Source organism: Bacillus sp. BK450, from assembly GCF_004364885.1.
Taxonomy (GTDB): Bacteria; Bacillota; Bacilli; order Bacillales; family Bacillaceae; genus Bacillus; species Bacillus safensis.
Genome location: NZ_SOBQ01000002.1, coordinates 1 through 57,671, shown reverse-complemented (window position 1 = coordinate 57,671; position 57,671 = coordinate 1). Strand labels below are relative to the sequence as shown.

Annotated in this window: 52 protein-coding genes (1 of these 52 running past the window's edge); 35 read left to right on the top strand and 17 right to left on the bottom strand. The window is 43.5% G+C overall.

Annotated features, from left to right (window positions below; genetic code table 11):
* The 8 genes from nasC to EV579_RS05320 form a co-directional block, all read left to right on the top strand.
* Positions 1-800 carry the final stretch of an assimilatory nitrate reductase catalytic subunit NasC gene (gene nasC / locus EV579_RS05355; protein ID WP_044332985.1) on the top strand. The gene continues 1,360 nt to the left of window position 1, outside the view, so the window shows 800 of its 2,160 coding nt (coding positions 1,361-2,160); its start codon lies off the left edge, out of view; it ends in the stop codon at positions 798-800.
* Between the two features lie 69 nt (positions 801-869).
* Positions 870-3,281: a nitrite reductase large subunit NirB gene (nirB, locus tag EV579_RS05350; RefSeq protein WP_133744095.1), complete on the top strand. Its 2,412-nt coding sequence runs from the start codon at positions 870-872 to the stop codon at positions 3,279-3,281.
* Positions 3,282-3,304: 23 nt separating this feature from the next.
* Positions 3,305-3,628 (top strand): nitrite reductase small subunit NirD, encoded by a 324-nt coding sequence (gene nirD, locus EV579_RS05345; RefSeq protein WP_044332990.1) that lies wholly within the window; start codon positions 3,305-3,307, stop codon positions 3,626-3,628.
* 60 nt (positions 3,629-3,688) lie between these two features.
* Complete coding sequence (locus EV579_RS05340) at positions 3,689-4,396, top strand: DUF421 domain-containing protein (RefSeq protein WP_208300730.1); 708 nt, start codon at positions 3,689-3,691, stop codon at positions 4,394-4,396.
* Between the two features lie 88 nt (positions 4,397-4,484).
* Complete coding sequence (locus EV579_RS05335) at positions 4,485-5,459, top strand: pectinesterase family protein (RefSeq protein WP_133744093.1); 975 nt, start codon at positions 4,485-4,487, stop codon at positions 5,457-5,459.
* 126 nt (positions 5,460-5,585) lie between these two features.
* Complete coding sequence (dacB, locus tag EV579_RS05330; protein WP_133744092.1) at positions 5,586-7,070, top strand: D-alanyl-D-alanine carboxypeptidase/D-alanyl-D-alanine endopeptidase; 1,485 nt, start codon at positions 5,586-5,588, stop codon at positions 7,068-7,070.
* Between the two features lie 25 nt (positions 7,071-7,095).
* Complete coding sequence (locus tag EV579_RS05325) at positions 7,096-8,463, top strand: MATE family efflux transporter (RefSeq protein ID WP_044333002.1); 1,368 nt, start codon at positions 7,096-7,098, stop codon at positions 8,461-8,463.
* Positions 8,464-8,527: 64 nt separating this feature from the next.
* Positions 8,528-9,088 carry a CatB-related O-acetyltransferase gene (locus EV579_RS05320; protein ID WP_044333005.1) on the top strand — a complete coding sequence of 187 codons (561 nt, stop codon included), beginning with the start codon at positions 8,528-8,530 and terminating at the stop codon, positions 9,086-9,088.
* A 20-nt stretch (positions 9,089-9,108) separates the two neighbouring features.
* On the opposite strand, the gene EV579_RS05315 is transcribed toward EV579_RS05320, so the two are convergent.
* The gene (locus EV579_RS05315) at positions 9,109-13,233 is read right to left on the bottom strand and encodes a beta strand repeat-containing protein (protein WP_133744091.1); all 4,125 of its coding nucleotides are present in this window, start codon (positions 13,231-13,233) and stop codon (positions 9,109-9,111) included.
* Positions 13,234-13,406: 173 nt separating this feature from the next.
* Here EV579_RS05315 and EV579_RS05310 point away from each other — a divergent pair, with 173 nt between their 5' ends.
* Positions 13,407-14,426 (top strand): LLM class flavin-dependent oxidoreductase, encoded by a 1,020-nt coding sequence (locus tag EV579_RS05310; RefSeq protein WP_024427753.1) that lies wholly within the window; start codon positions 13,407-13,409, stop codon positions 14,424-14,426.
* A gap of 39 nt (positions 14,427-14,465) precedes the next feature.
* Here the strand turns inward: EV579_RS05310 and EV579_RS05305 are convergent, their stop codons facing one another.
* Complete coding sequence (locus tag EV579_RS05305) at positions 14,466-15,086, bottom strand: acetate uptake transporter (protein WP_024425703.1); 621 nt, start codon at positions 15,084-15,086, stop codon at positions 14,466-14,468.
* Positions 15,087-15,228: 142 nt separating this feature from the next.
* On the opposite strand from EV579_RS05305, the gene EV579_RS05300 reads away from it, so the two are divergent.
* Positions 15,229-16,050, top strand: coding sequence for a uroporphyrinogen-III synthase (locus tag EV579_RS05300; RefSeq protein ID WP_133744090.1), 822 nt, complete (start codon positions 15,229-15,231; stop codon positions 16,048-16,050).
* A 38-nt stretch (positions 16,051-16,088) separates the two neighbouring features.
* On the opposite strand, the gene uptA is transcribed toward EV579_RS05300, so the two are convergent.
* The 3 genes from uptA to EV579_RS05285 are packed head-to-tail and all read right to left on the bottom strand — an operon-like array spanning position 16,089 to position 18,038.
* Complete coding sequence (uptA, locus tag EV579_RS05295) at positions 16,089-16,691, bottom strand: undecaprenyl phosphate transporter UptA (protein ID WP_133744089.1); 603 nt, start codon at positions 16,689-16,691, stop codon at positions 16,089-16,091.
* A 53-nt stretch (positions 16,692-16,744) separates the two neighbouring features.
* Positions 16,745-17,626: a UTP--glucose-1-phosphate uridylyltransferase GalU gene (galU, locus tag EV579_RS05290; RefSeq protein ID WP_133744088.1), complete on the bottom strand. Its 882-nt coding sequence runs from the start codon at positions 17,624-17,626 to the stop codon at positions 16,745-16,747.
* Positions 17,627-17,630: 4 nt separating this feature from the next.
* Positions 17,631-18,038, bottom strand: coding sequence for a GtrA family protein (locus EV579_RS05285; RefSeq protein ID WP_073205885.1), 408 nt, complete (start codon positions 18,036-18,038; stop codon positions 17,631-17,633).
* 168 nt (positions 18,039-18,206) lie between these two features.
* Between EV579_RS05285 and EV579_RS05280 the strand changes: the two genes are divergently transcribed.
* From EV579_RS05280 to EV579_RS19115, 3 genes are all read left to right on the top strand, one after another.
* Positions 18,207-18,437: an excisionase family DNA-binding protein gene (locus EV579_RS05280; protein ID WP_039179160.1), complete on the top strand. Its 231-nt coding sequence runs from the start codon at positions 18,207-18,209 to the stop codon at positions 18,435-18,437.
* A 119-nt stretch (positions 18,438-18,556) separates the two neighbouring features.
* Entirely contained in the window at positions 18,557-18,760 is a 204-nt protein-coding gene (locus EV579_RS19120) for a hypothetical protein (protein WP_240503384.1), read from the top strand.
* A 189-nt stretch (positions 18,761-18,949) separates the two neighbouring features.
* A complete protein-coding gene (locus tag EV579_RS19115) occupies positions 18,950-19,507 on the top strand; it encodes a hypothetical protein (protein ID WP_243837388.1) in 558 nt (185 codons plus the stop codon).
* A gap of 10 nt (positions 19,508-19,517) precedes the next feature.
* On the opposite strand, the gene EV579_RS05270 is transcribed toward EV579_RS19115, so the two are convergent.
* From EV579_RS05270 to EV579_RS05245, 6 genes are all read right to left on the bottom strand, one after another.
* Positions 19,518-20,618 (bottom strand): Ger(x)C family spore germination protein, encoded by a 1,101-nt coding sequence (locus tag EV579_RS05270; protein ID WP_133744087.1) that lies wholly within the window; start codon positions 20,616-20,618, stop codon positions 19,518-19,520.
* The gene (locus EV579_RS05265) at positions 20,615-21,715 is read right to left on the bottom strand and encodes a GerAB/ArcD/ProY family transporter (RefSeq protein ID WP_133744086.1); all 1,101 of its coding nucleotides are present in this window, start codon (positions 21,713-21,715) and stop codon (positions 20,615-20,617) included. The genes EV579_RS05270 and EV579_RS05265 overlap by 4 nt, the downstream gene beginning before the upstream one ends.
* A gap of 12 nt (positions 21,716-21,727) precedes the next feature.
* Positions 21,728-23,212: a spore germination protein gene (locus tag EV579_RS05260; RefSeq protein WP_029707952.1), complete on the bottom strand. Its 1,485-nt coding sequence runs from the start codon at positions 23,210-23,212 to the stop codon at positions 21,728-21,730.
* 72 nt (positions 23,213-23,284) lie between these two features.
* Positions 23,285-24,625 carry a (Fe-S)-binding protein gene (locus EV579_RS05255; protein WP_133744085.1) on the bottom strand — a complete coding sequence of 447 codons (1,341 nt, stop codon included), beginning with the start codon at positions 24,623-24,625 and terminating at the stop codon, positions 23,285-23,287.
* Positions 24,622-26,031, bottom strand: coding sequence for a glycolate oxidase subunit GlcD (gene glcD / locus EV579_RS05250; protein WP_133744084.1), 1,410 nt, complete (start codon positions 26,029-26,031; stop codon positions 24,622-24,624). The genes EV579_RS05255 and glcD overlap by 4 nt, the downstream gene beginning before the upstream one ends.
* A 79-nt stretch (positions 26,032-26,110) precedes the next feature.
* On the bottom strand, positions 26,111-27,244 hold the full coding sequence (locus tag EV579_RS05245) for a CdaR family transcriptional regulator (protein ID WP_133744083.1): 1,134 nt from the start codon (positions 27,242-27,244) through the stop codon (positions 26,111-26,113).
* 122 nt (positions 27,245-27,366) lie between these two features.
* Here EV579_RS05245 and EV579_RS05240 point away from each other — a divergent pair, with 122 nt between their 5' ends.
* Positions 27,367-27,945 carry a branched-chain amino acid aminotransferase gene (locus EV579_RS05240; protein ID WP_133744082.1) on the top strand — a complete coding sequence of 193 codons (579 nt, stop codon included), beginning with the start codon at positions 27,367-27,369 and terminating at the stop codon, positions 27,943-27,945.
* Positions 27,946-27,962: 17 nt separating this feature from the next.
* Here the strand turns inward: EV579_RS05240 and EV579_RS05235 are convergent, their stop codons facing one another.
* Positions 27,963-28,727 carry a DeoR/GlpR family DNA-binding transcription regulator gene (locus EV579_RS05235; RefSeq protein WP_133744081.1) on the bottom strand — a complete coding sequence of 255 codons (765 nt, stop codon included), beginning with the start codon at positions 28,725-28,727 and terminating at the stop codon, positions 27,963-27,965.
* Positions 28,728-28,877: 150 nt separating this feature from the next.
* Between EV579_RS05235 and EV579_RS05230 the strand changes: the two genes are divergently transcribed.
* The 10 genes from EV579_RS05230 (at position 28,878) to EV579_RS05185 (ending at position 40,990) form a co-directional block, all read left to right on the top strand.
* Positions 28,878-29,684, top strand: coding sequence for a tyrosine-protein phosphatase (locus EV579_RS05230; protein WP_133744080.1), 807 nt, complete (start codon positions 28,878-28,880; stop codon positions 29,682-29,684).
* A gap of 24 nt (positions 29,685-29,708) precedes the next feature.
* Positions 29,709-31,250 (top strand): glycoside hydrolase family 10-like protein, encoded by a 1,542-nt coding sequence (locus EV579_RS05225; protein ID WP_133744079.1) that lies wholly within the window; start codon positions 29,709-29,711, stop codon positions 31,248-31,250.
* 142 nt (positions 31,251-31,392) lie between these two features.
* On the top strand, positions 31,393-32,535 hold the full coding sequence (locus tag EV579_RS05220; protein ID WP_133744078.1) for an acyl-CoA dehydrogenase family protein: 1,143 nt from the start codon (positions 31,393-31,395) through the stop codon (positions 32,533-32,535).
* A 42-nt stretch (positions 32,536-32,577) separates the two neighbouring features.
* The gene (locus tag EV579_RS05215) at positions 32,578-34,215 is read left to right on the top strand and encodes an AMP-binding protein (RefSeq protein ID WP_133744077.1); all 1,638 of its coding nucleotides are present in this window, start codon (positions 32,578-32,580) and stop codon (positions 34,213-34,215) included.
* 8 nt (positions 34,216-34,223) lie between these two features.
* The gene (locus EV579_RS05210; protein ID WP_133744076.1) at positions 34,224-35,573 is read left to right on the top strand and encodes an acetyl-CoA carboxylase biotin carboxylase subunit; all 1,350 of its coding nucleotides are present in this window, start codon (positions 34,224-34,226) and stop codon (positions 35,571-35,573) included.
* On the top strand, positions 35,570-35,785 hold the full coding sequence (locus EV579_RS05205) for an acetyl-CoA carboxylase biotin carboxyl carrier protein subunit (protein ID WP_044335272.1): 216 nt from the start codon (positions 35,570-35,572) through the stop codon (positions 35,783-35,785). Before EV579_RS05210 ends, EV579_RS05205 begins: the two co-directional genes overlap by 4 nt.
* A gap of 11 nt (positions 35,786-35,796) precedes the next feature.
* Entirely contained in the window at positions 35,797-36,693 is an 897-nt protein-coding gene (locus EV579_RS05200) for a hydroxymethylglutaryl-CoA lyase (protein WP_044335270.1), read from the top strand.
* 24 nt (positions 36,694-36,717) lie between these two features.
* The gene (locus tag EV579_RS05195; protein WP_133744075.1) at positions 36,718-37,500 is read left to right on the top strand and encodes an enoyl-CoA hydratase; all 783 of its coding nucleotides are present in this window, start codon (positions 36,718-36,720) and stop codon (positions 37,498-37,500) included.
* An 18-nt stretch (positions 37,501-37,518) separates the two neighbouring features.
* Positions 37,519-39,042: an acyl-CoA carboxylase subunit beta gene (locus tag EV579_RS05190; protein ID WP_133744074.1), complete on the top strand. Its 1,524-nt coding sequence runs from the start codon at positions 37,519-37,521 to the stop codon at positions 39,040-39,042.
* A gap of 13 nt (positions 39,043-39,055) precedes the next feature.
* Positions 39,056-40,990 (top strand): AMP-binding protein, encoded by a 1,935-nt coding sequence (locus tag EV579_RS05185; RefSeq protein WP_133744073.1) that lies wholly within the window; start codon positions 39,056-39,058, stop codon positions 40,988-40,990.
* A gap of 29 nt (positions 40,991-41,019) precedes the next feature.
* Here EV579_RS05185 and cysI read toward each other — a convergent pair whose 3' ends face one another.
* Both cysI and EV579_RS05175 read right to left on the bottom strand, forming a co-directional pair.
* Complete coding sequence (gene cysI / locus EV579_RS05180) at positions 41,020-42,738, bottom strand: assimilatory sulfite reductase (NADPH) hemoprotein subunit (RefSeq protein WP_133744072.1); 1,719 nt, start codon at positions 42,736-42,738, stop codon at positions 41,020-41,022.
* Positions 42,739-42,771: 33 nt separating this feature from the next.
* The gene (locus EV579_RS05175) at positions 42,772-44,592 is read right to left on the bottom strand and encodes an assimilatory sulfite reductase (NADPH) flavoprotein subunit (protein WP_024427773.1); all 1,821 of its coding nucleotides are present in this window, start codon (positions 44,590-44,592) and stop codon (positions 42,772-42,774) included.
* A gap of 260 nt (positions 44,593-44,852) precedes the next feature.
* Between EV579_RS05175 and EV579_RS05170 the strand changes: the two genes are divergently transcribed.
* Entirely contained in the window at positions 44,853-45,251 is a 399-nt protein-coding gene (locus tag EV579_RS05170; RefSeq protein ID WP_133744071.1) for a DUF3221 domain-containing protein, read from the top strand.
* A gap of 71 nt (positions 45,252-45,322) precedes the next feature.
* Here EV579_RS05170 and EV579_RS05165 read toward each other — a convergent pair whose 3' ends face one another.
* Entirely contained in the window at positions 45,323-46,750 is a 1,428-nt protein-coding gene (locus tag EV579_RS05165) for an aldehyde dehydrogenase family protein (RefSeq protein WP_025093179.1), read from the bottom strand.
* A gap of 211 nt (positions 46,751-46,961) precedes the next feature.
* Between EV579_RS05165 and EV579_RS05160 the strand changes: the two genes are divergently transcribed.
* Genes EV579_RS05160 through EV579_RS05150 form a run of 3 tightly spaced genes read left to right on the top strand, consistent with a single transcriptional unit; the run spans position 46,962 to position 48,588 of the window.
* On the top strand, positions 46,962-47,387 hold the full coding sequence (locus tag EV579_RS05160) for a DMT family transporter (RefSeq protein ID WP_120206925.1): 426 nt from the start codon (positions 46,962-46,964) through the stop codon (positions 47,385-47,387).
* 13 nt (positions 47,388-47,400) lie between these two features.
* Positions 47,401-48,081 carry a Crp/Fnr family transcriptional regulator gene (locus EV579_RS05155; protein ID WP_098677256.1) on the top strand — a complete coding sequence of 227 codons (681 nt, stop codon included), beginning with the start codon at positions 47,401-47,403 and terminating at the stop codon, positions 48,079-48,081.
* Between the two features lie 21 nt (positions 48,082-48,102).
* On the top strand, positions 48,103-48,588 hold the full coding sequence (locus tag EV579_RS05150) for a DMT family transporter (protein WP_025093180.1): 486 nt from the start codon (positions 48,103-48,105) through the stop codon (positions 48,586-48,588).
* A gap of 8 nt (positions 48,589-48,596) precedes the next feature.
* On the opposite strand, the gene EV579_RS05145 is transcribed toward EV579_RS05150, so the two are convergent.
* On the bottom strand, positions 48,597-50,003 hold the full coding sequence (locus EV579_RS05145; RefSeq protein WP_133744070.1) for a phospholipase D-like domain-containing protein: 1,407 nt from the start codon (positions 50,001-50,003) through the stop codon (positions 48,597-48,599).
* A 159-nt stretch (positions 50,004-50,162) separates the two neighbouring features.
* Here EV579_RS05145 and EV579_RS05140 point away from each other — a divergent pair, with 159 nt between their 5' ends.
* From EV579_RS05140 to EV579_RS05120, 5 genes are all read left to right on the top strand, one after another.
* Positions 50,163-50,939 carry a MurR/RpiR family transcriptional regulator gene (locus tag EV579_RS05140; protein WP_024425669.1) on the top strand — a complete coding sequence of 259 codons (777 nt, stop codon included), beginning with the start codon at positions 50,163-50,165 and terminating at the stop codon, positions 50,937-50,939.
* A gap of 130 nt (positions 50,940-51,069) precedes the next feature.
* Positions 51,070-51,984, top strand: coding sequence for a 1-phosphofructokinase (gene pfkB / locus EV579_RS05135; RefSeq protein ID WP_133744069.1), 915 nt, complete (start codon positions 51,070-51,072; stop codon positions 51,982-51,984).
* 13 nt (positions 51,985-51,997) lie between these two features.
* Entirely contained in the window at positions 51,998-53,413 is a 1,416-nt protein-coding gene (locus EV579_RS05130; protein ID WP_133744068.1) for a PTS fructose transporter subunit IIC, read from the top strand.
* Positions 53,414-53,428: 15 nt separating this feature from the next.
* On the top strand, positions 53,429-53,887 hold the full coding sequence (locus EV579_RS05125) for a PTS sugar transporter subunit IIA (RefSeq protein ID WP_024427781.1): 459 nt from the start codon (positions 53,429-53,431) through the stop codon (positions 53,885-53,887).
* A 2-nt stretch (positions 53,888-53,889) separates the two neighbouring features.
* Positions 53,890-54,759, top strand: coding sequence for a class II fructose-bisphosphate aldolase (locus EV579_RS05120; protein ID WP_044335845.1), 870 nt, complete (start codon positions 53,890-53,892; stop codon positions 54,757-54,759).
* Between the two features lie 38 nt (positions 54,760-54,797).
* Here EV579_RS05120 and EV579_RS05115 read toward each other — a convergent pair whose 3' ends face one another.
* Complete coding sequence (locus tag EV579_RS05115) at positions 54,798-56,318, bottom strand: MDR family MFS transporter (RefSeq protein ID WP_133744067.1); 1,521 nt, start codon at positions 56,316-56,318, stop codon at positions 54,798-54,800.
* A 170-nt stretch (positions 56,319-56,488) separates the two neighbouring features.
* Here EV579_RS05115 and EV579_RS05110 point away from each other — a divergent pair, with 170 nt between their 5' ends.
* Together EV579_RS05110 and EV579_RS05105 are read left to right on the top strand one after the other, a co-directional pair.
* Complete coding sequence (locus tag EV579_RS05110; protein ID WP_243837401.1) at positions 56,489-56,908, top strand: MarR family winged helix-turn-helix transcriptional regulator; 420 nt, start codon at positions 56,489-56,491, stop codon at positions 56,906-56,908.
* A gap of 359 nt (positions 56,909-57,267) precedes the next feature.
* A partial coding sequence (locus EV579_RS05105) for a T7SS effector LXG polymorphic toxin (RefSeq protein WP_243837387.1) occupies positions 57,268-57,671 on the top strand: 404 nt, incomplete at its 3' end.

The window sequence follows — 57,671 nt, the reverse complement described above, 5'->3', positions numbered from 1 at the left end:
TGGCAGATGTAATTTTACCGACTTCGTCATATTTAGAGGATGAAGGTACCGTGACAAACGTAGAGGGCCGCGTTACGCTTAGAGAAGCAACATATCCACTTAAACACCAAAGAAAGCACGATTGGCAAATCATTTGTGAAATAGCAGCTGTATTAGGCAAAGGAAGCCATTTTTCCTTTTCATCCGCAGAAGAGATCTTTGAGGAATTAAGAGCCGTAACGAAAGGTGCAAAGGCTGATTATTCAGGCATAACCTATGAAAGGCTGAGGAAGGAACAAGGCATAAGGTGGCCTTGTACTCATTTAGAAGATTCGGGAACTGAAAGATTATTTGAACATGCATTCTCACATTCTGACAGTTTAGCGAAGTTTGCCGTCGTCACACACGAAAAAAAGGCTGCAAAGGAACCCGTCAGTCAAGAATACCCTCTTTATTTAACGACCGGCAGGGTGATGGCTCATTACCAAACAGGCGTTCAAACAAGAAGGAGCACCTCTCTTGTTGCCAGACAGTTTGAAGCATATGCAGAGCTTCATCCTGATACAGCGAAAACGTATGGACTTCAGCACGGGGAGCTCGTGACCATCAAGTCAAAAAGAGGAAGTGTCATCATCAGATGCCGCATCTCAGACACCATTCGAAAAGATACCGTGTTTGTCCCATTTCATTGGAGCAAACATCAATCAATTAATCTATTAATTGATGATCAACTAGATCCGCACAGTAAAATGCCAGGCTTTAAATATTGTCCTGTACAGCTGTCAGCCTATGTGAATGAAAAACTATGTGAGAAATTTTAACATGTATTTTCCATCTATGTTTAGATTATGGTATTTTCTAAAAAATGATCACATGAGGGGTGTTTATTCATGAAAGAAAAACTCGTATTAGTGGGGAATGGTATGGCGGGCATTCGAAGCCTTGAAAACATTTTAAAAACAGACGGCGAACGCTTCGACATGACGGTATTTGGGAGTGAACCGCATCCTAACTATAACCGAATTCTTTTATCGAAAGTTCTTCAAGGAGATACGAAGGTCGAGGATATTACGTTAAACGATTGGAACTGGTATCAAGAGCATAATATTCAGCTGTTTACAAACGAGACCATTGTGAAGATTGATACAGAGAACCAAACAGTCACCAGTGATCAAGGACGGACCGTGAATTATGACCGATTGATTTTAGCAACAGGGTCCCTTCCATTCATCCTGCCAATTCCAGGGAGTGATAAAAAAGGCGTAACGGCTTTTCGTACATTGCAAGACACTGAGGAAATGGTCAATGCCTCTACCATGTACAAAAAAGCAGCAGTCATCGGAGGCGGACTCCTTGGGCTTGAAGCAGCACGCGGCCTATTAAACTTAGGCATGGAAGTGAATGTCATTCATCTCAGCTCTCATTTAATGGAACGCCAGCTAGACCCTATTGCAGGCCAGCTTCTTCAAAAAGCATTAGAAGAACAGGGGATGAAATTCCTGCTTGGAAAACAGACAAATGAGATTTTAGGAGATACAAGAGTAGAAGGATTATCATTTTCAGACGGCACTACACTTGAGACAGACCTAGTCGTCATGGCTGCGGGAATTAAACCAAGTAAAATGCTTGCAGAAATAAGCGGGCTTGAAGTGAACCGAGGTATTATTGTCAATGATTTCATGGAAACAAGTGTACCGGGCATTTATGCCGTCGGCGAATGTGTGGAACACAGGGGACAAACGTACGGATTAGTTGCTCCTTTATACGATCAAGCGACTGTACTTGCCAAGCATGTATGCGGCTTGAACCCTGCTCCATATGAAGGCTCTGTTCTGTCAACACAGCTGAAAGTATCTGGAGTTGATGTATTTTCAGCTGGTGATTTTATTGAAAACGATGAGAAAAAGGCGATCAAAATTTTTGACGAACAAAAAGGCATCTATCAAAAACTCGTCTTCCAGCAAAACCGATTAGTAGGCGCCGTCATGTTTGGAGAAACAAGCGACGGACCTCGTTTATTCTCGTACATTAAAGAAGGAATAGATATGTCGGATATGGAGAAGGTATCTGTCTTAACCTCCAATGATTCGGCGCAAGAAAGCACGATTGACAGCATGGCAAACGACCATATCGTTTGCGGCTGTAATGGCGTGTCAAAAGGGCAAATTGTAGAAGCCATTCAGAAAGAAGGCTTAACAACGTTTCAGGAAGTCAAGCAATGTACAAGTGCCTCACGATCTTGCGGAGGCTGTCAGCCTGTTGTCGAAGAGATTCTTTGGCATACGCTAGGTGAGGATGCAAGCCGGACAGCCCAAAAAGAAACCATCTGCGCCTGCACCACTCTTTCACGAGATGAAGTCATTCATGAAATCAAAGAAAAAGGCTTGCAGCATGTCAAAGAAGTAATGAATGTACTTGACTGGAATACAGAAGAGGGCTGTTCAAAATGCCGACCTGCACTGAATTATTATTTAGGCATGCTTTATCCACTTGAATACAAAGATGAAAAGAGCTCACGCTTTGTAAATGAACGGATGCATGCCAATATTCAAAACGATGGTACCTATTCAGTTGTTCCGCGAATGTACGGCGGCGTCACCAATGCAAATGACTTGAGGAAAATAGCCGATGTCGTCGACAAATATGAAATACCGCTTGTGAAAATGACTGGCGGTCAGCGTATTGACCTTCTAGGTGTCAAAAAAGAAGATTTACCAAAAGTGTGGGCGGATCTAGATATGCCATCGGGTTATGCTTATGGGAAATCTTTAAGAACAGTTAAAACATGTGTTGGAGAACAATTTTGCAGGTTCGGCACGCAGGACTCCATGGCTCTTGGAATTGCACTTGAAAAGAAATTTGAAGGTCTTGCGACACCGCATAAAGTAAAAATGGCCGTCTCTGCTTGTCCGAGAAACTGTGCAGAGTCCGGAATTAAAGACCTCGGTATCGTGGGGATAGATGGAGGGTTTGAATTGTACGCCGGCGGAAATGGCGGCACGCACTTGCGGGCTGGAAATTTATTAATGAAGGTCAGTACAGCAGAAGAAGTAGAGCAAATGGCCGCAGCATACCTGCAATATTACAGAGAAACGGCAAATTATTTAGAAAGAACCTCTGCTTGGGTTGAGCGACTTGGGTTAGATCATATTCAATCAGTACTCCTGGATGATGAAAAACGAGCAGCCTTAATCGAAAGAATGGACATTGCGCTTTCAACATATGAAGAGCCTTGGCAGGAGCTTCGCGAGAGCCAAAAAGACACGAGACAATTATTTCAAAAAGCGACGGCTTCCGTATAAATCAATTGAAGGGATGAGATCATATGACAGTTTCAGTTGTTAAAGTTCACATTGGCACCCTATCAGATTTTCCGCTCCAGCTAGGGAAAACAGTTGAAGTCGGTACACTTGAATTAGCTGTTTTTCAAACTTCTAATAAGCAGTTCAAAGCCATTGAAAATCGCTGTCCTCATAAAGGCGGCGTTCTGGCTGAAGGCATGGTGAGCGGGAATCACGTTTTCTGTCCAATGCATGATTGGAAAATTGATCTTTCATCAGGAAACGTACAAGCACCAGATCACGGATGCGTTAAAACATATGAAACATTCGTTGAAGGGGACAATGTCTTTATTTTATTGCCTTCATAAATGGTTTAGATCCTTCCTTTCATGTATATGCTGTATATAAATGCAGCAAGAAAGGAAGGAATGTTTGTGCCGTTCGTTAATATTTTGATTGAACTCTTAATCGGATTTTTCGCTTTATTTTTTATTACAAAATTATTAGGGAAAACACAATTTGCACAAATCACACCGTTTGATTTCATTTCTGCACTAATTTTAGGCGAAATGGTCGGAAACGCTATTTTTGATCCGGAAGTCAGGATTCAGCACATTTTGTTTGCTGTTGCAGTATGGGGCGTTCTCATTTATACAGTTGAATGGCTTTCACAGCGCTTTAAATCCATTCGCGCTTTTTTAGAAGGAAGACCTACTCTTGTGATTGATAAGGGGAAGATTCGCTACAATCGGTTGAAGAAGAATATGCTTGATATCAATCAGCTGCAGACACTGGTGCGAGGAAAAGGCCATTTTGCCCTGAATGAAATTGAATATGCTATTTTGGAAACGGACGGCTCTGTCAGCGTTCTTCCGAAAATGAAATACGCCCCAGCCACAGCCGAAGATGTGAACGTGAAGGGAAAAGAAGTGAAATTGCCTAGAACGTTTATTATTGACGGCGAAATTTTAAAAAAAGATCTTCAAGAAGCCGGCTTTGATGAATCTTGGCTGAATGAGCAATTAAAAAAGCAGCATATTTCCTCTTATCGAGACGTTCTATTTTGTGAATGGATTGAAAATGAAGGGATTTATGCGATGCAATATGAAAAGTCTAAAAAAACATCCACAACATAAAAACGTGGGTGTTTTTTTGTGCGTGTACGGAATAGGATCAAAAAGAATGTTTGATGAAAACGTTCACAAAATGAGGGGGAGATATGTGATGAAATTTAGAAACATATGGATGGTCATGGTCTTGTCTTTCTTTCTTTTTGACCCAGCTTCACTTCAAGCAGCAGAAGCCGGGCATAACCGCGTCCTTGTCGTTGATCAAAAGGGAAGCGGGACATACCGCACCGTTCAGTCTGCCATTGATGCGATTCCAGCAAACAATCAACAACCGGCAACGATCTATATTAAAAATGGCGTATATAAAGAAAAAATATTGCTTCCGCAAAATAAACCACACGTATCCTTTATTGGCGAAAACCAGCACAAGACGATTCTTACGTATGATGATACAAATGCAAGCACTGGGAGTACAACAAACAGCTCAAGCACAATGATTCGTGCAAACGATTTTTATGCAGAAAATATCACCTTTCAAAATACAGCTGGCAGACATGCGGGTCAGGCAGTTGCACTGTATGTGTCTGGCGACCGGGCTGTGTTTAAACAAATACGTGTGTTAGGCTATCAAGATACACTTTATGCAACAGGCACTGGGCGGCAATATTACGAAAACTGCTATATTGAAGGCACGGTCGATTTTATTTTTGGATCAGCCACAGCTGTGTTTAAAAGAGCTGAAATAAAAAGTCTTGGAAATGGGTATATTACTGCAGCATCCACAACAGAAGCACAAAGGTACGGCTATGTATTCATAGATTCTACGTTGAAAAAGGGAACGGCAGCTGCGCAATCGGTTTATTTAGGACGTCCGTGGAGACCTTATTCGGCTGTGACATTCCTCCATACAAAAATGGATGACCATATAAAAGCCGAGGGATGGCATAACTGGGATAACCGTGACAACGAAAGAACAGCCAGGTACAAAGAATTTGGATCGACAGGAGCAGGAAGCAGTCCAGCAAACCGCGTAAAATGGTCAACCATTTTAACCCAAAATGAAGCAAGTCAAATCACAGTTCAGGCTGTTCTTGGCGGAGCCGATGGCTGGAATCCAGAAAAGAGGTAAAGGGCTTGTCAGTTTTCGTCAAAGAAAGCTGACTTTTCTGTTTAAAAAACCTTTGAGAACAAACGTTCTTTTGTGTATAATGAACATATTCTTCTAAAATTGGCTGCAACAAAAAGGAGGGATTGCGTGAAGCGTTTTTCACAGCTCATGTTTTTACAAATATGTATCCTGTCGATTTTATTTCTCCCTTTTTCAGCGAAAGATGAACAACTCAAAGCTCGTGACGATTCACTTCAATGGATGACAGCTTTAGACGAATTCATACGAACAGCACCTGATTTAGAGGGCGCGATCTCTGGCATCAGCGTCCGCGATACTTCTGACACCTCTCTTCTTTATGAACATCAAGCCGATATTCGTCTTACTCCTGCTTCTAATATGAAACTGCTCACATCAGCCATCGCACTTGATATACTTGGAGAAACACACACATTCCCTACAGACATCTGGATGGATGGTTCCATTCGAAAGAAAACGTTACATGGCAGCCTTTATCTTCGCGGCACCGGCGATCCGACTTTATTAGAGAAGGATTTTGCAGCACTTGCCAAACAAGTCAAAAAGGCCGGAATACATAGCATTCGCGGACAGCTTGCAGCAGATGACACTTGGTTTGATGACACGAGATACTCCATTGACCTGCCTTGGAGTGATGAGGATCAATATTACGGTGCACAAATTTCTGCTCTCACTGCTTCACCGAATCTAGATTATGATGCAGGGACCATGATTCTCGAAGTAAAACCAGGGAAAAAAGCAGGACAGAAAGCCGCCTATGATATGATTCCGCAAACGGATGTCGCTCAAGTCATCAATCAAGTGAAAACAGTTCCAGAAGGCGGAAAAAAGAAAATCTCTTTTAAGCGCTCTCATGGAACCAACAAGATAACGTTGACTGGAACCATTCCGGTTAAAGCAAGCTCATCTAAACAATGGGTAGCTTTATGGGATCCGGCTGCCTATGCTTTAGACTTAATGAAACGAGCGTTAAAGGCGGAAGGGATTCAAGTAAAGGGACCGCTGAAATCAAAACAAGTTCCTAAACAAGCCAAAAAAATTGCTTCCCATACATCGATGCCATTATCAGAGCTGCTTGTTCCTATGATGAAATTAAGCAACAATACCCATGCAGAAATTTTGCTAAAGGAACTAGGCAAAAAAGTGAAGAACAAAGGGAGCTTTGAAGCTGGGCTGGATGTCATGAATGAACGGCTTCCTGCGTTTGGCATCGATCCTTCGCTTGCAGTGCTGCGTGACGGATCGGGGATATCACCTATTAACCTTGTCTCCGCTAACCAGTTCACTTTATTTTTGACAAACATTCAAAAGGAAAAATGGTTTAAAACCTATGAACATGCGCTCCCTTTAGCAGGGGCAAGTGAACGAATGGTGGGGGGCACGTTAAGGAACAGATTGAAGGAACCAGCTACACTAGAAAAAGTACGTGCAAAAACAGGGTCGTTAACAACGGTCAGCACACTTTCTGGATATATTGACACGCAGGGCGGAAAAACGCTCGCTTTTTCCATCTTATTAAATCACCTTGTTGATGACGAAAAAGGGAAAGAGATAGAAGACCGTATTGTCAGCATACTTGCTGAGAATCTTTAGATTTAGAGAGAGAAGGAGAACCATCATGACGTTAGATAATAATCAATCTTTAGTAAAAACCATGTCCATTTTTCTCATCCCGCTTTTGCTAAGTAATATTTTGCAATCGATCGGACAATTAGTGTCTATTGTTCTTGTCGGAAGATGGATTGGAGAGGATGCAGTAGCTGCCATTTCTGCATTCTTTCCGCTTTTCTTTTTACTCGTTTCTTTTTCCATTGGCATTGGATCGGGGAGCTCGATCCTTATTGGACAAGCGTATGGAGCAAAAAATGAACAGAAATTAAAAGAAATTATTGGCACAACGCTTTCATTCACTTTTTTAATCGGAGTATCTTTAGCGATCATTGGAGGTTTTTTCGCAACTGATATCTTAAACCTCATGGGAACACCCGCTAATATCGTGGAGGAAAGTGCGGCATATGCCAGAATTCTATTCATCTCAATGCCGATCTTATTTCTTTATTTTGTTTATACGACCTTCTTGAGGGGAACAGGGGATTCGAAAACACCTTTTTATTTCTTAATGATTAGTACGGCAACGAATATTTTGATGCTGCCCATTTTATTATTTGGCTGGCTGGGACTGCCGGCGTTCGGCTTATATGGCGCTGCGTATGCTTCTGTGATTTCAACAATTGTGACGTTTATCATTCTACATATCTACTTATATAAGACAAAGCACCCGCTTCGCATTGATGCATCGGTGAGAAAGCATTTATTGATGAAAGGGGATCTATTAAAAACGTTATTAAAGCTTAGTATCCCATCAAGCATTAATATGATCCTTATTTCTTTATCAGAAATTGCCGTTATTTCTTTCGTCAACGATTATGGATCACAGGCGACAGCTGCCTATGGTGTTGTCAATCAAGTCGTGAGTTATGTGCAGATGCCGGCAGTGAGTCTTGGCATTGCGGTCTCGATCTTTGCAGCACAATTCATTGGTGCAGGGAATATGAATCGACTGAAAGATGTCATTAAAATTGGGTTAGGACTTAACTTTGCCATAGGCGGATGTATCATTATTTTCGTTTATATTTTTGCACCGCAGATTTTATCTATCTTTTTAACAGATCCTAAGACGATAGACATTGCCTATAGTTTGGTCGTCATTACACTATGGAGCTATCTCATTTTTGGAACGGCCCAAATTGTTGCAGCCACAATGAGAGCAAGCGGGACAGTTCTTTGGCCAACGATCTTTAGTATTTGTTCCATTTGGCTTGTAGAAGTACCAGTCGCTTATGTGCTATCACACTATACATCCCTTGGCATTAAGGGAATATGGATTGGCTACCCTGCTGCGTTCTTTGTGAACTTACTCCTCCAATACAGCTACTATCAGCTCGTATGGAAGAAAAAACAAATTGTAGCGCTTGTTCAATCATAATGTGAAAGCGTAAAGCAGCATATACATACGAAGATCTCTCACTTTTAAGGAGGCCGGATCTTTTATGTTTTTGAATCAAAGAAGTGAACTAAGCTCGTACAATATCGGTGACTTTTCTTATGCCGGACCAGATTTCCAAGTGTTGACGTGGGGGGAAGGAACGACATTACATATTGGGAAGTTTTGTTCTATCGCAAACGAGGTGAAAATTTTTCTAGGCGGGGAACACCGTACTGATTGGGTCACAACGTACCCGTTTAATCAAATTTTTAAAGAAGCTGCCCATATTAAAGGACATCCCAAATCGAAGGGGGATGTTCATATTGGACATGACGTATGGATTGGATATGGTGCAACGATTATGTCAGGAGTATGTATAGGAAACGGGGCCGTGATCGGAGCAAATAGTGTAATCACAAAAGATGTGCCGCCATATGCAATTGCCGCAGGAAATCCCCAGCAGCTCATGAAATATCGATTTTCATCCGAAATAATCGAAAAACTGCAGTTATTAGAATGGTGGAATTTAGAGCTTTCAATCATCCAATCTATTTTTCACCTTTTACAATCTCATGATATTGAACGTTGTATAACTGTAATAGAAGATATAAAAAAGAAAGGCTGAGAAAGCCTTTCTTTTTTAGTTTAGCTGAGCCGTATGATGGTCAAGGTAGCACCTGCAGCACCGCCCCCGCCAACTAAAATAGCTGTGACAACTGCCCCAAAAAACTGCAGTGAAATGGTGCTTCCAGCTGTTATATTGACGATTAAAGTATTATTGAGAAACGAAGTAGAGATAACCGGTGATTGAACAGAACCAGGCACAGTATCTCCATTTAAAAGCAAACGTGTATTAATTAAAAGAGCTGTTGTGGTGTTGACTTGATACGTAATATAATATTTACCAGTTTGCAAAACGGTAAAAACAGTGCTCGTTCCGTTTGCGGTAAAGTTAGTAATGTTTTGTAAATTCGGCAGAGGAATATTCGTTCCACTAGCTACAGTGATAATGGTAGATCCAGAACTATTAGCAGCATAAAGTGCTGTATCCGTAAAACCACCTGTTCCAGTAGCCCCAGTAGCCCCAGTGACACCAGTAACACCGGTAGCGCCAGTAGGTCCGGTTGGTCCGGTGATACCTGTAGCGCCGGTAGCTCCAGTAATCCCCGTGGCACCAGTAGGTCCGGTAGCTCCAGTGATCCCCGTTGCGCCAGTAGGTCCAGTTGATCCGGTAATCCCCGTTGCGCCGGTAGGCCCGGTAGCTCCAGTAATCCCCGTGGCACCAGTAGATCCGGTTGATCCGGTAATCCCCGTTGCGCCGGTAGGCCCGGTAGCTCCAGTAATCCCCGTGGCACCAGTAGATCCGGTTGATCCGGTAATCCCCGTGGCACCAGTAGGACCAGTTAATCCAGTAGGTCCAGTAATCCCCGTGGCACCAGTAGGCCCAGTTGATCCAGTGATCCCCGTGGCACCAGTAGGTCCGGTAGCTCCAGTGATCCCTGTTGCGCCAGTAGGCCCTGTTGATCCGGTGATACCTGTCACCCCAGTAGGACCAGTTGGTCCGGTAATCCCAGTAGCGCCGGTAGGTCCAGTTGCTCCGGTAATCCCAGTGGCACCAGTAGGCCCGGTAGCTCCAGTAATCCCCGTGGCACCAGTAGGTCCGGTAGCTCCAGTGATCCCCGTTGCGCCAGTAGGTCCAGTTGATCCGGTAATCCCAGTGGCGCCGGTAGGACCAGTAGGTCCAGTAATCCCAGTGGCACCAGTAGGCCCAGTTGATCCAGTGATCCCCGTGGCGCCGGTAGGACCAGTAGGTCCAGTAATCCCAGTGGCACCAGTAGGTCCGGTAGCTCCAGTGATCCCTGTTGCGCCAGTAGGCCCTGTTGATCCGGTGATACCTGTCACCCCAGTAGGACCAGTTGGTCCGGTAATCCCAGTAGCGCCGGTAGGTCCAGTTGCTCCGGTAATCCCCGTGGCACCAGTAGGCCCGGTAGCTCCAGTAATCCCAGTGGCACCAGTAGGACCAGTAGGTCCAGTGATCCCAGTGGCACCAGTAGGCCCTGTTGCTCCAGTGATACCTGTAGCCCCAGTAGCCCCAGTAGGACCAGTAGGTCCAGTGCTGCCTGTAGTACCCGTATCTCCAGTTGATCCGGTAATCCCCGTTGCGCCGGTAGGCCCGGTAGCTCCAGTAATCCCAGTGGCACCGGTAGGTCCGGTAGCCCCAGTGATACCTGTAGCGCCGGTAGGTCCAGTTGCTCCGGTAATCCCAGTGGCACCGGTAGGTCCAGTTGCCCCAGTGCTACCCGTGGCACCAGTAGACCCGGTAGCTCCAGTAATCCCAGTGGCACCAGTAGATCCGGTTGATCCGGTAATCCCTGTGGCGCCGGTAGGCCCGGTAGATCCGGTGATCCCCGTGGCACCAGTAGGTCCTGTTGGTCCAGTGCTACCCGTGGCACCCGTATCTCCAGTAGATCCGGTAATCCCAGTGGTGCCGGTAGGCCCAGTTGATCCAGTGCTACCCGTGGCACCAGTAGGCCCGGTAGCTCCAGTAATCCCAGTAGCACCAGTAGCACCAGTAGGACCAGTAGGTCCAGTGCTGCCTGTAGTACCCGTATCTCCAGTTGATCCGGTAATCCCCGTGGCACCGGTAGAACCAGTTGATCCGGTAATCCCCGTGGCACCAGTAGGACCAGTTGATCCAGTACTACCTGTGGCACCAGTAGGCCCAGTAGCTCCCGTAATCCCTGTTGCGCCAGTAGGTCCAGTTGATCCAGTACTACCTGTGGCACCGGTAGAACCAGTTGATCCAGTGATCCCCGTTGCGCCAGTAGGCCCTGTTGACCCAGTGATCCCAGTGGCACCGGTATCTCCAGTTGCCCCAGTAATCCCTGTAGCCCCGGTAGGACCTGTTGAACCAGTGATACCTGTAGCACCCGTATCTCCAGTTGACCCAGTAATACCAGTTGCACCAGTAGGTCCGGTTGATCCGGTGATTCCCGTTGCACCAGTAGGTCCTGTTGGTCCAGTGCTACCCGTGGCACCCGTATCTCCAGTTGATCCGGTGATACCTGTCACCCCAGTAGGACCAGTAGGTCCAGTGCTGCCTGTAGTACCCGTATCTCCAGTAGATCCGGTAATCCCAGTGGTGCCGGTAGGCCCAGTTGATCCAGTGCTACCCGTGGCACCAGTAGGCCCGGTAGCTCCAGTAATCCCCGTGGCACCAGTAGGACCAGTAGGTCCAGTGCTGCCTGTAGTACCCGTATCTCCAGTAGATCCGGTAATCCCCGTTGCGCCGGTAGGCCCGGTAGCTCCAGTAATCCCAGTGGCACCGGTAGGTCCGGTAGCCCCAGTGATACCTGTAGCCCCGGTAGGTCCAGTTGATCCGGTAATCCCAGTGGCGCCGGTAGGCCCGGTAGATCCGGTGATCCCCGTGGCACCCGTATCTCCAGTTGATCCGGTGATACCTGTCACCCCAGTAGGACCAGTAGGTCCAGTGCTGCCTGTAGTACCCGTATCTCCAGTAGATCCGGTAATCCCCGTTGCGCCGGTAGGCCCAGTTGATCCAGTGCTACCCGTGGCACCAGTAGGACCGGTAGAACCAGTAGATCCGGTAATCCCCGTGGCACCCGTATCACCAGTTACTCCAGTGATACCTGTAGCACCAGTAGGTCCGGTTAATCCGGTGATCCCCGTGGCGCCGGTAGGACCAGTTGATCCAGTACTACCCGTGGCACCAGTAGGACCGGTAGCTCCAGTAATCCCCGTGGCACCAGTAGGTCCGGTAGCTCCAGTGATCCCCGTTGCGCCAGTAGGTCCAGTTGCTCCAGTAATCCCCGTGGCACCGGTAGGTCCGGTAGCCCCAGTAATCCCAGTAGCCCCGGTAGGTCCAGTTGATCCGGTAATCCCCGTGGCACCAGTAGGCCCAGTTGATCCAGTAATCCCCGTGGCACCGGTAGGTCCAGTTGACCCAGTAATCCCCGTGGCACCAGTAGGTCCAGTTGACCCAGTAATCCCCGTGGCACCCGTATCACCAGTTGCTCCAGTGATACCTGTAGCACCAGTAGGTCCGGTTAATCCAGTGATCCCTGTGGCGCCGGTAGGGCCAGTTGTTCCAGTGATCCCTGTAGCCCCGGTAGGTCCAGTTTCACCTGGTGCTGCTAAAAGTGTGTAATCTGGCGACGTATCTGGCGTACCTGAAGGTGGTGCAGAATCCACAATATACGTACCACCACCATAAGTGACCACTTGACCGACTGAATATGTTGGTGCCATAACAGGATCATAGGCTTCAATACCACTTAATCCGATCCCAGTAGGACCCGTAGGACCGGTTTCTCCAGAAGCAGCTAAAAGGGTATAGTCGGGGGAGAGTCCAGGTATTCCTGATGGAGCGTCAACATTGGCAATGTAAGTACTGCCATCAAACGTGACCACTTGCCCTGCATCGTAATCTTGTGATTGTGAGGGATTAAAAGGAAGGGCGCCGGTTAACCCGCCAGCAGGTCCAGTAGGTCCGGTTGGTCCAGGGGGACCTGCTTGGCCTGCCGGGCCTCTTGGTCCAGCTCTTTGATTTTGTTTTGATTGTTTTATTCCTTTTGCAATGTGGCAAGGTTGATTCCCTTGAGATGTATTTTGTTTTGAATATTCTTGTTTAATGAATGGACAGTCTCTTTTTCGAGGACGGTCATGACGTGATCTTTTGTAATGAGGCTGTTCATGGTATTTACCGCAAAAGGGACATTTGTGTTCGAATTGATTGTACAAATTGCCCATCTCCTAGAATTGATATTTCATTCTATGTGCAAATTTTCAAATTGGAAGTAAAACCTAGAAAATCATCATTTCGAAAATCATCGAATCAAATCATTTAAATCTTTCATTGATTTGTGTTATGGTGTTGAAAGTATGAAATAGTATGATTTTTGACAGAAATGGGGACATCATATATGAGTCAATCAGTTTTACAAGGCAAAGCCTATTCCGTTTTAAATTTATCCTCAGTGACAGAAGGAGGTACCATTAAAGAATCTTTTGATCGTAGTATGGATTTAGCAAAGAAGGCGGAGAAGTGGGGTTATCATAGATACTGGCTGGCAGAACACCATAACATGGAAGGGGTAGCGAGCTCTGCAACGTCTGTTTTAATTGGATATATTGCGGGAGGAACCGAAAAAATTCGAGTAGGATCTGGCGGGATTATGCTGCCAAACCACTCTTCACTTGTCATTGCCGAACAATTTGGCACACTTGAGACATTGTATCCAGGGAGAATTGATTTAGGTCTTGGCAGAGCACCAGGGACAGATCAGTTAACAGCAAGAGCGCTTAGACGTAATCTTCATAACGGAGAAGATTTCCCTGAGCAGCTTGAAGAACTTCGTCAATATTTCAAACCGACCGGACAGGTTAAAAAACATGTAAGAGCTGTTCCAGGAGAAGGCCTGGACATTCCAATTTGGCTCCTTGGTTCAAGCGGTTTTAGCGCTAGACTTGCAGGAGAACTTGGCTTGCCATTTGCCTTTGCAGCACATTTCTCACCTAAAAATACAATTCCCGCGTTAGAGTTGTACAGACAGTCATTTAGACCTTCTGATGTATTAAAAGAGCCTTATGCCATGGTCGGTGTGACGGTTTTTGCTGCAGATCAAACAGAACGGGCTGAATATTTGGCAACCTCTCATTATCAGCGGTTTTTAAGTCTCATTCGCAACACACCAGGAAAACTGAAGGCGCCTGTCGACAGCATGGACGGTCTTTGGAGTCCATATGAAAAGGCGATGGTGGATGAACAATTAAGCTCGACTATCATTGGGGATAAAGAAAAGGTGAAAACAGAATTAGAAGCCTTTATAGAAGCTACTCAAGCAGATGAAGTGATGATTAATTCAGATATGTTTGACCATCAAGAAAGAATGCGCTCGTATGAAATCATCGGAGAGATTTTTCAAGAGGCACAAGAAAAATAAACATAAAAAAAGAACTGCACAGAGCAGTTCTTTTTTTATTTAAGCTTTTGTAAAAATGCGAAATGGTTGTCCGATTGGCAGAACAATACGGCCAAAATGTGTATTAAGAACAACAGCTGCAGAACCATAAAATGAAAGCAGGGAAATGATCAATTCTGCAATACCAGCCATGGTATGAGTCACATCGTACATCACACCAAAAGTGCTAAGGGAAAGACCAATGAATAAGAAATCAATAAAGACGAAAATCAAAAATAACACTTTATGTGTTTCCATTGCACCAATCGTCATAAACAAGCTGAAAATCAAATAACCAATAAACGCAAAGCCTAGCTGCTTTGGATCTGCTGCTCCCGCAAGCGTTTTCCCAAAGACGCCGGCTTGAATGAGCCAAGTTGTTCCAACGCCCATCCAGAAAAGACCGAATGCGCCAAAAGCAGTGGCTCCAAAAATATTATGATGCTTTGAATCTTGTATGGACGCGATCAGCTGCGCGATTCCTCCAAGGAAGATAGCCCAAGGTAAAATAAGGGAAGTGCCATCTGTGATTCCTAGTTTTTGTGAGGACGCAACGAGCGTCACCATTGCTAAACCAAACAAACCAAGTGGTGTTGGGTCTGCAATTGATAATCGAATTGCTTGAACATTCTGTTTTTCCATAATGACCTCCTACAATTTGCACTTACAAAAGATACTCGAATTCGATAGAAACGTCAAGCTCTTTTTTAGTAGACACTTGCATCGTCTTCCAAATAAATCTATATTTAATACATATCAAATGTGATAGAAAAAGAGGGATAACATGAATAAAGGCTTATCTGGAAAAACGATTGCCATTTGTGGAACAAGAAAAACAGAAGAAATGCGTACACTTGTCGAAAAACAAGGAGGACAAGCCGTTATTCGCTCTCTTCAAGGAACCGTATTTTTAGCCAAAGAGGATTTAAAGCCAGGCATAGAAACCTTTGTGAGGCAAGGGGCCGACTGGGTGATCTTGACAACAGGCATTGGTACAGATACATTGATTGAGAGTGCAGAAGAGCTGCAGCTTGGTAAAGAATTTATGAACATTCTATCAAACGCACATATTGCTTCAAGAGGGTACAAAACCTTTGCTGCGCTGAAAAAACGCGGAATTCAGCCAGAGGTCTCTGATGAAGACGGAACGGTTCGTGACTTGATTTCAAAGCTTGAAGACAAGGAGTTTCAAGGCAAACGCGTGATGGTGCAGCTTCATGGTGAAAATGCACCAGCTCTCATTCAGTTTTTACATGACAAGGGGGCAGATGTTTTGCCGCTTTTACCATATCAGCACACACCTCCTGAACCAGAGGCAGCTGAAACGCTGCTGCAAGAAATGAAAGATGGACAAGTTCATGCCGTCTGTTTTACAACCGCTGTCCAGGTCCACGCCTTTTTCAAACTAGCCGCAGAGTGGGGCAGAAAAGAAGAATTGCAAGCATTATTCGAGCAGGATGTGCTTGCAGTAGCTGTCGGAAAAGTTACGGCTGAAGCTTTAAAAGAAGAAGGAATAGACCGAATTCTTGCCCCGTCACTTGAGAGAATGGGAGCAATGATTATAGAATTATCCCAATATATGAAAAAACAATCAGCACACATATAAAAAAAAGCCTTTCACCAGATCAGTGAAAGGCTTTTTTGTTAGATTGTCCGTTTTCGATTCGTCCGAATTTTTTTGAGTACAAAGTAGAGAACAATCAGGATGATGGCAATGATCATAATAGGGGTTGTATAAGCATGAGCAACACTTTGAATATGATCCCATTTTGTCCCAAGCTGCATGCCAAGGTAGATAAATAAGATAGACCAAGGGATGGCAGCTAATCCTGTCAAGAAAACAAATTTCAAAAAAGGCATCTTGGCAATACCCGCTGGAATCGAGATGGCATGACGGACAACAGGGATAAAGCGGGCGGTAAAGACTACACCGGTTCCATATCGATCAAACCAGCGCTCTGCAGTCGCGATATGGTGTTCATGGATGAATAAATACTTTCCATACTTTGTTAAAAAAGGTCGTCCGCCGTACAGACCGATCCAGTAAATAAAACACTGGGCGAGCGTACCACCGATGACGCCGGCAATCACAGCTCCTACAAAACCAATTGTGCCTGTTGATACCATATATCCGCCATAGGCAAGTACAATTTCACTCGGAATGATTTCAATCATCAGTCCAAGTGCAACACCCGCGTAACCTAGGCTTGTCAGCCAGGTTAAAATTTCATTAAAAAAGGTTCCCATTCATTTCACTCTGCCTTTAAATACGAATTTTCTTCAAGCATCCTTATAAGAGCCTATGCTTGTTTTTCTTCTCTCATGAGTATGCTTTGCATATATGCTAGCATGGCTGGCCGCATATCATGACGCATTAATCCAAGTTCTGCCGCTGCCTTAAATGAGCCGAGCTTATCACCAACGTCAAATCTCATCCCCTCTAATTGTGTTGCATAAATGGGTGATTCATGTGCAATGATTTTCAGCGCATCTGTCAGCTGGATTTCGTTCCCGGTACCTCTCTCGATTCCTTGTAAAATAGGAAAAATCGATGGTGTTAACAGGTACCTGCCCATGACGGCTAAATCGGAAGGAGCTTCATGAATTGCTGGCTTTTCCACTAAGTCTGTGACTTCAAACACTTGACCGTCTACTCTAGCTGGTCTTATCATACCATACTTGCTGACATCTAGACGATCCACTTGCTGGACGCCAATGACCTCTCTTTGTTTGTCTTCAAAGACTTCCATGAGCTGAGAGAGTGCAGGTCTTTCTGACACCATGACATCATCACCTAAAAGGACCGCAAAAGGATCATTGCCAGTAAAATGACGTGCACATAATACCGCATGTCCAAGACCTAAGGGTTCCTTTTGACGAATATAATGAATATTGGCCATATCCGCAATATGTTTGATTTCAGCCAGCTGTTCATTTTTTCCTTTTTCAAGCAAATTCTGTTCTAGCTCAATCGAACGGTCAAAGTGATCTTCAATCGATTTTTTATTTCTTCCTGTGATAATTAGTATATCTTCAATGCCTGATTGAACAGCCTCTTCAACTATGTATTGAATGGCGGGTTTGTCGATAATAGGCAGCATTTCCTTTGGCTGTGCTTTCGTTGCGGGTAAAAAACGTGTGCCTAATCCGGCTGCTGGTATGACGGCTTTTTTAATGTTCATTGAATCATCGCTCCATTTCTGATGGTTTATTTTCTGATGGAAAAACCCATAGGCGGCTTCCAGTAAAAGTGATCATCATGCCAAGAAGGGTACCAATCGCTTTACTAATGAATAATGAGAAACCTGCTTGCTGTATGACATATAAGACAACATAGGTGAGGAGGCACGCTGCGCCGTTGACTGTGGCCCACTTGATCCATTCCCACTTGTCAGCTTTCTTTTTCACTTGGAACGTCCATTTTCGATTCCAAACATAACTGTTCAGCATTCCTGCAGTATAGGACAGGCACTGGGCAAGAAAAGGGGGAACAAAGCAAGCAGTTAAAAAAAAGAAGAACAGAAAGTCAATCATCGTATTGCTAGCGCCTACAGTTAAAAATGCGGCATAGATCCGAATATTTTTCTTTGTCATCCGAAGGATCATCACCTCCTAGTGTTTGAGTGGGTGTATGAATACTGTACAAAAGTGAGTTGACGAATCAGTGAAGAAAAGATGAAAAAAACATGAACAAGCGATATCTGTTTTTTCACCAGCTCGTGATATAATTTGCTAGATGAAACGAACGGGTGGTGCACAAACATGTATTTAACAATCGCAGAAACAGCTGAATACTTGGAAGTATCAGAAGCGTATATTGAAAAATTAATCCAGCAAAAAAAGATTCGTTACGTATTTGACGGGGAATCTTATCTCATTTATCAAGGGCAGTTTCAAACGCATTTAAAGCAGCTCGAACAATATAAAGAGCTCGTCCAAGAGATCTTAAATGAACCGATTCCGGAAGATCCCGATGTAAAGGATGAAGATTAGAAGATCATTATTTCTTCATTTGAAACAATATGGACGAATGGCCGCGGTTATAGAAAGAATGATTTCTATTTCACCTTAAGCTTGCTCGAATGAAAGAAGCAGAATAGCAGTAAAAGTAAGTGAAAATAATGGGGACAACTGCTTTATGTGAAGCCTGTCAAAAAAACGAAATGAACATTTTAGAAGCGACTGATGAACCGAAACAGCCTTATGAATTATGCCATCAATGCCACGAAAGACTGCTCAGCTATTCATTACGGCCTATTGAATGGTATAACCTAGCTGTTCTCCATTCTCCTAAACAATTTTTACTCCCGCGATGATTTTTATGGAGAGGACGGACAGGCTTTCCAATTAGAGGAGGAAGTTGTCAAAAGCGAGAAAGCTCCAACATTACAAGCCGTTAGGCATAATTTGGTGTCTTTATTAGACTTTTCAATCACTAGATGGTTTCTTGAGGATGATCGATGCTTTGAAGCCAAAGTAGGTTTTATGAAACGGAGCATGCCGAAGTGAAATCACGAATGTTAGAGATCACGGCTGATGTTCTAGATACATTTGCCGCTGAATGGGTCAGGGAACTTTTGGATTACGAGGACGAAGAATTCCTTTACCCATTTTCGTGGGCAGCAGCCAGCAGTTTGCCGGGAGAGGAGGGATTACACCATATATTAGAAAAATTGAAATCGATCAGTGAAAAAGAATTGCCGTTAGAGGCTTTTATTTGCCTGCATCGTTTCCGTTCTCACAAAATTTTGGATTGGATGGAGTCAAATTGCACCCATTTTCACGATCAGTGGGAAAGGCTGGCAGCCGTCAGCTGCCCAACCTGGGAGAGAATGAAATCTTGGCTAAACAAAAGAAGACCTTTCTGCTTCATTGCACTAGATACAATGGCAAACTGTGCAAAAGGGAATAGACCGGCTCTTGTGGAAAAATTTTCACCTAAAATTCTTAGAACTGATCAAAATGAAGTAGAAAAGATTTTACATGATGTTCATCAAAAAGATCCGGTTCCACGAGTGAAAATGAAAGTGTCCAACATCTTGGAGAACAAGCAAGACATTTGAATAAGCCTTTTTATTGGCTGACTCCGGTTTGAACAATCTTCATGTGGCATTTAACTTGTACATCTGCATCAGGATAAATGCTTTTCCACTTTTCTGGTGTTACTGCTTTGTCTTTTGATCTATACCTCAGGCCCAGCCCAAGCGGATCTATGTTTTGCTTTTTAAAGGATTGAACAAGGTCTTGTCCTTGCTGAGCGACACGTTTTTCTACTTCTTTTTCAACATGGTCCAATATAGATGGTTTATCAATTTTTTTGGACTTCATGAATTCTTTTAATTCACCTTTCAGTTTGATATCAATCATGATCTGAGGCTTCTTTGTTAGGTTTTCCGTTGGTTTAATTCGGTAAGACACATGGGATTTGATATTTTCAATGACGACATGGGTCTTTGCATGATCAGCCAATTGAAATTCGTAGATGCCATTTTTATGATTTTCAATCATCGCTTTAAATGTGAACGTGTCTTTTCCAGGGATATGACCGACCATTTTTTCATGATCAAACAGAGCGACTCCTGTGATCTTAATGACATTGCCTTTTTTCTTAATGTAGGGGAGGTATGCATCGACCCCTTTTGCCAGCATCTGATTCATAAAAATATGCTGATTGGTGACAGGTTCATTGCCATTTCGCATATTTTGGGCGAGCAGATCAGAAAGATATACACCTATATTTAAGTTCGTTTGATTCATTTTTGTGTATAATAACTCTTCCACTTCTCCGCCTACAATCGCAAACACTTGACGTGAACCAATGATAGGATCACGATAAATATAATTCATTAAATCGATCATGCCGACTTCTTTTGCTAACTTTTCACTGACTAAAATAACGAGCACCTGGCCCATGACTACTGGAAAAGGTGATTCTTCTGACACGAGAAATTGAATATTACTAATGGTGTTTGACTTTCCGCTTAATATTTGATAACTTCCTTGCTCTTGACTTTTAAAGACAGGGAAGACAAAGAAGCCCTTCATTTCTCCATCTTCCAATAAATCAAATCCTGCCGCCTGAGAGATATTTAATTCATCTAAAAGGCGGGGCTCTGCACAGCTGGTTAACAAAAGACTACCCAACATGAGGCCCGTAAGTATATAACGTTTCATGCTCGTTTTTTCCCCCTCCTTTTTTTCAGCATCAGTCCAATGACCATACAGATAATCAATCCATAGATCAGAATGAATCCGCTAAATTCCACCCATTGATTAAAGGTTTCAAAAGAAGTTGCACTGGCAAAAAACGAAAACATGATCAGAATGAGGATGCTGAGCCCGATGAACGTGACGCGCTGGCTCGTATGAAGCATTTTTTTTGCCATTCGGCTCGCTGCCCATAATGGAATCGTGATATTAGGAATGATCAGAAGCAGCCAAAGAGACACTTCAATAAATTCAAAGCGCTGGATAAATGGAAGCTTCACAATGCTCGTTAACGTTAGCGTCGGCCATTTTGTTAATTTGAGCTGAGCACTTGAGTAATACGCTATAGAGACGAGAAAAGTGAGCAAGTTTAAGCATGTCGTAAATAATACCCCCATGTAAGCAAATTTTTGAGATGTCTGAGCTTGTTTAATAAAGGGATAATAGACAAGCAGCGTGCCAAAACCAAACATGGATAAGGATGCATCTTTGACTCCCACAAGCATTTGCGAAAATGTATGATCAAACATTGGGAACATGAAACGAATGTGACTATATTTCATGGCATAAAAACAGATAAACGTCATCCAATACGTCAGTACAACACTAAAAAATGCCCATCCAGCAATGGTTCTAAAGCCGCCAGTATGAATGTAATACACAAGCAGCAGCAGTACAGACGCAAACAAAAGACCAGGAATTTCTTTAAACAGCCATACATGGATCACATCCATGTAATGGATAAGAACGGTCAGCGACAAAGAAGCAAAATATAAGATATAAAGAATGTTGAATAATTGCCCAATCCATTTGCCAAATACATATTGCGTGATTTCACCAAATTCATCCGAAGGGGCCTTTTTAAACATCAAGTACATGAGAAAGACCATCACATTGACGCTCATGCCAGAAATCAAAATAGCGATCCATCCATCATTATTGATAGAACGAACAAGGTTTGTTTGAAAGTTTAAAATGCTGACACCGACTTGATTGGCATTGATGAGAAAAAACACAAAATAAGGGGATACTTGAAATTTCTCTTTGACAGAAGAAGAGCTCATGCCTTCACTTCCTTATTCATAAAAATCATTTTTCCCCTTGCGGCCTTGCTTCGGCTTAGAGCGATGGATGGTTTCATTTTGAGGACGTAAATTTTCCGGCCTTTTGTTCAAAAAACGGAGCTGAGGACGAATCAAACTGCCCTTTAAATCAGCAAGGCGCATTGGAAAAATAGGCTCTAAATACGGCCGGCCAATTGAAGTTAATTTCATTAAATGGGTGAGCAGAAAAGATCCCATCACAGCAATACCTAATGCGCCCCAAACCTGTGCTGCAACTAAAAAAGGAAATCTCAGCAGCCGAATGGTACTGCCCATTTTGTATATAGGCGTGACAAATGAGGCGAGAGCAGACAGGGCAACAATAATGAGTAAAATATTGCTCGTTAAGCCTGCTGCTACAGCAGCCTGTCCAATGACAATCCCTCCAACAATCCCGAGCGTCTGACCGACTTTAGCTGGGAGCCTTGAACCTGCTTCTCTTAGTAATTCAATCGAAATCTCTAAAAATAGTGCCTCAATGATCGGAGGAAATGGCACAAGATAGCGCGAGGAGACAATGGTTTCTAATAAATCCTTTGGGATCAGTTCATAATGAAAGGTTAAAACGGCGACATATAAAGGTGTCGCAAAAATGGAAAATATCACAGCAAATATGCGTAACAGCCTAAAGCAAGAAGCCGCAATCCATGACATATTGTAGTCTTCCATCGTGGAAAAATACTCAAGTAAAATAGTTGGGGCAAGCAAGACATGAGGCGAACCATCAACTAATATGGCAATTTTCCCTTCTGATAAGCCTGAAGACACGCGGTCGGGTCTTTCTGTATTCAAAAACAACGGAAAGATCGTATTGGATACATCATAAAGCATTTGAGCGAGGTAATTCGCATCTAAAATCTGATCATAATCAACGTCCTCAATTCGCTGAAGAACCGTTTCGATGTTTTCTGGGTTGGCGATTTCTTCAATATATAACACGGCAACTTTTGTTTGAGAGAGCGTACCAACCGTCTTTTCCTCAACTTTCAGGTTAGGCGTCGGCAGCCGCCGTCTGACCAAATTTAAATTGGTATCTAAAACCTCCACAAATGCTTCCTGTGCACTGATAATCCCAAATTCAATTTCAGGCGGACCTATTTGTCTGCCTTTCTTTTCTTCAATCGGCAAGAGAAGCGTTTTGCCCCAGTCTGTCTCAAGTCTAATCGCAATGCTGCCCCGGTGAAGGGCTTCTTGCACTTTTTGAAGATCGCTCGTGATGACAGCCTGCTCAATGGGAATTCGTTCTTTCAGCTCTTCAAGAGTGGGTGACAGGTGCAGTTGTTTGAGGGAGGGGAGAATTTGTTCATGTAGAAGATGTCCATTAATCAATGAACGAAAAAAGGAAATCCTATACAGAAAATCTCCATTTCGAGACAGCTCATTTGTAAAATCAGCAGAACGTGACAATGCTTCAAATACTGAATTCGGGTCCTTTTGTTGTTTGTTTTTCTTCAGCATTTGGACCAGCTCCTTCGGCGATTTGCCTCTATTATCTAACCGATTGTCTAAAGATATGCATGAAAAAAGCGTTCAGCTTGATGGGCTGGACGCTTTTTTTCCATATTGAACGGCTTCTAATAATAAATCAGCTAGATGGACGGCACGCATGCTCGGCGAGTGCCCTGAGCGTTTGATGCCTGCTGCCATTTGCAGCTGACAGCCTGGATTAGATGTAACAATGGCAGCGGCCTTTGTTTGACTAGCTTCTGTCATTTTATGATCTAAAATTTGCATCGACATCTTTGGCTGCAAGATGTTGTAAATGCCAGCTGAGCCGCAGCACCGGCCCGAATCCTTCATTTCTTTAAATGATACACCCTGAATGGCCTTCATCAGCACCCTTGGTGCATGCTGTACGCCCATTCCGTTCCGCAAATGACAAGAATCCTGATAGGTGATGACCTGCTCTGGCAAAGCAAGCGGCATGCGGCGGTGAAATTCCAGCTCCACTAAAATGTCTGATATATCCGTGATTTTCTTTGAGAAGGCTTCACTTCGCTTTTGAAAATCCGGATCATCGTGAAGCAAATGATCGTAATCACTTAAAAAGGCACCACAACCGCCAGCATTCATGACTATGGCATCCGCATCTATCTCTTCAAACGCTTCAATATTCCGCTTTGCTAACTGTTTCGCTTGTTCTTTTTCACCGCTATGGCCATGGAGCGCTCCGCAGCACGTCTGAATAGGAGGGACGATGACGTCACAGCCTGCCAGCTGCAAAAGCTGGATGGTCGCTTCGTTTGTGCTGGAAAAAACGGTGTCCATTAAACAGCCAGTAAAAAAGGCGACCCGTTTTCTCGCTGGGCCGGCGGCTTTGTATTCCGTCAAACGGCTTTTTCGTTGACGCGGCACCTTTGGAAGCGCCTGTTCCATCAGACGTAAATGCGGTGGAAGCACCTTCAGCATGCCAGTTTTGCGGGCAGCCGTTTGCAGACCAGATGTTTGATAAAAACGAAGAAGTCCTGCTGCTTTCCGCATTCGGCTTTGTGAAGGAAAGAGACCTTTAAACACGACACGTCTTACAAGTTTGACAGGAATGGATTGTTTTTTGTGCTGCTGAATGATGTCTCTTGCATCTTCAAGTAACCGTCCATATTTAACGCCAGAAGGGCAGACCGGTTCACATGCACGGCAGCCAAGACAAAGATTCAGTGAATGCTCCACATCTTCATCTGGCTCAATGACGCCGTCTCTCACCGCCTTCATTAAAGCAATTCGGCCGCGGGGAGAGTGTGTTTCTTGTTGACCAGATTCAATATAAGTCGGGCAGGAAGGAAGGCAGAATCCGCAGCGCATGCAATTGAGCAGCTCTTTTTCGTCCATTTGCTGCTGAAATGCTTGCTGAATCTCTGTTTGTTTAGAACTCATGAGACCACCACCCGCTTTCTTGCGGCTTTTCCAAACACTTTATCAGGGTTCATGATATTTTCCGGGTCAAGCGCTTGTTTGATCGCTTTCATTGCCGCAATGCCTTCTTTTTTAACCTTCAGTTCTAAGTAAGGAGCTTTCATAAGACCCACGCCATGTTCACCCGTAATGGTGCCGCCAAGTGAGACTGCTTTTTCAAAAATGGCCTGAAAGGCTTCTTCCACCCGTTTCATTTCTTCTTCATTTCTTGCATCTGCTGCACAAGTAGGATGCAAATTGCCATCACCTGCATGACCAAATGTACAGATCTTCACTTTGTACTGCTTCGCAATGTCTTCGATCGCCCGCACCATGCTGGCAATTTCAGACCGGGGAACTGTGGCATCTTCTAAAATGGTCGTCGGGCTTAAGCGGGCGAGGGCAGATAAAGCGGATCGTCTCGCTGTTAAAAGTGCATTTGCCTCTTCTTCAGAATGTGCGATATTCACTTCTTTTGCACCATGCTGCTGACACACTTTTGCGATGCGCTGCATATCACGGGCAACCGCTTCAGGATGGCCGTCTTGTTCGATTAACAGCACCGCTTGAACGTCAGTCGGCAAACCGATTTTTGCAAAGTCTTCAACGACTTCCAGAGTCGGCTGATCCATAAATTCTAATGTGGCGGGGATGATACGCTCTGCAATAATCGCCGACACTGAAGCGGCGGCTTCCTCTAAACTTTCATATAAGCAAAGCATCGTTTGTTTTGTTTCTGGAAGCGGCAAAAGCTTCAGCGTGGCCTCAGTGACAATCCCGAGCGTTCCTTCTGAACCTACGAACAAACGGGTCATATCATACCCGGCCACGTCCTTTGCAAGCTTGCCGCCTGTTTTGATGATGTCACCGTTTGGCAGAACGACTTCAAGTCCAAGGACATAATCTCTCGTCACTCCATACTTTAACCCCCGGAGACCACCTGAATTTTCATTAATATTTCCGCCTAATGTAGAGATTTTCATAGAGCTTGGATCAGGTGGATAGAAGAGGCCTTTCGCCTCTACTTGGCGAATAAGTTCCTGTGTGATCAAACCAGGCTGCACCGTTGCTGTCAGGTTTTCTTCATCTATTTCTATTAATTGGTTCATTCTTGTAAACAGCAGCACAAGTCCGCCTTGAGTGGGACATGTGCCTGCACAAAGGTTCGTTCCTGATCCTCTTGGCACGATTGGTATGTTATATGAAGCGCAGAGCCGGACAATTTGCTGGATTTCCTCAGCCGTATGCGGGCTTACGATGACATCTGGCATATGCTGAAAATTTGGTGTTGCATCATAAGAGTAGGCAAGCCGATCGGCTTTACTGTCCTGCATGTAAGACGCGCCAACAATCTTTTTTAATTGATTTAAAAATTCAGAATGTAACATACGCATTCAACTCCTATTGATGAGACGTATCGTTTTGTTTCAGTATAAAAAAAGAATCGCCTCATGCCTATGGACGATTCTACAAAATATCGGGCTGTTTGCTTCGTTTTTTTGGATCATCATCTAATAGCATGAAGGCTAAATAAAAGAGCATGGCATCTTGCATGCGCTTTGGATCAAGTGTCGTTAACTCTTGGATTCGTTTTAGCCTGTAATGCAGTGTATTGATATGGACATGCATCGCTTCTGCGGTATATTTCAATGAGCAATCTGAGGTCATGAGTACCCGCAATGTTTTCACTAATTCAGGATAGGGGAGAAGAGGGGCGATCGTTCGATCAAGAAACACTTCTTTTGTTTCCTGACTTACTTCCTCCATAAAAAGTTCGAGCGTTAAATCTTCATCAAATACAATCGGAGTATCAGCATGTGCCATTTTTAATGCTCGAAAGGCTTGTTGAAACGATTGCTTCATCAAATGAGCAGCTGCTGGTTTTCCCGCTCCAATCAAAACCCCGGGCGAGCTCTGCGCCGTAAGGGAGGCATGGATGTGAAACAGGCGCTGCTGCAGGGCTTTACGATCATCTGCTGTTGTTTGCAGCATGAGTAAAAAGCGGCCATGCCCCCAGCGGACGATGATCTCCTGGCTGTTGAGATGCAGCGTTTCCTTCAATTTTTTGTATTGATTCTGCTTCATAAACGATTCATCCTGACAATCGATCAGAACAACTGCGCGCTCCTTGTTGATATCAAGCTGAAGCCGCGACGCTTTTTCAGTGAGATCAATCGCTGTCTCTGGCAGATGAAGCCAGTCGAATACAAACGCTTCGAGCTGACGTTCATCCGTTTCAGTTTCTTGAAAAAATTCATGTTCATGAATAAGCAGCTCGGTCATTTTTCTTAATATTTCGCCAAAAGGAGACACATGTACAGGATCTCCTGTCATTCCAATGACCCCGATGACCTCTTGCTTAAAATAAATAGGCAGATTGATGCCAGCTTTGACGCCTTTCATGTGCTGCTGGTCATCCTTTGTGAGAATTCGTTTCTGTCCTTCAAAAGATGTCAGATACGCTCCTTCATGAAATTGTCCAACGCGCGCTGGATCTGTTGCTGCAATGATGGTGCCGTTTGTTTGTGCGATGATGATTTCCTCAGTCAGCACCTTTTTAACCTCATCTACGATTTTTTCTGCCAGTGTCATTGTGAGCAAAACGTACCCCTCCGAGATGTTTCTTTTGACACTATCATACCATCATATGCTAGGACATATCTTTCTTTTCATGAGTTATGCTAAAATAATGAATGCACATGAAGAAGAAAGGAGACATAGCCATGTCGTTACTAAATCGCTTACAAGAACTATTAAAAGAAGGACAGGCGCTGACAGACTTCGAATATGATGAAGCGGCGCGCCGCAATTGGACATTAGAAGGAGCGAGAATAAAAGAAGAAGCCCGTTTTGGCGATGTATATATAGAGCGTGTAGACAAGGAATCAGAGAACATGATTCAAACAGAAAACCCCTCATTTCTAAACACACCGCTTACATATGTGAAAAAACATCAAAAAGAATTCATTTATATCGAATCCAAGTGGTTTGATGTCGTGAAAGTGGATGGCTTGGCCATTGAATGGGATGAAGTGTTTCAGACGTATACCGTCCTATTCGGTTTAAAACGTCCTAAAAAAGACACGAATATTCTAAAGGACATGCTATCGCCATTAAATGGTGCTCAGCTTCAATTTAATGGACAAGATGGCTTATTTGATGTGAATTTGCAGCTTCTTGAGCTTGAGAATATCCACGAAGATACGGCTTTCATTGACGTCATCTCGGCCGTGTATCGATTTTTATTCCGTATGATCATACAGCTTGAAATCAATGAATCAAAAAATGGCTCAAATTCCTGAGCCGTTTTTTTGTCCATCTATTCATTTGATGAAGGTGTGACAAACTGTACATCATGCTCTTTTCCATATTGAAGATAATCTTCATGTGGCTCCTGATTGGTCACGACGATATCAATCTCGTGCAAATCACAAAACGTGGTCAAGGCGTAATGATCGAATTTGCTATCATCCACTAATAAAAAGGTTTTGGCACTTTTTTGAACAAGCGTCTTTTTAATATCGGTTTCAAGCGGAGAAGAATTCGTGACGCCGTGATCAATGGATAAACCAGTTGATGCGATAAAGGCTTTATTGACATTGTAAGCTTTTAAGCGCTCAACACTTTGATAACCAACGAAAGAATTCGTTTTTCTTTCAAGCATCCCACCAGTGGAAAAGATGGTGAGATTTTCATAAGGCATCGCCTGTGTAATGAAATCCACATTATTGGTCACAATGGTCACCTGTTTCTCCGTCAAATAGGGGAGCATCTCAAGCGTTGTCGTACCAGAATCAATAAAAATCATATCCCCGTTTTCCACAAAAGCGGCAGCCGTCTGACCGATCAATTGCTTTTTACTGAGCTGACGGATCTTTCGCTCCTGATACACCACTAACGTTGAGTGGTTCACAGCCACTCCGCCATACACTTTTTTGAGTACGCCGGACTCGACCAACGCCTGTACATCTCGGCGTATCGTGTTTTTTGAGACACCAAAATGCGCAACAAGCTCATCAAGTGAGGCAGATTCACGGTCAAACACATACTCTTTGATTTGCTGAATCCGTTTTGTTTTTATCATACTTCATATCTCCAATCAATCCGAATGTCCTTTTTCCATTATACCAATAAATTCTCTTACATGGATTAGGTCAATTGATTCTCTTTTCTCCTTTGATATAAAAGCGTATGATAGAAAAAAGAAAGAAACTAGAAAGGAACTTTCACTTCTATGAATCAATCAAACAACCCATTTTCAAAGCTTGCGAATTTTAGAGAAGTAGGGGGACTTCAAACAACAGATGGGATGGTGATCAAACAGAGAATGATTTATCGATCCGCAGACTTATCCCGTTTGTCGAAACAAGACATTGAGATATTCTCAGCACTCGGACTTCAAACCGTTTGTGATCTCCGTACAGCCTCAGAACGTAAATCACATCCGCCAAAGATCAAGGAACACGACAAAATCGTCCATATTCCGATGCAGCCTGACAGTAAGATGCCAAGTAAATGGACCATGTTTCGTATGCTGGTAACAGAAGGGAAGTCTCTCTCATTTACACCGATCATGAAAGAGTTATATCAAAGCATGCTGACAGAGCGTAAAGAAGAGATTCGGCAGCTGTTCACACTGCTTTCAGATCAAAGCCATTACCCGCTGATGCTTCACTGCACGAGTGGCAAGGACCGTACAGGTTTTTTATCTGCCCTGATTCAGTTGGTGGCAGGTGTACCGCTGGCTGTCGTTTTAAGTGAATACATGCGTTCCAATGAAGGCGTGCAAATGCTCGTCAGAAGGCAGGAACGATTTGTCCGATTGATGAGTTTATACCGGGTGTCAAAAGAACAAATTCAGCCGCTTGTCGGTGTGCAGCAAGATTATCTTGAAGATGTGCTGCACGAAATGCTGGAGACATACGGGAGTGCAGAGCGGTATTTAATTGAAGCCTGCAAAGTCCCTGAAGCTCATCTCAATGAAATGAAAAACATTCTGCTTACACCATCTGCTGGCATTCCATCACAAAAAGCGGAATAAACTTAAGGTGAGGTGATGCAAAACATGCTGAAAAAGATCAGTATGACAGTTTTAACACTGATGTTGATGTTTGTATTTTTATTGATTCCTTCTAGCAGTCTAGCAGCTCGTGCAGTGCCAAAAGGGAAGCTTGAGAGCACAAGAGAGATGCGCGCGGTATGGATTGCATCGGTTTATAACTTAGATTGGCCCTCAAAGAAGGGGCTGCCCGTAGCAGAGCAGAAGCAAGAGTTTATTCGTTTGTTAGACGAAATCAAAGCGATGAATATGAATGCCGTCATTATGCAAATTAAACCAACAGCAGATGCCTTTTATCCTTCAGCATACGGGCCGTGGTCAGAATATTTGACTGGAACACAAGGGAAAGATCCGGGGTACGATCCGCTTGAGTTTATGATCGAAGAAGCTCATAAACGCGGCCTTGAATTTCACGCTTGGTTTAACCCTTACCGAATCACAATGAATCATACTGATCTCAGCCGTTTGTCTGCCGATCACCCTGCAAGACAACATCCGGATTGGACGATTGCGTATGGTAATCAGCTTTATTACAATCCTGGTATTCCTGAAACTCAGGACTTCATTATCGGCGGTATCGAAGAAGTTGTGAAAAACTACGATATTGATGCAGTGCATATGGATGATTATTTTTATCCATATAAAATAGCCGGTGTACCATTTCCAGATCAAGAAACGTATGAAAAATATGGAAAAAAAGCATTTACACATATAGAAGATTGGCGAAGAGATAATGTGAATCAGCTGGTAAAGCAAATCAATGACACCATTAAGAAAGAAAAACCGTATGTGAAATTTGGTATTAGTCCATTCGGGGTATGGCGCAACATAAAAGATGACCCGACTGGTTCAAACACCACTGCAGGAATGACCAACTACGATGATTTATATGCTGATACAAGAGAGTGGATTCAGCAGCACGATATTGATTATGTTACTCCGCAAATTTACTGGAGCATCGGCTTTCAAGCTGCCGCTTATGATGTGCTGACGAAATGGTGGTCAAATGAGGTGAAAGGGGAGCCGGTTCATCTGTACATTGGGCAGGCGGCATATAAAATTAATCAAAACAGTGACCCTGCTTGGTCTGACCCGGAAGAATATTTTAGGCAGATTGAGCTGAACAGGCAGTCACAGCTTGTGCAGGGAAGCATGCATTTCAGCCTGAAGGATCTCAATCGCAACCCTTTGAATGTAAAGGATCGATTGATAGAAGAGTCATACAGCAAACCAGCTCTCATTCCGGAAATGCCTTGGCTTCATCAGAAAGCACCTAAAAAACCAATCATTCAATCTGTGAAAAAGACATCGGATGGTGCGGCTTTACAAATCAAAAATGATCCGCATTCTACCGTATCCTATTATGCGGTCTATCGATTAACAAATAAAGGAACATATGAATTGCTGCAAACGGTTAGAAAAGAAAAAGGCGCCATAACAACGATTAAAGACCTCCCAGTCAATCAAAAGAAAATGGATACTTACAAGATTACGGCTCTTAATCGTCTTCATCACGAAAGCAAGCCTTCTACAAAAATAGTGAAATAACAGAAAAAGCATGAGTGAGATTTTCTTCGTTCATGCTTTTTTTCTATTATTCTTGTTTTAATTTTCTGAATTCAATCAAGCTTGGCATGAAGCAGCTGCTTGATTAATAAATATGATAGAAAGAGCTAAAGGGGGAAGCAAGATGGATTTTGAATTAACGAAAGAACAACAAATGATCCGCCAGATGGTCAAAGATTTCGCCAAAGCAGAAATTGCACCACTCGCTCAAACCATTGATGAACAGGCCGTATTCCCAGCCAAAACGTTTCAAAAAATGGGGGAGCTCGGCTTTATGGGCATCCCCTTTCCAGAGAAATACGGCGGCTCAGGAGGAGATACGATATCATATGCACTCGCTGTAGAAGAAATCGGAAAACAGTGTGCCAGTACAGGTCTTAGCTATGCCGCAGCCGTCTCCTTAGGCGCAAGCCCGCTTTATTACTTCGGTACAGAGGAGCAAAAGATGGACCACCTTGTCCCGCTGGCTTCTGGAACAGCACTTGGTTCCTTCGGATTAACAGAACCAAATGCAGGGTCAGATGCAAAAGGGACGAAAACAAAAGCAGTCAAAGACGGACAAGAGTATGTCATTAGCGGGGAGAAGTGCTGGATCACAAACGCCAATTTTGCCAGAACCATTATCGTCACTGCTGTCTCGGATCAAGATGAAAACGGCCGCCCAATCATCTCCGCCTTCATTGTGGAGAAAGGGCAAAAAGGGCTGACCATTACAAATCCATATGACAAAATGGGCGTGCGCGGTTCAGATACAGCAGAAATCATTTTAGACGGTGTACGTGTACCAGTCCAGAATATTTTAGGAGACCCAGCGAAAGGCTTTAAGCAATTTTTATATACATTAGACGGGGGGCGCATTTCAATTGCTGCGTTATCAGTTGGCATCGCACAAGCTGCACTAGATGCTTCGCTCTCGCATGCAAAAGAAAGAAAGCAATTTGGGCAGACCCTTTCTTCCTTCCAAGCCATTCAGTTTAAGCTGGCAGATATGGCGATGCAAATAGAACTCGCTAGACAAATGGTGTGGAAAGCCGCTTGGCTGAAAGATCACGGCAAGCCGTTTACAAAAGAAGCTGCCTATGCCAAGCTTTTCGCTTCTGAAATGGCGACAAAAGCAAGTCTTGATGCTGTCCAAATTCACGGAGGAACAGGCTACATGAAAGAAAGTGGTGTAGAACGGCTTGTGAGAGATGCCAAGCTGATGGAAATTGGAGAAGGGACCTCTGAAATTCAGCGTCTAGTCATCGCAAGACAACTGTTAGCGTAATCCGATAATGAAAACGCTTACCATCAATGGAGGAGGAAAGCCATGATGTCGATTCATCCACAAACAATCGGCTCGTTATTAAAAGAGAAACGGGATCAGCATCCAGCACATGAAGCCATTGTGTATCCAGAACGTTCTTTACGATATTCATATGAAGCGTTTTATCGAGAAGTCAAGGAAACCGGGAAAGGTCTTATGGCATTAGGGGTTCAAAAAGGGGATCATATCGCCATCATGGCGCCCAATGTAGCCGAATGGCTCATGCTGCAATTCGCCTGCGCGTCGATTGGAGCCGTTCTTGTCACCGTGAATACAAACTTTCAATCACAAGAACTCGCTTATTTACTCAAGCACTCTGATAGCAACATGCTGTTTATCGTAGACGGGTTTAAAGAGACATCCTATGTCAAAATGCTTGAAGAACTCATACCGGAGCTTCAAAACGCTCATCAAGGAGAGATCACATCCTCATCTTTTCCTTATTTAAAAAGTGTCGTCTATATAGGTAAGCACACGCCAAAGGGCATGCGCAGCTGGGACAGTATTCAAGCAGCTGCCAAAAGAACAGAGGATCATGAGTGGGAGAAACGAATGGATGAGCTTGCGCCTGATGATGTCATTAATATGCAATATACTTCAGGCACAACCGGTTACCCAAAAGGAGTCATGCTCAGCCATACAAACATTGTCTGCAATGCCAGCCAAATCGCAGATTGTATGAAGCTCACCCAAAAGGATCGAATGTGTATCCCTGTTCCTTTCTTTCATTGCTTTGGATCTGTTCTTGGCGTGCTTGCTTGTCTCACAAAAGGAGGAACAATCATTCCAATTGAATCCTTCCATCCAGAGAGAGTTCTTCAAACAGTGGAAAAAGAGAAGTGCACCGTACTTCACGGCGTCCCGACAATGTTCATTGCAGAACTCGACCATCCGAATTTTCACCAATACGATCTGTCCACATTACGAACGGGCATTATGGCAGGATCTCTTTGCCCATCCCATGTGATGAAAGCCGTCATTGAACAAATGGGACTGAAGGAGCTCACGATTGCTTACGGACAGACCGAAAGCTCTCCTGTCATTACCCAAACAAGAACGGATGATTCATTTGAAAGGCGGGTTCAAACGGTCGGCCGGGCGCTTCCTCACATTGAAGTGAAAATCACCGTTCCAGGCACGCCGGAGGAAGTACCAAGAGGAGAACAAGGAGAGCTGTGTACAAGAGGCTATCATGTGATGAAAGGCTACTATAAAAATGAAGAAGCCACAAATGAAGTGATTGATCAGGACGGCTGGCTTCATACGGGTGATCTAGCAGAGATGGATGAGGACGGCTATGTGAAAATCACAGGACGGCTGAAAGATATGATCATTAGAGGCGGGGAGAATGTTTACCCAAAAGAGATTGAGGATGTTCTTTACACTCATCCGGATATTCTTGATGCACAGGTCGTTGGTATACCTGACGAGACGTATGGAGAAGAAGCCGCCGCATTCATTCGGCTTAAACAAGGTAGGACGGTGACAATTGAGACACTCACCAGCTATTGTCAGTCGCAAATGGCACGCTACAAAATTCCTAAATATTTTTTCATCACTGACGAGTATCCAATGACCGCATCAGGGAAGATTCAAAAATTTCGTCTGAAAAAGCAGGCACTTGATCTAATAAAGGAGTGAAGGCAGTGATGTTTCAAAAAGTACTGATTGCCAATCGAGGCGAAATTGCCCGGCGAATTATTCGAACGTGTAAAAGGCTCGGAATCCACACCGTCGCCGTTTATTCAGAAGCAGATCAGCATGCACTTCATGTGCAAGAAGCAGACAGCGCCTATCCGATTGGAGGCGCGAAAGTATCTGAAAGCTATTTAAACATGGAAGCCATCATTCGTGTAGCCAAGCAGACAAATACAGATGCCATCCACCCAGGATATGGCCTCTTATCAGAAAATGCAGCCTTTGCAGAACGCTGCCGTAGCGAAGGAATCGCCTTTATTGGCCCATCCGCACAAGTCATTCAGCGAATGGGGAATAAAATTGAAGCAAGAAAAACGATGGCTCAAGCAGGTATCCCTATTGTACCAGGCGTTTCAGCTCCGCTGCATGATGCAGAAGAAGGGGTCAGTCAAGCGCAGTCACTCGGTTATCCGATCATGCTCAAGGCATCAAGCGGGGGCGGAGGAATTGGCATGCAGATCGTGCAAAATGACGAGGAGCTGTACAGGGCTTTTGAAGGGAATCAAAAAAGAGCGCAAAGCTTTTTCAACGATGGGACGCTGTATATGGAAAAGGTTATTGAAAACGCTCGGCACATTGAAATTCAGGTCCTTTTTGATTCCTTCGGTCATGGGGTTCACTTATTTGAGCGAGACTGTTCACTCCAACGAAGACATCAAAAAATCATTGAAGAAGCACCAGCCGCCTGTCTCGATGAATCAGTGAGACAACAGATGGGGGAGATGGCCGTCAAAGCAGCCAAAGCGATTGGGTATGAAAATGCAGGAACGATTGAATGTTTAGTTGATCAGCATCAACACTTTTATTTCCTAGAAATGAACACGAGATTACAAGTAGAGCACCCTGTCACAGAAGAAATTACAGGCATTGACCTTGTCGAGGAACAGCTGAAAATCGCTGCATGTGAGCCGCTTTCCTTTAATCAGGAGGATATTCATCAAATCGGCCATGCCATCGAGGTTAGAATTTATGCGGAAGATCCCGTCACCTTTTATCCATCACCAGGAACGATCACTTGGCTTTCCACACCTGAAGCTCCGTATATCCGTCATGAGTCAAGCGTGAGAAATGGAAGCATCATTACCCCTTTTTACGATCCAATGATTGCGAAAATGATCGTTTACGGTGATACACGAAAACTTGCAATAGAACGATTAAAAGGGGCATTACAAGCATATGAAATAGAAGGGATCAAAACCAACTTACCGCTTTTAAGGGAAATGACCGGATCTTCTGCATTCTTACAAGGCAGCATCACCACCGATTTTCTCATGAAAAAAAGGGAGGAAAACCGTTCATGAAAACTGTCACAATTCAAATGGCCGGAAACTTGTGGAAGCTTCTTGTGAAACAAGGCGATGAAGTGCAAAAAGGACAGGAGGTTGCCATTTTAGAATCAATGAAAATGGAGATTCCGATCGTTGCTGAAGAGGCCGGGATCATCAGTAAAGTGTATAAGGGAGAGGGAGAGTTTGTCGATGAAGGAGAGGTTCTTTTAGAACTAACAGAATAGGAGGGAGCCAGATGGCATTACCAAAGAGTGTGCTTATCAGGGAGGTCGGCCCGCGGGACGGACTGCAAAATGAATCAGTCTGGCTGGACACAGGCGAGAAGCGAACGTGGATTGATCTGCTCGCAGCAGCCCAGCTCCCTTATATTGAAGTCACATCATTTGTTCATCCTAAATGGGTTCCAGCCTTAAAAGATGCCAAAGAACTCACCCAATCCTTTAACAAAAAAGACGACATCACCTATGCAGCACTCATTCCCAATGAAAAAGGCTTAGCTCATTTTTTTGAAGCCAATCTTGACACAGGCGCTATGTTTATCTCTTCGAGTGAAACACATAACAAGAAAAATATGAATCAATCCATCCACGAAACACTTCCTGTTATCAAACAAATGACAGCTGATTTAAAAGCATCAGGAAAAAACACGCGCGCGTATATTTCCACCGTGTTTGGCTGCCCATATGAAAAACAAGTGCCAATGGATCAAGTCCTCCGGTTAACGGATATTTTGCTTTCTTATGGCATTGATGAAATATCTCTCGGTGACACCATCGGTGAAGCCCATCCGCTTCAAGTAGAAAGACGCTTAGACATTTTACTCGAACGTTTTCCTGCTGATAAAATTGCTCTTCATTTTCATGATACGAAGGGGATGGCTCTTGCGAATATTTATACGGCATTAAAAGCAGGGATCACCATATTTGACTCCTCCAGCGGCGGGCTCGGCGGATGTCCCTATGCACCTGGTTCCAGCGGAAATGTGGCGACAGAAGATGTGGTGCATATGCTTCAAAAACTAGGAATTGAGACAAATATTCACCTTCCTGCATTAATTAAAGCGGCAGAATGGATTGAAGCAAAAGTAGATCGAACCCTGCCTAGTCACTGTTTACGCGCTTTTCACTCTTAGACTACTTCATAAAGGATGAATAACATGACATCATTGGTTCATTTTTCGATACAAGATGAACAGGTCGGTATCATGACCTTAAACAGGCCAGAACAAGCGAATTCCCTATCTGCTCCAATGCTGGAGGAGATCAATCAAATCATTCAAGAAATCAAACACGATGAAAGCATTCGCTGTCTTCTCATTACAGGAGCCGGTTCAAAAGTCTTTTGTGCGGGAGCAGATTTAAAAGAACGACGATTGATGACAGAAGCAGAAGCGAAAGGAGCTGTTCTTTCGATTCAGCAAACTTTTATCGAGATTGAATCTATTCCTGTACCTGTCATTGCAGTGATGAACGGACACGCACTAGGCGGAGGACTTGAGCTCGCGCTCGCTTGTGATCTCCGCATTGCACGAGCCGGAGCAAGACTCGGCCTGCCAGAAACAGGACTAGCTATCATACCAGGAGCCGGAGGGACGCAGCGCCTTCCGCGCCTCATTGGACTCGGTAAAGCAAAAGAACTTATTTTCACAGGCGCATCATTAAAAGCAGAAGAAGCTATTCAAATTGGGCTGATTGAGCATATCTCTGTAGCAGATTCCCTCATGAACGATGCCATCTCTCTTGCAAAACAAATCATCAAAAATGGCCCGCTTGCCTTAAAAGAAGCGAAACAAGCGATTCAATCAAGCCTTGATCACGATTTGCATACAGGTTTGACAAAGGAATACGAAGCCTATCTACGGCTCATTGAGACAGAAGATCGAACGGAAGGTCTTCGAGCCTTCCAAGAAAAACGAATGCCTCAATACAGAGGCAGGTAGCAAGAAAGGGGAATGGGTATGATCGAAGAATATGAACTAAAAAAACAGCAGATTCTGAAAGGCGGGGCAGACCGATACCATCAAAAAAACAAAGAAAAAGGAAAATTGTTTGTCCGTGACCGCCTCCAGTTGTTATTAGATGAGGATTCTTTCATTGAGGAGGCCATGTTTGCCGAGTGTCAAAATGAACATTTACCAGCAGATGGTGTTATCACAGGAACAGGGCGGATGAACGGGCAAACTGTTTGCGTCATGGCAAATGATTCTACCGTCAAAGCAGGATCATGGGGCGTCAAAACGGTAGAAAAAATCATTAGAATCCAGGAAACAGCCGAAAAGCTCAACTGCCCAATGCTGTATTTAGTTGACTCTGCGGGTGCTAGAATCACCGATCAAATCGCCATGTTTCCAGGCAGAAGGGGTGCAGGCCGCATTTTTTATAACCAGGTGAAGCTGTCTGGACGTATTCCGCAAATTTGTTTACTATTTGGTCCTTCGGCAGCCGGAGGTGCTTACATTCCTGCTTTTTGTGACATCGTCGTCATGGTCGAAGGGAATGCCTCAATGTACTTAGGCTCACCGCGAATGGCCGAAATGGTGATTGGAGAGAAAGTATCACTTGAAGAAATGGGCGGAGCAAAAATGCATTGCAGCATTTCTGGATGCGGCGATATTTTAGCAAAAACAGAGGAAGAAGCCATTCAAATCGCCCGCACTTATTTAACTTACATGCCTGCCAACTATACAGAAAAACCAAAACGGGCAGCCGCAATCGCACCTAAACCATCAGAGATCACCATCCAAGACCTCATCCCTAAAGGGCAGAATACCCCTTTTGATATGTATCAGCTCATTGATTTACTCATTGATGAAGGATCTTTTTTTGAAATCAAAAAACTGTTTGCCGCCGAGCTGATCACAGGCTTTGGCCGCATGAATGGTCAGCCTGTCGGTCTTATTGCCAACCAGCCGAGGGTAAAAGGCGGCGTTTTATTCCATGACTCAGCCGACAAAGCGGCTAAGTTTATTCAGCTATGTGACGCCTTTCATATTCCACTCCTTTTCCTTGCCGATATACCGGGGTTTATGATCGGAACCAAAGTAGAACAAGCAGGCATTATCAGGCACGGGGCGAAAATGATTTCCGCCATGTCAGAGGCAACCGTTCCGAAAATATCCGTCATTGTTCGTAAAGCATATGGTGCAGGTTTATATGCTATGGCAGGACCGGCCTTTGAACCGGATTGCTGTCTCGCACTTCCATCAGCACAAATTGCTGTCATGGGGCCAGAAGCCGCTGTAAATGCTGTCTATGCGAATAAAATTGCCGAACTGCCTGCTGAGGAAAGAGCAGCATTTATTCAAGAGAAACGCAAGGAATACCAGGAAGATATGAATATATATGAGCTTGCCTCTGAAATGATTGTCGATGGTGTCATCCCATTTGACCATTTGCGAGATGAGCTTTGTCATAGATTACAAGCCTATACCTCTAAAGAGATGACATTTACAAGACGAAAACACCCGGTTTATCCGGTCTAAAGGGGGCGGCCTCATGATGAACCTAAAACCAGCGTGGATACCCGAAGAGCAGATGATGAAACAAACACGCCTTTACAAATGGATGCATTCACTTGGTTTTTCTACTTATGATGCGTTCTATCAAGCTAGTATCGAGCGGACCGATTGGTTTTGGAGAGAAGCCGAAAAGGCGGTCGGCATCGTGTGGAAGAAGCCGTATGAAGCCGCATTAGGCCAAGATTCATTCATGTGGCCCAATTGGTATAAAGGCGGCCGGCTCAACGTGGTCGAAACGGCTGTTGACAAATGGGCAGAGAATGAAGAAACCCAGCATCAACCAGCTGTGATGTGGAGAAATGAAGCGGGAGAAGAGAGAAGATGGACGTTCCTCGAACTTCAAGAAAAGGTCAATCGTCTCGCTGCTGGTTTTTTGAAGAAGGGAATACAAAAAGGGGATGTAGCGGTCATTTATATGCCGATGCTTCCGGAAACGGCTGCTGTCATGCTTGCCTTTGCAAAGATTGGTGTCATCTTTAGCCCGGTTTTTTCTGGCTATGGAAGCGAGCCTCTTGCCGTACGTATTCGTGCATCAGGTGCAACCATTGTCGTCACAGGCTCTAGCGTGACGCGCCGGGGAAAGACGATCAACATGCGTGAATGTGCGGCAGAAGCGATCGACAAAACCAAGACTGTCCAAACAGTCATTGTACATGCTTCCTCTTCTACTGGATATAAAGAGGATATTCAGTTAAACGATTTGTTAAAAGAGGAACCAATGAATAAAACGACTTATCTTTCAAATGAAGAGCCCCTTATGATCTTATACACGTCTGGAACAACCGGTACACCAAAAGGGGCTGTTCATACACACGCAGGCTTTCCTGTAAAAGCGGCTTTTGATGCCGGTCTTTGTATGGACGTCGCAAAAGGAGACCGTTTGTTTTGGCTCACAGACATGGGATGGATGATGGGGCCCTTTCTCGTCTTTGGCGGCTTGATCAATGGAGCTGCAATTGTTTTATATGACGGCGCCCCCGATTATCCAGATGAACAGCACCTTTGGTCATTCATCCACGAGCAAAAAGTCACCCATTTTGGACTTTCACCTACTTTTGTTCGATCTGCGATGCAGCAAAACCTTTCAGACATTGAGCTGCCGCATGTGAAAGCCATCATATCTACAGGTGAACCGTGGAATGAAGCACCATGGCAATGGCTTTTTGACACCATTGGTCAAAAGCACATTCCAATCTTAAATTACTCAGGGGGAACAGAGGTTTCTGGCGGTATTGTAGGAAGTACGCTGCTTCGTCCAATCAAACCGATCCTTTTTAATGCGGCAATCTTAGGAATGGCGGCAGATGTGTATAATGAGGCAGGAGAGAGCGTTCTGAATGAGGTAGGGGAGCTTGTTGTGAAAAAGCCGTGGGTCGGCATGACATGTGGGTTTTGGAAAGATCCGGAGCGATATGAAGACACCTATTTTAGGCGATTTGATGGGGTGTGGACGCACGGTGATTGGGTGATGCAATCAGAGGATGGCGCATTCCATATCACGGGCAGATCGGATGATGTCATTAATACAGCAGGTAAACGCATTGGTCCAGCTGAAATTGAATCCATTCTTGTCGGGCATCCAGCCGTACATGAGGCTGCTGTGATTGGAGTAAAGGATGAGGTGAAGGGAGAAGCACTAGTTTGTTTCATTGTGGCCAGTTCACAGACTTTTGAAGAAGCAGCACTCATTCAAGAGCTCAAAATACATGTTGGTTCATATGCGGGAAAAGCGCTCACACCAAAGGAAATTCATCTCATTTCAGCTTTACCGAAAACAAGAAACGGAAAAATCGTCCGGCGTTTATTAAAAGGAGCTTATGAACAGCAGCCTTCACCAGATCTTTCGTCTTTAGATAATCCTGATGTGTATAACAGCATTTGCGAATACTTGAAAAGGAAACAAAGTCCATAAAAAAAAGACAGGAGAGAGTCCTGTCTTTTTTATTGCACATGAAAATTCGTGCCATCTGTTGTTTCTTTTACAATACCTGCCCGAATCACAAAATCACCGAAATGTTCATGTTCCGCGCGTTCTTTTGCATAGCGAGGGAGAAGAGAGCCAAGCTCGTTTAAAATGTCTTCTTCTCCTACATTTTCTCGGTACAGTTTACTTAATCTGCTGCCATCAAACGCAGCGCCAAGATACATGTTGTATTTACCAGGTGATTTCCCGATAAAGCCAATTTCACCAAGCGCATGACGGGCGCATCCATTTGGACATCCAGTCATACGAATCGTGATTTCTTTATCACTTAAGCCATTTTCTTCGACAATCTCTTCAATTTTGTCAATTAAGCGCGGGAGGTAGCGTTCTGCCTCTGCCATCGCTAAGCCGCATGTCGGAAGAGCAACACAGGCCATTGAACTGCGGCGCAGTGCAGAGTGCTGCTGTCCATCTGACAAACCAAACTCCTCAATGAGCTGCTCGATTTGTTTCTTTTTATGAGATGTGACGTTTCCAATGATCAAATTTTGATTCGCTGTTAAGCGGAAGTCACCTGTATGAATCTTTGCGATTTCACGAATACCTGTCATCAGCGGATAATCATCGTAATCCGTGATACGGCCGCCTTCTACAAACATTGTATAATGCCATCTGCCATTGATTCCTTTTACCCAGCCATAGCGGTCACCGTTATGATCGAAGTGATAATCTCTTGCGTCTAATAGGGTAAATCCAAGGCGGCGCTCAAGCTCTTCTTTTACATTCTCAAGACCGAGGCGGTCCACTGTATATTTAAAGCGGGCATTTTTTCTCACCGAACGGTTTCCGTAGTCCCGCTGGATGGTGATCACTTGTTTGGCAATCTCTACAACTTGTTCCGGTGTACAAAAGCCAATTACTTTTGCAAGCTGAGGATAGGTCGCTGTATCACCATGAGTCATGCCCATTCCACCGCCAATCGCGACATTAAAACCGACTAATTGATCATTTTCAATAATTGCAATGAAGCCTAAATCCTGCGAAAAAACATCAATATCGTTAGCAGGAGGGACCGCCACACCAATCTTGAATTTTCTTGGCAAATAAAGTGGACCATACATCGGTTCAACCTCTGTATCAGGCGTTGCTGCTACCTTTTCCTCATCAAGCCAGATTTCATGGTACGCTCTTGTTTGTGGAAGCAGGTCATCACTTAATTTTTTGGCGAGCTCGTATACATCATGGTGCACTTCTGATTGATAAGGATTTGACGTACACATGACATTACGGTTCACATCGCCGCAAGCAGCGATCGTATCAAGCATAGTGGAATGAATGTCTTGAATGGTCTTTTTCATGTTCCATTTTAGAATACCGTGAAGCTGAAAGGTTTCACGAGTTGTCAGCTTTAACGTACCGTTTCCATATTTATGAGCAAGCTCATCCATTACAAGCCACTGTTTGGATGTAGCGATTCCGCCAGGCAGGCGGACGCGCAGCATAAATTGATAGGCAGGCTCAAGCTTTTGTTTTTGCCGTTCATTTCTCAGGTCACGATCATCCTGTAAATAACTGCCGTGATGCTTCATCAGACGGTTATCATCATCAGGAATACCCGCTGAAATCGGATCAAGCATCACTTCTTTTAAAGTACCCCGTAAATAATCACTTTTTTCTTTGATTTCCTCTACGTCGCTCGGAGGTCCATCCGGCGCTGTTAATGCTGTCTTCACCATGTAAGTAAAAGCTCCTTTCTTTCAAGCATTCAATCAATATACGTCACGCTGATAGCGTTTTTGCTGCTGCAAGTTGGCTAGATAGCTTTCAGCTTTCTCTTTGCTCATCGCACCTTCTTCTTGGATGATTGATAGAAGGGTATTATGAACATCATGCGCCATATGTTTTTCATCTCCGCAGACATATACATAGGCACCTTGCTCCAGCCATTCGAATAATTCTTTACTTTGTTTCTTCATTTGGTGCTGGACATATACTTTTTCCTCTGAATCTCTTGAAAAAGCCACATCCATTTTCGTTAACACACCATCTTTTAACCACTTTTGCCATTCGGTTTGATATAAGAAATCCGTCACAAAGTGCTGATCACCGAAGAACAGCCATGACTTTCCGTCTGCACCGACTTCCTCGCGCTCCTGCATAAAGGAACGGAAAGGGGCGATGCCTGTGCCTGGTCCTACCATAATGATCGGTGCTTCAGGGTTTTCAGGAAGCTTAAAGTTTTGATTGTGCTGGATATAAACAGGCAGCTTATCACCTGGCTCTAAGCGCTCCGCACATAAGATTGAGCAGACACCTTGACGTTCTCTTCCGTGAGCATCATATCTCACAGCACCGATCGTCAAATGAACTTCTTCTTCATTTGCTTTCAGGCTGCTTGCAATGGAATAAAGGCGAGCCGGAATTTTTCTTAAAATGGCAGTGAAGTCTGCCGCTGTTCCTTCAAAAGGACCGAAATCACGAGCAGCATCTACTAAATCTCTTCCTGCTATATACGCTTTTAACTTTTCTTCGTTTCCTTCTTCTAAAAGGGCCTGCAAGGCTTCGCTTTTTGTAAAGGACGCCATCTTTTGAAGAAGAGGTTTTGTCAATACGGTAATCTCAAAATGAGAGGTAAGTGCTTCTTTTAAAGGAAGCGTGTCGCCGTTTTTATGAACGGTTACGGCTTCCTCTGCATTCCATCCGCATGTTGTGATCAGTTCATCAACAAGCGCAGGATCATTTGTTGGATAAATACCAAGGCTGTCACCCGGCTCATAAACAAGTCCTGATCCTTCAAGAGAAAGCTCTAAATGACGGGTTTCTTTGTTAGAACCGCGGCCATTTAAGTTGATATTTTCAAGCACTTCAGCATAAAAAGGATTTGTTCTTGAGTATTCAGATGCTGCCGTTTGAGTGTTTGCTTCAGCTGATTCCTGCGGGGCTGCTGCGGCTCCACCTTCGCTAAGTGATGATGCCACCCCTTGAAGCCATTCAGAAAACGGCTCATCATAATCAAGATCACAGTCCACTCGATCGAAAAGACGCGTTCCGCCAAGCTCTTTTAAGCGCTCATCAAATTCTTTACCTGTTTGACAGAAGAATTCGTAAGAGCTGTCACCAAGTGATAGGACAGAAAAGCTTAAATGATCAAGCTTTGGTGCACGTCTGCCGTGAACATATTCATGGAAAGAAAGGGCATTATCAGGCGGATCTCCCTCGCCATGTGTGCTGACGATAATCAGTAAATTGTTTATTTTTTTCAGACTATTTGGTTTAAAATCTGACATAGAAGAGAGCGTCACTTGAAAACCTTTCTCTTCAAGATGTTGAGCTGTCTTTTTTGCTAACCCTTCAGAATTGCCTGTTTGTGAGCCATAAAGGACGGTCACATCTTTGCTGATAGGCTGCGCTGGTGCTGCGGCAGAAAGAGAAGGGGCTAGGGCAGTATTTTCTGATCCGGCTAAAGCTGCCTGTGCTGATAAATAACCGGTAAGCCAAATTTTTTGCTGATCTGTTAAAGTCGGAAGCAGCTGATTAAGCAGTTCTGCCTGCTCCTGACTAAACGGACTGTTCAATACATGAAGTTGCAACGATATCCACCTCACAAGGAATATAAACATAGATTAATTCGATAGGAATTATATATATAGGTTCAATTTGAACTTTACCGAAAGTTTGCCATTAAGTAAAATATATAATATTGATTGTCATGATTAAGATTTCTAATACCTTTGCAAGGTGACAGAACTTGAAGGTGAATCGCTTAACTGTATAAAGCATCTTTAGAAAAATGGGCCGTTTTGAATGAAGAGACGATCGTAAGGGATTGAAAAGGGGTGTATGAAAGTTGATGCAGATAAAGTTTAAAAATATAAAATGTTTTCGGCTTGTCATCTTGATTTTTCTCATTTTATTAGTAGCGTGCAATTCTCCAAAGGACAATATAAAAGATTCATACAATCAGAATAAAACAACAGCATCTTTTTCAAAAAAAGGCATCCTGCTAAGAAAAGGGGAGACGAATTTACTTTTTATAAACAATAAAACGCCATTAAAAAGCGATGATTCATTGAAAACCCATCTTCTTATTGAAAAGTATAAAAATGATCTCATCGTTATGGATTTAACAAAAGTAGATTCTAAAGAGCTGTCACAGGGTCAAACGATTGAGGTTTGGTTTGATGAGTTACAAGAATCGTTTCCTCCTAAAGCAAAGGTCGAAAAATATAAAATCATGATGGATAAGTAGGGGAGCAGGGGGCAGATTCTTTCTATCATGAAAAAAGGAGAAAAACCTTAGAGTTTTTCTCCTTTTTCAAATTATGCTGTTGGAAGTCCCATCACAGCTTTCACTTCTAAATATTCCTCGATCCCAAAGTCTCCCCATTCTCTTCCGATACCAGATTGCTTAAAGCCGCCAAACGGGGCAAAGTAATCTGTTTCGGCGTTGTTAATGGTAATTTGACCGGCACGAATATGTTCAGCTACATATTTTAGTGTTTTTTCATCTTTTCCAACCACATAGCCAGCAAGACCGTACACTGTATCATTGGCAATCTCAAGGGCATGATCCAGGTCTTGATATGTGATCACACTCATGACGGGTCCGAATATTTCCTCTTGCGCAATGGTCATATCATTTTTCACATTTGTGAAAATAGTATGTTTAGCGAAATATCCTTTGTCTAGTCCGTCCGGCTTACCAGTTCCCCCAGCAAGCAGGTGAGCACCTTCTTCAATTCCTTTTTCAATATAAGACTGCACGGTATCCCATTGCTTTTTGGAGACAAGCGGGCCAGTGGCGTGATCTTCTCTCGGATCACCAACTGTAAACTTCGGCAGGGCATTCAGCAGCGCTTTTTCAAATGCGTCTTTCATTGATTCTGGAATCAGCACACGTGTAGCTGCGGAACACACTTGACCTGTATTCATCGCAATATGATGAACGGCTGTTTCGGCTGCCTCATCCACATCTGCATCATCTAAGACGATAAGAGGGGATTTCCCGCCGAGCTCAAGAGCCACTTTCTTAATATTGTCTGCAGCATTTTCCATTATTTTAGAGCCGACAGCACCTGATCCCGTAAATGAAACAAAGTCAATATCAGGGTGTGAGCTAATGCCGTCACCAATGACATCACCAGTTCCGTTAACTAGGTTGAAGACGCCTTTCGGTACGCCAGCTTCATCAATGATGTCTGCAAGAATCATTGCGGCAAAAGGTGTAATTTCCGCAGGCTTTAAGACAACTGGTGAGCCTGCTGCAATGGCACCCGCGATTTTAAGTGATGTTTGATTTGTTGGGAAATTCCAAGGTGTAATCAATCCGCTGACACCAATCGCTTCTTTTATAATAGTGTGCCCGCCGCGGTCCTCAGTAAATGTATACGATTTAAGTGCTTCCGCTGCTTTAGAAAAATGTTCATGTCCCATTTTGTAATGAACCTCTTCCGATACTTTCAGCGGTGCACCGAGCTCTTGTGTCATGACTTCAATTAGTTCATCCTTACGCTTTTCGTAGCCACGCACAATGTTTTCCAGCATCTTTACGCGTTCATTTCGAGATGTTTTTGAGAAAGAAGGGAAGGCGGCACGAGCAGCTTTGACTGCCTTATCTAAATCTTCTTTTGTACCTAAACTAATGGTGCCAATGACTTCCTCTGTAGCAGGATTGATGACTTCCGTCGTTTCGTTTCCTGTTGATGCGATCCATTCTCCGTTAATAAAATGTTTCTCTTGATTTCTCATTCTGACATGTCTCCTTTTTATATGTGATTCCATTCAATATTCTGTTTTCAGGTGATATAAAACTGTACCCACTGTGAAAAATCTAAAACGATGCAACTGTAAAAGAAAAAGTTTCTGATATAATACGCAAAGTGGGACATATGTCCTTTTCAACATCAGGGCATCTATCTTTTAATGGAACTAGACTGAAAAAGAAGGAGCATTTGAACGAATGAAAGGTGTTATTTTCGCTTTATTAGGAGGCGCTTGTATTACACTGCAAGGCGTCGCAAACGCAAGAATCAGCCAGGATATCGGCACATGGCAGGCGGCAACCATCACGCAGCTGACCGGCTTTATGATCGCACTGATCATTTTACTGATCGTACGTGACGGACACTTTCGAGAATATCGAAAGGTGCAGCCGCTTTATTTAGTAGGCGGTGCATTTGCAGCCATTATTATTTTCAATGAAGTGACTGCGATTCAAATGATCGGTGTCACACTGACCATCGCTGCTTTACTCATTGCTCAGCTTGCTTTCACCTTTGCAATCGATGCAAAAGGATGGTTTGGTGTACAGAAGAAGAAAATGAAATGGCCGCATTATGCAGGAATTCTATTGATGATCGCGGGTGTAATCATTTTAAAGCTATAAAGGAGGGCGTCAGATGGAGGAGCTTCATGATGAATCTCTATTTTCCACTTATCTCAAGGCACATGAATTAGAAAACGTCTTTCATCAGAAACTCATATCACACGTCAGCTTATGGCGCTATGAGCAAGGTGAGCTGATTTGTTCAAAGGGAGATCAGAGGGAGCACTTGTACTTGTTAGTAAAAGGAAAATTAAAGATTTTCACCACCACAAAAGAAGGAAAGACCTTCATTCTTTGTTTTAAACATCCTCTTGAAGCGATTGGAGATATTGAATACGTTCAGCAGACTGATATGGTCAATACAGTGGAGGCTGTCACAGAAGTACATATGCTAAGGATTTCTCATCAAGCGCTCATGCGCCATGCGAAGGATGACCCCCGCGTGTTAACCTTTTTACTAAAGGGCATCACAAACAAATTTTATACGAAATCAAACGATTTGAGCTTCCACCTTTTATACCCTGTAGAGGTCAGACTCGCAAGCTACTTATTGTCTGTGTTAACAGGGGATAACAGCGCGAGCGCACTTCGTCTTACTGATGCGGCGAGCTTAATTGGTACAAGCTACCGTCATATTAACCGGGTGATTCAGCAATTTTGTGAAAAAGGGCTGATAGAGAGGCGAAGAGGGAAGATTACGATTCTTGACCGGGAAGGACTCTTAGAAATAGCGGAGCGAAACATTTATGAATAGAAGAAATGAAGGGATTCAGACATGATCATAGGAATAGGATTAGCCATCACGGCTGGCGCACTCGTCAGCTTACAAACCATTTTTAACAGTAAGGTCAATGAGCAGACAGGCTCTTGGTCAACGACCACTCTCGTTCTAGGTATGGGCTTTATTGCTTCACTTTTGATGGGTCTTTTGCTAGAAGGAACCGGCATGTTTCAATTAAGACATATGGAAGCGTGGTACTGGATTAGCGGAGCCATTGGAGTAGGGGTGGTCATCTGCCTCGTTCAAAGCATCAAACGTCTCGGTCCGACTTATGGAATCTCGATTGTCCTAATTTCACAGCTCGGCTCCGCGCTTTTGTTCGATTCGCTTGGCTGGCTTGGGTTAGAAAAAGTGGAATTTTCTCCCGCAAAACTATTAGGTGTCATTGTGATTGTTGCGGGGATCCTGGTGTTTAAATTGACCAAATTGGAGTCAGCAGAAGAGGATCAATCAGAAGAAAAAGGGCTGCCACAAGAGTAAGCTGCCCTTTAGATCAACCGCCGCCATAGAACAGTTATCGCGGATAAACCATTTAAAAGGAGCCTTTTCATCAAAGGCTTTTTTTTCTGCCCATAGGACTCCGCTTTATAGGCTGCTTTGTCCTTCGCGACAAGTATACTATAGGCAATTTTACGTTCTATTGCCTGAGTAAGTGATAGCGCAAAAGGGGCACTATCAATGACCAAAATTGACTCTGTATTTAAAAAACTAGACCTCGCATCTAAATTATATGTGCCAATAATACTTAAATAATCATCAATGACCATTGATTTCGCATGAATGGAATACGGGCCTTCATATTCGTACAAATGAACGCCTGTTTTCATCAGTTCCTTTTTCGTGCTTAAGTAACCTGCAAAAGCTAACGGATTTGGCGTCGCTGTAAGAGAATTCGTGACAACTGTCGTTTGAATCCCGCTGGCTAAGGGAGTGAGGCCGTCTTTCATGGGTCGTGTCGGGATGACATAAGGCGTCTGTATGAGCACAGAACGCTTTGCCCGGTGAGCTAGATCGTTTAGTTTTTTTAGCACAAGAGGACGCTTATTGAAGCGCTCCACAGGATTTGTAAAAAATGCAATCTGCTTTACTGAGGTGCCATCTGCTGCCCAATTAAAGGACGACATCACAAAAGGTTCTTTCGCATGCACTGCCTCCTGATAGGATCTAAGCAGTTTCTTTCTTAGTTTTAAGCCTTTCTTTGCTTTTTGTTTGGAGAACACAGCTTTTGTTCTTTTCGTAAAGTGATGATTCCATAAATAAACGAAGTATTGCTCCATTTCATCTAATACTTTTCCTTTTTTGTCGTTATAAAGCAGCACATCGCGGTCAAATGCAAAATCTTTCGGGGGCTGATCTGCAAAGTATTTATCACCGATATTTCTTCCGCCCATCACAGCCACTCGGCCATCTGTCATCAGCAGCTTATCATGAAGGCGGTTATGCCACGTCCATGGCTTAAATAACCGAAAGGGCTCATAAAAACGAATGGCCATGTTCGGGTGATTTGCCACGGCATACCGTAAATCTTTTAGCGGTCCACGCAAACTGTGGCAGATGCCGTCTAAAAGCAGCTGAACTTTCACCCCTCGATCAGCAGCTTCAATTAAAGCACCTAGTACCCATTCGGCTGTTTTTCCCTTTTGAATGGAATAATAACTTAGGCGGATCATCCTCTTTGCCTCACGAATCATTTGGATTCTGGCCTGACCGGACTCAAATCCATCGTCAAGAAGCATCACTTGATTTGTGCCCTGATCGTCTCCTGAGATCGAAGAAGCTTTATAGATACAATGTTCTTTGCATGTTTTTTGGATCGGTAAATAAAACAAAACAAATGCGGTCAAAAAGACATAAACGACATAGAGAAGGATCAGATAAAACAAAAGATGAAGCATACGGATCAGCTCCTTTCACATAGACACAACTTTTCCTTAGTTTATGTCAAAAATAAAATTTCACTCATTTTCGCCTTTCATCTAAATACATGACAAAAGAATCATCTTGTTTTTATTGGGCATTTAATTATAGTATGAAATGAATAAGGGGGAATCGATTTGAATGAATCATTATTTAACATCCCAAGTGATGTATATCAAACGTTAAGTGAAACAGAACGATATTTACTCAATTATATTCACCAGCATTTAGAGGATATCTCCACCTTATCCATTGTCACTTTAAGCGAAAGAGCCAATGTATCAACGGCCACGATTGTCAGACTGATGAAAAAAATTGGCTATAACGGCTATACATCCTTTAAATATCGATTGAAACAAGAAAAGAAAATGACAGATGCAAGCGACCAGCTCAAAAATATTGATGAAGACATCAAACTAGCAATTCGGAAAAATGAAGAAGAGGTTTTAAAAACGATACAGCTGCAAAGTATTGGACAAATTGAAGATGCCGTTCAAAAAATACATAATGCAGACAAAATTTATATTTTCGGCAGAGGCTTCTCAGAGATGATCGCCAAAGAGATGACCATCAAATTACAGCTCATCGGGAAAACATGTGAAGTACACGACGATCCGAATATCATTCGGCTGAAATCGCGAGACATTGAAAAAAGTGAGCTTGCCATCTTTGTTTCATTAAATGGCGAAACAGCTGAGCTTGTTGAAGCGTGTCAAAACCTCAGTATGAAGCAAGTCACAACCATTACGGTTACGACAAGAATAGATTCTACATTAAGCAAAATATCAGATATGACACTAGTCGGATATAAAGGGGAACAATCTTTCTTCCCAGATTATGAAGTCAGATCCCGTCTGTCTCTTCATGTCATTGCCCGCATTTTACTTGACGCCTATGTGATCCGAATGAAATAACCAATAAGAAAGCCTTCGAGAGTTTGATCTGGAAGGCTTTTTCTCATGAAAACCTTTACACATTCTGAAAACATTTTCACTGAATCGTATGAGATACTTTCTTTAGAGAAAAGAAAGAAGGTGAAACCAATTGATTTATACCTGCACCTTAAATCCTGCTATTGACCTATATATTGCATTAAAAGAAATGCGGGCAAATGCAGTCAATCGCACAGAAGATGAAGATTATCAGCCGAATGGAAAAGGCGTGAACGTGTCAATTATGCTAAAGAAATATGGCTTCACCAGCACTGCACTAGGATTTATTGCTGGGTTTTCAGGCTCTTATATTGAACAATCCTTAAAGGATCTCTCCATTCAAACCGATTTTATCTCGGTTGAAGGCATTACACGCATTAATGTTTTTATCAATACGACAGAAGAATACAAGCTAGTGAATCAAGGCCCTGCAATTGAAGAAAAAGCGCTTCACGCCTTTCGTGAGAAAATTGCGGCTATCCCGCAAGGAGGCATCCTCATCATGTCAGGCAGTCTGCCAAAGGGCGTTCCTGCCAGCATTTTTTCAGAAGTAGCAGCTATTTGTCATCAACAGAAGGTCAAGTTCATTTTAGACACAAGCTCCGCAGCGGTTCTTGAGACGCTTCAATACAAACCGTATTTATTAAAACCGAATGAAGAAGAAATCGCTGCTTTTTTCGGCAAAACACATCCTTTGTCAGAAAAAGAACTCATTCAATCAGGAGAGAAACTCATTGAGATGGGTGCAGAGCAAGTGCTTATTTCCCGCGGGGGAGAAGGGGCTTTGTTCATTACGAAAGACGCCGTCTTAAAAGGAAACGCACCGACAGGCACTGTAGTAAATACAGCTTGCTCTGGAGATGCGATGCTCGCAGCCTTTCTTAGTAAACAGCTTGAAGGTCATTCATCTGACGAGTGCTTACGTTACGGCATTGCAACTGGCGCATCTACTGCATTTTCTAAAGGCTTAAGTGATTTACATGACATTGATTCATTGATTGAGCAAGTACACATTCAGAAGAAATAAGGGGGAATAACACATGAGCCGTAAAAAAATTGTCGCTGCAACCGGCTGTCCAACAGGCATTGCACACACATTCATGGCAGCTGAAGCATTAAAAATCGCTGCCGAGCAACTAGGGGTCGACATCAAAGTCGAAACGCATGGTCAAGTAGGAATTGAAAACGCTTTAACTGATCAAGACATTCTGGAGGCCGATGGGGTCATTGTCGCAGCTGACAAAGATGTAAATACAGATCGTTTTCACGGCAAACCACTAATTGAAGTGCCTGTAGCGAAGGGTATCCGCACGCCAAATGAACTGATCCAAGGCATTATCAATGGAGATGCCCCCGTTCATCAAGTGAAAGGAAGAACTTCTGGAACGGAGAAACCATCTGCTCCTTCATCCTCTCAACAAAAGTCGGCAAATAAATGGATACACACCATTTATAAGCACTTAATGAACGGTGTATCACACATGCTGCCATTTGTCGTTGGAGGCGGTGTCTTAATTGCCCTTTCTTTCTTATTTGGTATCTACTCTGCTGATCCTAAGCACGAAACGTATCATCCGTTTGCTGCCTATTTGAAAAGCATTGGCGGACTTGGCTTCAGCTTAATGGTACCAATTTTAGCAGCATTTATCGCTGATTCGATCGCAAGACGCCCAGGGATGGTCGTTGGATTTATAGGTGGTCTCCTTGCAAATGATGGAGGCGCTGGATTCTTAGGTGGTATTATCGCTGGTTTTGCAGCAGGGTATATCATCGTACTTCTTCAATTCCTGCTTCAAAAATTACCAGCATCACTTGATGGATTAAAATCAATCTTCATCTATCCTGTCATCGGTATTTTCTTAATTGGGGCTGTCATGACCCCGTTGTTAGTTCCAATCACAGGGCTAAATAATTCCTTAATGGACTTTCTTTCATCTGTACAATCCACAAATCCGCTGCTTTTAGGCTTAATTGTTGGAGCAATGTGTGGATTTGATATGGGCGGACCTTTTAACAAAGCAGCCTATGTCACAGGAACGGCTTTACTTGCAGAAGGTAACCTTTACTTCATGGCAGGTGTGTCAGCAGCATGTATCACACCGCCGCTTATCATTGCGATTGCTACAACGATTTTCCGAAAACATTTCACGCCACAAGAACGAAATGCAGGGGCAATCAACTATATTCTAGGAGCGACACATATTACAGAAGGAGCCATCCCATTTGCGGCCAAAAACCCGGTCGTTGTCCTGCCAATTATCATGTTTGGCTCTGCCATCTCTGCTATATTGACATATTTGTTTGGGGTACAGGTTCCAGCTCCGCATGGTGGATTCCTTGTTCTTCCGGTCGTCACAGGTGCATTCCAATGGGTGCTTTCCATACTAATCGGCTCACTCGTAGGTGCGATTCTCTACGGACTTTACCGTAAAAAAATAGACAACCCCGCAGTTTAAAAGGGAGGATGAGAAATGATGGAACATATCTATATGAATCTTCACGAAACAGCTTCTTCACAGGCTGGCGTGTTCGCAGCCATTGCTGACATTGCCTACAAAGCAGGTATTTGCACCTCACCAGAGGATGTCAAAAAAGGGTTAGCGGAAAGGGAAGCACTGAGTACAACCGGATTTCAAGATGGATTTGCCATTCCGCATACTCAAACAGAAGCCATCACGAAACCAGCACTTGTGATCGTCCGCACGGAAACAGGTATTGAATGGGACGCTTTTGATGGGAAGCCTTGCTTTTTCTTCTTATCCTTACTGATCCCTAAAAGTGAAGCAGGGACGACTCATTTAAAAGCTCTTTCAGCCCTTTCACGAGGCTTAATGGATGAAACGAAACGTCAAAAACTGCTGGAAACAAGAACAAATGAAGACATGCTTGCTGTATTAGAAACGGATATTTTAACTAGAGAGGATGTTTGATCATGCCTTTACTTTCAACAACACCAATGCTTGAGGCTGCGAAAAACGAAAAATACGGAATTGTGGCATTCAATGTGCACTCCTTTGACAGTATCTATTGGGTGCTCGAAACTGCCGCAGAATTAAAGTCACCTGTGATTTTGCAAACAACGGTTGGAACGGTTCAATCTCTTGGAGCAAAAGCGATTGCAGATACAGTGAAGGCGGCGGCTGATCAATATCAAATCCCAATCGGTCTTCACCTGGATCACTGCACAGACTTTGATGTGATTCTCACCTGTATCAGGGCTGGATATACATCCGTTATGATCGATGCATCTATGCACTCATATGAAGAAAATGTACGCCGCACAAAAGAAGTCGTGGATCTTGCCTTAAAAGTAGGTGTAAATGTCGAAGCAGAGCTAGGCAAGGTAGGCGGTGTAGAAGATGATATCGTCGTTGACGAAAAGGATGCTGAAAAAGCCGTTCCATCAGAATGCCGTCAATTTGTAGAAGAAACTGGAGTGCCTACTTTAGCGCCTGCGATTGGTACTGCCCATGGCATTTATAAAGGGGTGCCGGATATTGACTTTGACCGCATTGAACAAATTGCAGCGCTGGTCGATGTACCACTTGTCCTGCACGGTGGTTCCGCTGTACCAGATGAGGATGTCAAGCGATGCGTTGCACTTGGTATGGCAAAGGTGAATGTCTCAACTGAACTGAAAAATGCGTATTCCGAAGCAATACGTGATCATTTCTCAAACGAACCTGAAAGCTTAGATCCGCGTATGTATTTACAAAAAGCAAAACAAGCAGCGAAAGACATGGTCCAATCGAAAATACGAATCGTTGGCAGTGAAGGCAAAGCCCATCCGTTATATCAATAAGAAAAAAAGCAGAGCCGCTATCGCTCTGCTTTTTCACATTATTCGTTTTCTTTCATTTCATTAGATGTGCGTACTCGTGCATTTCCCATAAATATGACCGTAATCGCCGCAAGTGCAATCGGGAATAATGCAAGCAAAAATACGTACGTAATACTTTGTGACATCGCATCGATGACTTTATTTAAAATATCAGGCGGAATTTGTGAGCGGGCACCTTCTTGGAAAATAGCCTGTGGATCGCCTACTTGAGAAGGGGCTCCTTTCATTCCGCTAAAGGCATCTGCTAAACGATTTGTCAGCACATTGGTTTGAATCGTTCCGAAAATCGTGACACCCAGAGTCATTCCAAGTGATCTCATAAATGAATTGGTCGAGTTTGCACTGCCTCGGTAGCGTGGCTCAAGATCATTCATTGAAGCTGAAGGCAGAAGGGAGAAGCTGAACCCGACGCCAAAGCCTGATATCATCATAAAGAGTGTGAGCCACAGTCTTGCTGTATCTGGTGACATATTGGCAAGCAGCAGCATCCCAGCGAAAAATGAAATGACAGAAATGGTCATAAGACGTCTGAAAGGCACTTTCGTCTGCATCGTTCCGCCAATCATACTGCCAATGACTGATCCAATCATCATCGGTGTTAAAATGAACCCTGCACTTGTCGCAGATTCACCGTACACCGCCTGCACGAAAATAGGAATAAAGACAGCAAGAATAATAAATGTCCCGCCATATAAAAACGCCAAAATTTGAGATGTTGCAAATAATCGATTTTTAAACATCCAAAATGAGATAATCGGCTCCTCAGCCTTACGCTCAACAATAAAGAAGATCGTACCGAACACAAGAAACACAGCAAAAAGTGTGAGAATTTGCACCGAATCCCAAGCATAAGATTTACCGCCAAGCTCAAGCGCGAACATTAAGCTGACAACCGCAACGACAAGTGTAATAGCACCTGACCAGTCGATTTTCTGCTTACGATGTTCAAGCGATTCCTGATAGTATCTGGCGATCAAGAAGACACTGACAATACCAATCGGCACATTAATATAGAAAACCCAATGCCAGCCGATCGAATCCGTAATAATAGCACCTAAAAGCGGTCCGAGTACACTTGATAAACCAAAGACTGCTCCAAACATACCAGACATTTTTCCGCGCTTTTCAGGCGGGAAGATGTCAAAGATAATCGTAAATGCGATCGGAAGAAGTGCACCGCCCCCAAGCCCTTGAATGGCTCGGTAAATAATGAGCTGATCCATCGTTTGTGCGATACCGCACAGCGCTGATCCAATTAAAAAGAAAATAAGTCCAAACAGAAAAAAACGCTTTCGACCATACATATCAGAAAGCTTTCCGTAAATAGGCATTCCCGCCATCACTGCCACCATATAAGAAGCCGTCACCCAAGCAAATTTATCAAAACTGCCTAAATCTGCTACGATGCTTCCCATTGCTGTTGCAACAATGGTATTGTCCATCGCTGCCATAAAAATCCCTAACAGCAAACCGATGACAACAAAGCGAGTGGATGCCTTGCCTTTATCCACATGATTCATTTCATTTACCTCCTGCTTACGTTCTCTCATTATTTTTGCTATGATCAACTTAACCATAAAGTAAGAGAACATTTATCTTGATGATCAAGATAAATTGATTTTAAAGGGAGGAGAACAAGTTGTCAATAAAGAACGAGGCTGAAGACAGAGCAGCCCAGATCATACATACAATGAGGCGCTTCGCCACACGAACCGTTTTGTTCCACCAAGCGGCCGCTCAATCGCTCGGCCTTTTTCCAACAGATCTCAAATCCGCCGATTTATTAAACGAACTCGGTCCTCTCACAGCAGGAGAATTAAGTGAAAAAACAGGCCTTAGCTCCGGTGCGGTCACAGCTCTCATTGATCGGCTTGAAAAAGCGGAGTACGCCAAAAGAGAAAAGGACCCAAAAGACAAACGAAGAGTCATCATTGTTCCTCTAACAGCGGGGAAATCACAGGTAAAAGAACTCTTTCGATCCTTATCAACATCAACGAAGGAACTCACAAATGAATACAAACCAGAAGAATTAGATTTAATTATTCAATTTATAACTGAAGCAGCAGATATCATGGAGCAAGAGCTGCAATTGCTGAAGTCTAAATCGTAAAAAGTACACTGATGCGGGTGTGCTTTTTCTAAGTGCATTCCTAATTCATGTAGGGATTGCCTCGACTAGTGACATCTTCCTTACCATGGAAGGGCTCTAAAACAATTTTATAATGAAGTAGCTTAAAAAAATATTTATTTAAAAGATGTTCTAAATATCGCATCATAATTATTACTGACAAAAGTGGAGCTAAAGTATTCTATTGAAACATTGTTCATTTACATAATAAGTACTGTTTTTTGTATCAATATTCCTATTTAATGACAAAATTTTTATTGGTAAAATTGACCTTGTCAATGAATAGGAAGGAGTGAATTCTGCTGGGGAAGATACTTGATGCAAAAGCACTAACAAGTGCCATGGACACAAGGGCAAAACACTACCAGGAACTCCGCGAACAAATGGTAGATTTAAAAAAGGCATTACAAGGTGTTGCCAATCTCGGTGATGATTTCACTGGGAAAGGAGCCGATAACATTAAAAGTTTCTATAAAGAGCTGGCTGGAAATGTAGACATGTTTATCAGCTTCATTGATAAGCAAAAAGCCTTTCATGATGGTGTTTCTGGGACACTGGATGATACGAGCTTTGGCGGCGATACCTTTGTAGAAGAACACTTTTTAGACAACGCAGTACATATGGGCATCAAAAACGCCAAAAGCATTGTAAAGGATCAAAAAAAGGCACTCAAAACGATTTTTCAAGACATTGATGACCTCATTTCCCTAGAGGTATTTGATAGCCAAACCTTTGATGAAAAAAT

Bases quoted from the DNA above. Each gene is read 5' to 3' on its own strand.
- EV579_RS05130 (WP_133744068.1), top strand. From the start codon at position 51,998: ATGAGCCGTAAAAAAATTGTCGCTGCAACCGGCTGTCCAACAGGCATT.
- EV579_RS05335 (WP_133744093.1), top strand. From the start codon at position 4,485: ATGAAATTTAGAAACATATGGATGGTCATGGTCTTGTCTTTCTTTCTT.
- nirD (WP_044332990.1), top strand. From the start codon at position 3,305: ATGACAGTTTCAGTTGTTAAAGTTCACATTGGCACCCTATCAGATTTT.
- EV579_RS05190 (WP_133744074.1), top strand. From the start codon at position 37,519: ATGATCGAAGAATATGAACTAAAAAAACAGCAGATTCTGAAAGGCGGG.
- EV579_RS05270 (WP_133744087.1), bottom strand. From the start codon at position 20,618: ATGAAACGTTATATACTTACGGGCCTCATGTTGGGTAGTCTTTTGTTA.
- EV579_RS05305 (WP_024425703.1), bottom strand. From the start codon at position 15,086: ATGGAAAAACAGAATGTTCAAGCAATTCGATTATCAATTGCAGACCCA.
- EV579_RS05195 (WP_133744075.1), top strand. From the start codon at position 36,718: ATGACATCATTGGTTCATTTTTCGATACAAGATGAACAGGTCGGTATC.
- EV579_RS05150 (WP_025093180.1), top strand. From the start codon at position 48,103: ATGATCATAGGAATAGGATTAGCCATCACGGCTGGCGCACTCGTCAGC.
- EV579_RS05255 (WP_133744085.1), bottom strand. From the start codon at position 24,625: ATGAGTTCTAAACAAACAGAGATTCAGCAAGCATTTCAGCAGCAAATG.
- EV579_RS05265 (WP_133744086.1), bottom strand. From the start codon at position 21,715: ATGAGCTCTTCTTCTGTCAAAGAGAAATTTCAAGTATCCCCTTATTTT.
- EV579_RS05155 (WP_098677256.1), top strand. From the start codon at position 47,401: ATGGAGGAGCTTCATGATGAATCTCTATTTTCCACTTATCTCAAGGCA.
- EV579_RS05110 (WP_243837401.1), top strand. From the start codon at position 56,489: ATGAGGCGCTTCGCCACACGAACCGTTTTGTTCCACCAAGCGGCCGCT.
- EV579_RS05300 (WP_133744090.1), top strand. From the start codon at position 15,229: ATGAATAAAGGCTTATCTGGAAAAACGATTGCCATTTGTGGAACAAGA.
- EV579_RS05315 (WP_133744091.1), bottom strand. From the start codon at position 13,233: ATGGGCAATTTGTACAATCAATTCGAACACAAATGTCCCTTTTGCGGT.
- EV579_RS05200 (WP_044335270.1), top strand. From the start codon at position 35,797: ATGGCATTACCAAAGAGTGTGCTTATCAGGGAGGTCGGCCCGCGGGAC.
- EV579_RS05280 (WP_039179160.1), top strand. From the start codon at position 18,207: ATGTATTTAACAATCGCAGAAACAGCTGAATACTTGGAAGTATCAGAA.
- EV579_RS05310 (WP_024427753.1), top strand. From the start codon at position 13,407: ATGAGTCAATCAGTTTTACAAGGCAAAGCCTATTCCGTTTTAAATTTA.
- EV579_RS05340 (WP_208300730.1), top strand. From the start codon at position 3,689: ATGTTTGTGCCGTTCGTTAATATTTTGATTGAACTCTTAATCGGATTT.
- EV579_RS05285 (WP_073205885.1), bottom strand. From the start codon at position 18,038: ATGACAAAGAAAAATATTCGGATCTATGCCGCATTTTTAACTGTAGGC.
- EV579_RS05165 (WP_025093179.1), bottom strand. From the start codon at position 46,750: ATGAGAAATCAAGAGAAACATTTTATTAACGGAGAATGGATCGCATCA.
- EV579_RS05115 (WP_133744067.1), bottom strand. From the start codon at position 56,318: ATGAATCATGTGGATAAAGGCAAGGCATCCACTCGCTTTGTTGTCATC.
- EV579_RS05220 (WP_133744078.1), top strand. From the start codon at position 31,393: ATGGATTTTGAATTAACGAAAGAACAACAAATGATCCGCCAGATGGTC.
- EV579_RS05185 (WP_133744073.1), top strand. From the start codon at position 39,056: ATGATGAACCTAAAACCAGCGTGGATACCCGAAGAGCAGATGATGAAA.
- EV579_RS05225 (WP_133744079.1), top strand. From the start codon at position 29,709: ATGCTGAAAAAGATCAGTATGACAGTTTTAACACTGATGTTGATGTTT.
- EV579_RS05210 (WP_133744076.1), top strand. From the start codon at position 34,224: ATGTTTCAAAAAGTACTGATTGCCAATCGAGGCGAAATTGCCCGGCGA.
- glcD (WP_133744084.1), bottom strand. From the start codon at position 26,031: ATGTTACATTCTGAATTTTTAAATCAATTAAAAAAGATTGTTGGCGCG.
- EV579_RS05260 (WP_029707952.1), bottom strand. From the start codon at position 23,212: ATGCTGAAGAAAAACAAACAACAAAAGGACCCGAATTCAGTATTTGAA.
- EV579_RS05120 (WP_044335845.1), top strand. From the start codon at position 53,890: ATGCCTTTACTTTCAACAACACCAATGCTTGAGGCTGCGAAAAACGAA.
- EV579_RS05145 (WP_133744070.1), bottom strand. From the start codon at position 50,003: ATGCTTCATCTTTTGTTTTATCTGATCCTTCTCTATGTCGTTTATGTC.
- EV579_RS05235 (WP_133744081.1), bottom strand. From the start codon at position 28,727: ATGATAAAAACAAAACGGATTCAGCAAATCAAAGAGTATGTGTTTGAC.
- EV579_RS05160 (WP_120206925.1), top strand. From the start codon at position 46,962: ATGAAAGGTGTTATTTTCGCTTTATTAGGAGGCGCTTGTATTACACTG.
- EV579_RS05230 (WP_133744080.1), top strand. From the start codon at position 28,878: ATGAATCAATCAAACAACCCATTTTCAAAGCTTGCGAATTTTAGAGAA.
- EV579_RS05170 (WP_133744071.1), top strand. From the start codon at position 44,853: ATGCAGATAAAGTTTAAAAATATAAAATGTTTTCGGCTTGTCATCTTG.
- EV579_RS05205 (WP_044335272.1), top strand. From the start codon at position 35,570: ATGAAAACTGTCACAATTCAAATGGCCGGAAACTTGTGGAAGCTTCTT.
- EV579_RS05240 (WP_133744082.1), top strand. From the start codon at position 27,367: ATGTCGTTACTAAATCGCTTACAAGAACTATTAAAAGAAGGACAGGCG.
- EV579_RS05215 (WP_133744077.1), top strand. From the start codon at position 32,578: ATGATGTCGATTCATCCACAAACAATCGGCTCGTTATTAAAAGAGAAA.
- EV579_RS05325 (WP_044333002.1), top strand. From the start codon at position 7,096: ATGACGTTAGATAATAATCAATCTTTAGTAAAAACCATGTCCATTTTT.
- EV579_RS05320 (WP_044333005.1), top strand. From the start codon at position 8,528: ATGTTTTTGAATCAAAGAAGTGAACTAAGCTCGTACAATATCGGTGAC.
- EV579_RS05125 (WP_024427781.1), top strand. From the start codon at position 53,429: ATGATGGAACATATCTATATGAATCTTCACGAAACAGCTTCTTCACAG.
- galU (WP_133744088.1), bottom strand. From the start codon at position 17,626: ATGAACATTAAAAAAGCCGTCATACCAGCAGCCGGATTAGGCACACGT.
- cysI (WP_133744072.1), bottom strand. From the start codon at position 42,738: ATGGTGAAGACAGCATTAACAGCGCCGGATGGACCTCCGAGCGACGTA.
- nirB (WP_133744095.1), top strand. From the start codon at position 870: ATGAAAGAAAAACTCGTATTAGTGGGGAATGGTATGGCGGGCATTCGA.
- uptA (WP_133744089.1), bottom strand. From the start codon at position 16,691: ATGGGAACCTTTTTTAATGAAATTTTAACCTGGCTGACAAGCCTAGGT.